This window comes from Rhizomicrobium sp., from assembly GCA_037200385.1.
Lineage (GTDB): Bacteria > Pseudomonadota > Alphaproteobacteria > Micropepsales > Micropepsaceae > Rhizomicrobium.
The window spans coordinates 3,555,119-3,611,448 of the sequence record JBBCGL010000001.1 but is presented as its reverse complement, the minus strand read 5'-3'; the positions used below and the strand labels follow the sequence as shown (position 1 = coordinate 3,611,448).

At 67.2% G+C, this 56,330-nt stretch carries 54 protein-coding genes (1 of these 54 cut by a window edge); 26 read left to right on the top strand and 28 right to left on the bottom strand.

All coding sequences use genetic code 11. The features are described 5' to 3' along the window. Positions 1-131 precede the first annotated feature (131 nt). From WDM91_17280 to WDM91_17265, 4 genes are all read left to right on the top strand, one after another. On the top strand, positions 132-1,403 hold the full coding sequence (locus WDM91_17280) for an MFS transporter (GenBank protein MEI9996354.1): 1,272 nt from the start codon (positions 132-134) through the stop codon (positions 1,401-1,403). Between the two features lie 129 nt (positions 1,404-1,532). Next, positions 1,533-2,660, top strand: a complete 1,128-nt coding sequence (locus tag WDM91_17275) for a flagellar basal body P-ring protein FlgI (protein MEI9996353.1) — start codon at positions 1,533-1,535, stop codon at positions 2,658-2,660. Further along, the gene (locus WDM91_17270) at positions 2,657-2,974 is read left to right on the top strand and encodes a rod-binding protein (protein MEI9996352.1); all 318 of its coding nucleotides are present in this window, start codon (positions 2,657-2,659) and stop codon (positions 2,972-2,974) included. Before WDM91_17275 ends, WDM91_17270 begins: the two co-directional genes overlap by 4 nt. Continuing rightward, a complete protein-coding gene (locus tag WDM91_17265; protein ID MEI9996351.1) occupies positions 2,971-3,393 on the top strand; it encodes a hypothetical protein in 423 nt (140 codons plus the stop codon). Before WDM91_17270 ends, WDM91_17265 begins: the two co-directional genes overlap by 4 nt. Before the next feature lie 21 nt (positions 3,394-3,414). On the opposite strand, the gene WDM91_17260 is transcribed toward WDM91_17265, so the two are convergent. Further along, positions 3,415-6,183, bottom strand: a complete 2,769-nt coding sequence (locus WDM91_17260) for a hypothetical protein (GenBank protein MEI9996350.1) — start codon at positions 6,181-6,183, stop codon at positions 3,415-3,417. A gap of 117 nt (positions 6,184-6,300) precedes the next feature. On the opposite strand from WDM91_17260, the gene WDM91_17255 reads away from it, so the two are divergent. Beyond that, on the top strand, positions 6,301-7,800 hold the full coding sequence (locus tag WDM91_17255; protein MEI9996349.1) for a tetratricopeptide repeat protein: 1,500 nt from the start codon (positions 6,301-6,303) through the stop codon (positions 7,798-7,800). Here WDM91_17255 and WDM91_17250 read toward each other — a convergent pair. After that, entirely contained in the window at positions 7,784-9,568 is a 1,785-nt protein-coding gene (locus tag WDM91_17250; protein ID MEI9996348.1) for an NTP transferase domain-containing protein, read from the bottom strand. The two genes, WDM91_17255 and WDM91_17250, sit on opposite strands and share 17 nt — an antisense overlap. After that, on the bottom strand, positions 9,565-10,437 hold the full coding sequence (locus WDM91_17245; protein ID MEI9996347.1) for an N-acetylneuraminate synthase family protein: 873 nt from the start codon (positions 10,435-10,437) through the stop codon (positions 9,565-9,567). Before WDM91_17245 ends, WDM91_17250 begins: the two co-directional genes overlap by 4 nt. 112 nt (positions 10,438-10,549) lie before the next feature. Between WDM91_17245 and WDM91_17240 the strand changes: the two genes are divergently transcribed. From WDM91_17240 to WDM91_17210, 7 genes are read left to right on the top strand one after another with little or no spacing between them, the layout of a single operon-like run. Further along, positions 10,550-11,386 (top strand): sulfotransferase, encoded by an 837-nt coding sequence (locus WDM91_17240; protein ID MEI9996346.1) that lies wholly within the window; start codon positions 10,550-10,552, stop codon positions 11,384-11,386. A gap of 48 nt (positions 11,387-11,434) precedes the next feature. Next, positions 11,435-12,607, top strand: a complete 1,173-nt coding sequence (locus tag WDM91_17235; protein MEI9996345.1) for a class I SAM-dependent methyltransferase — start codon at positions 11,435-11,437, stop codon at positions 12,605-12,607. Between the two features lie 8 nt (positions 12,608-12,615). Continuing rightward, on the top strand, positions 12,616-13,512 hold the full coding sequence (locus WDM91_17230) for a transketolase (GenBank protein MEI9996344.1): 897 nt from the start codon (positions 12,616-12,618) through the stop codon (positions 13,510-13,512). Next, complete coding sequence (locus tag WDM91_17225) at positions 13,502-14,476, top strand: transketolase C-terminal domain-containing protein (GenBank protein ID MEI9996343.1); 975 nt, start codon at positions 13,502-13,504, stop codon at positions 14,474-14,476. The genes WDM91_17230 and WDM91_17225 overlap by 11 nt, the downstream gene beginning before the upstream one ends. Continuing rightward, entirely contained in the window at positions 14,473-15,225 is a 753-nt protein-coding gene (locus WDM91_17220) for a 3-oxoacyl-ACP reductase family protein (GenBank protein ID MEI9996342.1), read from the top strand. The genes WDM91_17225 and WDM91_17220 overlap by 4 nt, the downstream gene beginning before the upstream one ends. Before the next feature lie 15 nt (positions 15,226-15,240). Next, positions 15,241-16,458: an ATP-grasp domain-containing protein gene (locus WDM91_17215; protein ID MEI9996341.1), complete on the top strand. Its 1,218-nt coding sequence runs from the start codon at positions 15,241-15,243 to the stop codon at positions 16,456-16,458. Further along, complete coding sequence (locus WDM91_17210) at positions 16,455-18,413, top strand: hypothetical protein (GenBank protein MEI9996340.1); 1,959 nt, start codon at positions 16,455-16,457, stop codon at positions 18,411-18,413. The genes WDM91_17215 and WDM91_17210 overlap by 4 nt, the downstream gene beginning before the upstream one ends. A 156-nt stretch (positions 18,414-18,569) precedes the next feature. Here WDM91_17210 and WDM91_17205 read toward each other — a convergent pair whose 3' ends face one another. From WDM91_17205 to flbT, 4 genes are all read right to left on the bottom strand, one after another. After that, positions 18,570-19,397: a flagellin gene (locus WDM91_17205; GenBank protein MEI9996339.1), complete on the bottom strand. Its 828-nt coding sequence runs from the start codon at positions 19,395-19,397 to the stop codon at positions 18,570-18,572. Positions 19,398-19,682: 285 nt separating this feature from the next. After that, positions 19,683-20,510 carry a flagellin gene (locus WDM91_17200; GenBank protein MEI9996338.1) on the bottom strand — a complete coding sequence of 276 codons (828 nt, stop codon included), beginning with the start codon at positions 20,508-20,510 and terminating at the stop codon, positions 19,683-19,685. Between the two features lie 237 nt (positions 20,511-20,747). Next, the gene (locus WDM91_17195) at positions 20,748-21,032 is read right to left on the bottom strand and encodes a flagellar biosynthesis regulator FlaF (protein ID MEI9996337.1); all 285 of its coding nucleotides are present in this window, start codon (positions 21,030-21,032) and stop codon (positions 20,748-20,750) included. A gap of 25 nt (positions 21,033-21,057) precedes the next feature. Beyond that, positions 21,058-21,483 (bottom strand): flagellar biosynthesis repressor FlbT, encoded by a 426-nt coding sequence (flbT, locus tag WDM91_17190; GenBank protein ID MEI9996336.1) that lies wholly within the window; start codon positions 21,481-21,483, stop codon positions 21,058-21,060. A 165-nt stretch (positions 21,484-21,648) separates the two neighbouring features. On the opposite strand from flbT, the gene WDM91_17185 reads away from it, so the two are divergent. Next, entirely contained in the window at positions 21,649-23,409 is a 1,761-nt protein-coding gene (locus WDM91_17185; GenBank protein MEI9996335.1) for a tetratricopeptide repeat protein, read from the top strand. A 222-nt stretch (positions 23,410-23,631) separates the two neighbouring features. Next, on the top strand, positions 23,632-23,940 hold the full coding sequence (locus WDM91_17180; GenBank protein MEI9996334.1) for a hypothetical protein: 309 nt from the start codon (positions 23,632-23,634) through the stop codon (positions 23,938-23,940). Between the two features lie 80 nt (positions 23,941-24,020). On the opposite strand, the gene WDM91_17175 is transcribed toward WDM91_17180, so the two are convergent. The 5 genes from WDM91_17175 to WDM91_17155 form a co-directional block, all read right to left on the bottom strand. Continuing rightward, a complete protein-coding gene (locus tag WDM91_17175; protein MEI9996333.1) occupies positions 24,021-24,260 on the bottom strand; it encodes a hypothetical protein in 240 nt (79 codons plus the stop codon). Positions 24,261-24,485: 225 nt separating this feature from the next. Continuing rightward, positions 24,486-25,448: a transglutaminase family protein gene (locus WDM91_17170; protein ID MEI9996332.1), complete on the bottom strand. Its 963-nt coding sequence runs from the start codon at positions 25,446-25,448 to the stop codon at positions 24,486-24,488. Between the two features lie 170 nt (positions 25,449-25,618). Continuing rightward, positions 25,619-26,560, bottom strand: coding sequence for an alpha-E domain-containing protein (locus WDM91_17165; GenBank protein ID MEI9996331.1), 942 nt, complete (start codon positions 26,558-26,560; stop codon positions 25,619-25,621). A 181-nt stretch (positions 26,561-26,741) separates the two neighbouring features. Then, on the bottom strand, positions 26,742-28,259 hold the full coding sequence (locus tag WDM91_17160; protein MEI9996330.1) for a circularly permuted type 2 ATP-grasp protein: 1,518 nt from the start codon (positions 28,257-28,259) through the stop codon (positions 26,742-26,744). A 93-nt stretch (positions 28,260-28,352) separates the two neighbouring features. After that, on the bottom strand, positions 28,353-29,900 hold the full coding sequence (locus WDM91_17155; protein MEI9996329.1) for an acetolactate synthase large subunit: 1,548 nt from the start codon (positions 29,898-29,900) through the stop codon (positions 28,353-28,355). Positions 29,901-30,019: 119 nt separating this feature from the next. Here WDM91_17155 and WDM91_17150 point away from each other — a divergent pair, with 119 nt between their 5' ends. The 3 genes from WDM91_17150 (at position 30,020) to WDM91_17140 (ending at position 32,108) form a co-directional block, all read left to right on the top strand. Continuing rightward, complete coding sequence (locus tag WDM91_17150; GenBank protein ID MEI9996328.1) at positions 30,020-30,445, top strand: helix-turn-helix domain-containing protein; 426 nt, start codon at positions 30,020-30,022, stop codon at positions 30,443-30,445. Then, the gene (locus tag WDM91_17145; GenBank protein MEI9996327.1) at positions 30,442-31,317 is read left to right on the top strand and encodes an alpha/beta fold hydrolase; all 876 of its coding nucleotides are present in this window, start codon (positions 30,442-30,444) and stop codon (positions 31,315-31,317) included. Before WDM91_17150 ends, WDM91_17145 begins: the two co-directional genes overlap by 4 nt. 284 nt (positions 31,318-31,601) lie before the next feature. Continuing rightward, positions 31,602-32,108, top strand: coding sequence for a GNAT family N-acetyltransferase (locus tag WDM91_17140; GenBank protein ID MEI9996326.1), 507 nt, complete (start codon positions 31,602-31,604; stop codon positions 32,106-32,108). A gap of 190 nt (positions 32,109-32,298) precedes the next feature. Here WDM91_17140 and WDM91_17135 read toward each other — a convergent pair whose 3' ends face one another. Further along, positions 32,299-33,165 (bottom strand): prephenate dehydratase, encoded by an 867-nt coding sequence (locus WDM91_17135; protein MEI9996325.1) that lies wholly within the window; start codon positions 33,163-33,165, stop codon positions 32,299-32,301. After that, complete coding sequence (locus tag WDM91_17130) at positions 33,162-33,899, bottom strand: 3-deoxy-manno-octulosonate cytidylyltransferase (protein MEI9996324.1); 738 nt, start codon at positions 33,897-33,899, stop codon at positions 33,162-33,164. The genes WDM91_17135 and WDM91_17130 overlap by 4 nt, the downstream gene beginning before the upstream one ends. 109 nt (positions 33,900-34,008) lie before the next feature. Here WDM91_17130 and WDM91_17125 point away from each other — a divergent pair, with 109 nt between their 5' ends. Genes WDM91_17125 through WDM91_17115 form a run of 3 tightly spaced genes read left to right on the top strand, consistent with a single transcriptional unit; the run spans position 34,009 to position 36,478 of the window. Continuing rightward, positions 34,009-34,602, top strand: a complete 594-nt coding sequence (locus tag WDM91_17125) for a cytochrome c family protein (protein MEI9996323.1) — start codon at positions 34,009-34,011, stop codon at positions 34,600-34,602. Positions 34,603-34,660: 58 nt separating this feature from the next. Continuing rightward, positions 34,661-35,602, top strand: coding sequence for a glyoxylate/hydroxypyruvate reductase A (locus WDM91_17120; GenBank protein ID MEI9996322.1), 942 nt, complete (start codon positions 34,661-34,663; stop codon positions 35,600-35,602). A 51-nt stretch (positions 35,603-35,653) separates the two neighbouring features. Beyond that, positions 35,654-36,478, top strand: a complete 825-nt coding sequence (locus tag WDM91_17115) for a hypothetical protein (GenBank protein MEI9996321.1) — start codon at positions 35,654-35,656, stop codon at positions 36,476-36,478. Between the two features lie 40 nt (positions 36,479-36,518). Here WDM91_17115 and WDM91_17110 read toward each other — a convergent pair whose 3' ends face one another. Together WDM91_17110 and WDM91_17105 are read right to left on the bottom strand one after the other, a co-directional pair. Continuing rightward, on the bottom strand, positions 36,519-37,304 hold the full coding sequence (locus WDM91_17110; protein ID MEI9996320.1) for a C40 family peptidase: 786 nt from the start codon (positions 37,302-37,304) through the stop codon (positions 36,519-36,521). Next, on the bottom strand, positions 37,301-38,677 hold the full coding sequence (locus tag WDM91_17105; GenBank protein ID MEI9996319.1) for a leucyl aminopeptidase family protein: 1,377 nt from the start codon (positions 38,675-38,677) through the stop codon (positions 37,301-37,303). The genes WDM91_17110 and WDM91_17105 overlap by 4 nt, the downstream gene beginning before the upstream one ends. Positions 38,678-38,760: 83 nt before the next feature. Here WDM91_17105 and WDM91_17100 point away from each other — a divergent pair, with 83 nt between their 5' ends. Further along, positions 38,761-39,423 carry a glutathione S-transferase gene (locus tag WDM91_17100; GenBank protein MEI9996318.1) on the top strand — a complete coding sequence of 221 codons (663 nt, stop codon included), beginning with the start codon at positions 38,761-38,763 and terminating at the stop codon, positions 39,421-39,423. On the opposite strand, the gene WDM91_17095 is transcribed toward WDM91_17100, so the two are convergent. After that, on the bottom strand, positions 39,420-40,442 hold the full coding sequence (locus WDM91_17095) for a TAXI family TRAP transporter solute-binding subunit (GenBank protein MEI9996317.1): 1,023 nt from the start codon (positions 40,440-40,442) through the stop codon (positions 39,420-39,422). The genes WDM91_17100 and WDM91_17095 overlap by 4 nt on opposite strands. A gap of 238 nt (positions 40,443-40,680) precedes the next feature. On the opposite strand from WDM91_17095, the gene WDM91_17090 reads away from it, so the two are divergent. Then, positions 40,681-41,634, top strand: coding sequence for a tetratricopeptide repeat protein (locus WDM91_17090; protein MEI9996316.1), 954 nt, complete (start codon positions 40,681-40,683; stop codon positions 41,632-41,634). Between the two features lie 38 nt (positions 41,635-41,672). On the opposite strand, the gene WDM91_17085 is transcribed toward WDM91_17090, so the two are convergent. From WDM91_17085 to WDM91_17045, 9 genes are all read right to left on the bottom strand, one after another. Continuing rightward, a complete protein-coding gene (locus WDM91_17085; GenBank protein MEI9996315.1) occupies positions 41,673-42,650 on the bottom strand; it encodes a type II secretion system F family protein in 978 nt (325 codons plus the stop codon). A gap of 10 nt (positions 42,651-42,660) precedes the next feature. Next, positions 42,661-43,626, bottom strand: coding sequence for a type II secretion system F family protein (locus tag WDM91_17080; protein MEI9996314.1), 966 nt, complete (start codon positions 43,624-43,626; stop codon positions 42,661-42,663). An 8-nt stretch (positions 43,627-43,634) separates the two neighbouring features. Beyond that, the gene (locus WDM91_17075; protein ID MEI9996313.1) at positions 43,635-45,098 is read right to left on the bottom strand and encodes a CpaF family protein; all 1,464 of its coding nucleotides are present in this window, start codon (positions 45,096-45,098) and stop codon (positions 43,635-43,637) included. A 3-nt stretch (positions 45,099-45,101) separates the two neighbouring features. Next, positions 45,102-46,358, bottom strand: coding sequence for a pilus assembly protein CpaE (locus WDM91_17070; protein MEI9996312.1), 1,257 nt, complete (start codon positions 46,356-46,358; stop codon positions 45,102-45,104). An 8-nt stretch (positions 46,359-46,366) separates the two neighbouring features. Further along, complete coding sequence (locus tag WDM91_17065; protein MEI9996311.1) at positions 46,367-47,044, bottom strand: CpaD family pilus assembly protein; 678 nt, start codon at positions 47,042-47,044, stop codon at positions 46,367-46,369. Positions 47,045-47,061: 17 nt separating this feature from the next. Beyond that, on the bottom strand, positions 47,062-48,522 hold the full coding sequence (locus WDM91_17060) for a type II and III secretion system protein family protein (protein ID MEI9996310.1): 1,461 nt from the start codon (positions 48,520-48,522) through the stop codon (positions 47,062-47,064). Between the two features lie 2 nt (positions 48,523-48,524). Continuing rightward, positions 48,525-49,349, bottom strand: a complete 825-nt coding sequence (gene cpaB, locus WDM91_17055; GenBank protein MEI9996309.1) for a Flp pilus assembly protein CpaB — start codon at positions 49,347-49,349, stop codon at positions 48,525-48,527. 97 nt (positions 49,350-49,446) lie between these two features. Next, positions 49,447-49,944, bottom strand: coding sequence for a prepilin peptidase (locus tag WDM91_17050; protein MEI9996308.1), 498 nt, complete (start codon positions 49,942-49,944; stop codon positions 49,447-49,449). A gap of 84 nt (positions 49,945-50,028) precedes the next feature. Beyond that, complete coding sequence (locus WDM91_17045) at positions 50,029-50,193, bottom strand: Flp family type IVb pilin (protein MEI9996307.1); 165 nt, start codon at positions 50,191-50,193, stop codon at positions 50,029-50,031. A 348-nt stretch (positions 50,194-50,541) separates the two neighbouring features. Between WDM91_17045 and WDM91_17040 the strand changes: the two genes are divergently transcribed. Together WDM91_17040 and WDM91_17035 are read left to right on the top strand one after the other, a co-directional pair. Next, positions 50,542-51,933 carry a hypothetical protein gene (locus tag WDM91_17040; protein ID MEI9996306.1) on the top strand — a complete coding sequence of 464 codons (1,392 nt, stop codon included), beginning with the start codon at positions 50,542-50,544 and terminating at the stop codon, positions 51,931-51,933. 72 nt (positions 51,934-52,005) lie between these two features. Beyond that, complete coding sequence (locus tag WDM91_17035) at positions 52,006-52,446, top strand: pilus assembly protein N-terminal domain-containing protein (protein MEI9996305.1); 441 nt, start codon at positions 52,006-52,008, stop codon at positions 52,444-52,446. A gap of 27 nt (positions 52,447-52,473) precedes the next feature. Here the strand turns inward: WDM91_17035 and WDM91_17030 are convergent, their stop codons facing one another. Next, positions 52,474-53,292, bottom strand: a complete 819-nt coding sequence (locus WDM91_17030; GenBank protein ID MEI9996304.1) for a sterol desaturase family protein — start codon at positions 53,290-53,292, stop codon at positions 52,474-52,476. Between the two features lie 66 nt (positions 53,293-53,358). After that, a complete protein-coding gene (locus tag WDM91_17025) occupies positions 53,359-55,179 on the bottom strand; it encodes a TadE/TadG family type IV pilus assembly protein (GenBank protein ID MEI9996303.1) in 1,821 nt (606 codons plus the stop codon). A gap of 382 nt (positions 55,180-55,561) precedes the next feature. Here WDM91_17025 and WDM91_17020 point away from each other — a divergent pair, with 382 nt between their 5' ends. Continuing rightward, on the top strand, positions 55,562-56,083 hold the full coding sequence (locus WDM91_17020; protein ID MEI9996302.1) for a TadE/TadG family type IV pilus assembly protein: 522 nt from the start codon (positions 55,562-55,564) through the stop codon (positions 56,081-56,083). Then, positions 56,077-56,330 carry the 5' end (the start) of a TadE/TadG family type IV pilus assembly protein gene (locus tag WDM91_17015; GenBank protein MEI9996301.1) on the top strand. It continues 280 nt past the right edge of the window, so only the first 254 of its 534 coding nucleotides appear in the window; the start codon lies at positions 56,077-56,079; the stop codon falls past the right edge of the window. Before WDM91_17020 ends, WDM91_17015 begins: the two co-directional genes overlap by 7 nt.

Here is a 56,330-nt window from a genome sequence, read left to right as displayed (position 1 = left end):
TGCGGCGTGAAAGGAAAATAGGAAGCGGACTCTAGCATGTCCAATCCTCCTTCCGGCGTGCGGGTATTCGCGCACGCGGGCCATGCGTCCAGCGCCTTTGACACGGGCGGTGCCCGCGCCATCTTCTCCGGATGCGCTCTCTTCTCCTCCTCCGCCGCGGACCGTTCGGCCGGCCTTATGCCTTGGTCGTCGTCGGCATCGTGTTCGTTTCCCTGCTGGCCGCGGCCGGGCTGCGCTCGACCCCGGCCGTGCTCATGGTGCCGTGGGGACATGCGTTCGGCTGGTCGCGCGCCACCGTCTCCTTCGCCGCGGCGACCGGCATCTTCCTGTTCGGCCTCACCGGTCCCTTCGCGGCGGCTGCGATGCAGCGCTTCGGCATCCGCCGCACCGTGCTGGCGGCGCTGGTGCTGATGAGCGCATCGACGGGCTTGAGCCTGGCGATGACGCAGGCCTGGCAGCTCGTCCTGCTGTGGGGCGTCTTGTCGGGCGTCGGCAGCGGCTGCATCGCCAATGTGCTGTCCGCCACCATCGCGAATCGCTGGTTCGTCACCAATCGCGGCCTCGTCACCGGGCTGTTCGCCGCCAGCACCTCGACCGGCACGCTGGTGTTTTTCCCGCTGCTCTCCGCCATCGTCGAGCGCGGCGGCTGGAAGCCGGTCGTGATCGTCGTGACGCTCGGGCTCGCCGCGCTGATCCCGCTGGTGGCGTTCTTCCTGCCCGAGCGGCCGGGCGATGTCGGCGAAGCCCCGTTCGGCGCGGACGCAACGCATGTCCCGCCGCCGCCAAGCAAGGCCAATCCGCTGCGCACCGCCTTCGAGGGTCTCGCCCTGGGCGCACGGAGCCGCGATTTCTGGCTGCTGGCCGGCACCTTCTTCGTCTGCGGCCTCACCACCAATGGGCTGATCGGCACGCATATGATCGCGCTGTGCTCCGATCACGGCCTGGCCGAGGTGACGGCGGGCAGCCTGCTCGCGATGATGGGATTGTTCGACCTGGTGGGGACGACCGCGTCGGGCTGGCTGACCGACCGCTTCGATCCGCGCAAGCTGCTCTTCGCCTATTACGCGCTGCGCGGCCTGTCGCTGATCTACCTGCCCTATGCCGATTTCACCTTCTACGGCTTGTCGTTCTTCGCGGTGTTCTACGGCCTCGACTGGATCGCCACCGTGCCGCCGACGCTGGCCTTGGCGAACAAGGCGTTCGGCGAGGCGCAGGCGCCGGTGATCTTCGGCTGGATCTCGGCCAGCCACCAGATCGGCGCCGCGACCGCCGCCTTCCTGGCCGGCGCCTCGCGCTCCGCCAGCGGCTCCTATCTCGAAGCATTCGTCGCCGCCGGGCTGGTCGCACTGGGCGCCGCCCTCGCCTCGCTGTTCATCGCCGGACGCCGGATGGCGCCGGCCTGAAACTGCCGGGAAGAACTTGCCGGGCGCCCGCGAGCGCCTCCCTATCCCACTGAATGGAAAGGAGAATCTCCGCGCCAACCGCGGCACGAAACTGGCAAGAGAATGCCCGGACAAGCGTCAGAGAGCAGAATGCGCCGCGCACTCTATATAAGAATTGCCTGCCTCTTCCTGGGGGCGAGCCTCGCCGCGGCGCCGTTCCCCGCGCTCGCCTTCAGCCGGGTCAAGGACCTGGTCGACGTCGAGGGCATCCGCGACAACATGCTGATCGGCTACGGCCTGGTCGTCGGTCTCAACGGCTCGGGCGACAGCCTCAAGAACGCGCCGTTCACCCAGCAAAGCCTGCAGACCATGCTGGAGCGCATGGGCGTGAACACCCATGGCACGACCATGCAGACCAAGAACGTCGCCGCCGTGATGGTGACCGCCAACCTCCACGCCTTTTCGGCGCAAGGCACCCGCATCGACATTTCGGTCAGCGCCATGGGCGACGCCAAGAGCCTGCAGGGCGGCACCTTGCTGGCGACGACGCTGTTCGGCGCCGACGGCCAGATCTACGCGGTCGGCCAGGGGCCTGTCGCGATCGGCGGCTTTGCCGCCAGCGGCGATGCCGCCAGCGTGACGCGCGGCGTGCCGACCGCCGGGCGCATCGCGAACGGCGCGATCGTCGAGCGCGAGATCCCGTTCAACCTCGCCTCGCAGCGCGCGCTGCGCCTGTCGCTGCGCAATCCCGATCTCACCACCGCGTCGCGCATCGCAACCGCGGTCAATGCTTATATGGGCGGCGGCGTGGCGGAGGCGACCGATCCGTCCACCGTGCGCCTCACCGTGCCGGACGGCTATCCGCGCGGCGTCATGGGCCTCTTGACCGATCTCGAACAGGTCAAGGTCGATCCCGACGAGGCGGCGCGCGTCGTGATCGACGAGCAGTCCGGCGTGATCGTGATGGGCGCGGATGTGCGGATATCCACCGTCGCCATCGCACAGGGCAATCTCACCATCCGCGTCACCGAGACGCCGCAGGTCAGCCAGCCCCAACCTTTCTCCAGCGGCGGCACGACGACGACCGTTCCGCGCACCCAGATCAGCGTCGACGAAGGCAAGGGCAACAAGATGGTCGTGCTGCACGAGGGCGTCTCGCTGCAGAGCCTGGTCGACGGCTTGAATGCGCTGGGCGTGGGGCCGCGCGACATCATCTCCATCCTCCAGGCGATCAAGGCGGCCGGCGCGCTGCAGGCCGACATCCAGGTGATCGGATGAGCGGGGCCATCGACACCACCGGCGCGATGACCGCGCTGCAATCCGCGCCGGTCGCGATGCCGAGCCGCACCAGCGACCCGGCCGCGGCCAAGAAGGCCGCCGAGCAGTTCGAGGGCGTGTTCATCAACCAGTTCCTCGGCGAGATGTTCGCCGGGATCTCGACCGACGGGCCGTTCGGCGGCGGCCAGGGCGAAGAGATGTTCCGCTCCCTCATGGTCGACGAATACGGCAAGCAGATCGTGTCGCAGGGCGGCTTCGGCCTCTCCCAGGCCGTGCAGCGCGAACTCTTGAAGACCCAGGAGGCCGTCCATTGAGCGCGGAGAGCGAACGCATCGAGCGCCTGGTCAAGCTGGCCGAACGCCTGATCGAGGCGATCGAGGCCGACATCGCGGCCTTGAAGGCGGGCAAGCCGCAGCAGATGCGCACGACCGACCCGGAGATTCAGCGGCTGTCGGCGCTGTATGGCCGCGAGGCGCATGGCCTGACGCCCGACGCGGCGAAAGCCGCGCCGGCGCCGTTGCGGGCGCGCTTCGTCGACGTCACGAACAGATTCCGCGACCTGCTGCAACTGCATGGCCGCATGCTGACGCGGGTGCGCAATGCCAGCGAGGGGATGATCAAGGCGATCGCCGCCGAGGTCGACCGCCGCGCCGCGCCGACGCGGACCTATGATCCGCGCGCCGCCACCTATGGCAAGCCGGCGCGGGCGATGGTGTTCAACAGCGTGGTGTGACGGCGCCGCTTTTCGCCGGCTTCAGGCGACGAGGGACGATGACGACGTGCTGCCGCCGAGCATGCTCAGCGCGAGGCTGTAATTGGAGAGCTGCGAGGTGAGATAGGCGGGCGCGGCTCCGGACGTGTTGCCCGGCGTCGCCGCCGGTGTCGCGGGCGCATTCGTCGTCTGATAGGCGCTTTGTATCTTGGACAGCACGCCGAGCAGCTGCGAACGCGCCATGTCGGCACCGGTCTTGGTCGTCAGATCGAAACTGCCGGTCAGTCCCAGACCGAAGGACGGCGTGTCGGTGCTCGACGAGGTCGTATTGGCGCTGCCGTCGGAGTTCTTCGTGGCCGGCGCGGAGAGATTGCCGGGCGGAATGCCCAGGCGCGACAACGCGTCGAAATTCGCCGGCCCCGACGCCAGCCCGATGGTCACGCCGGGATTGACCGCGATCGTGAGCCCTTCGGCGCCATTGGTATAGGCGACCGAGGCCTTGCCGTAGGATTGCAGCTGGATGTTGATCTTGCTGACCAGCGATTGCAGCGTCTCGCCCTTGTCGATCGTGATGGTCGCGGTGCGGGCCGCGATGCCCTGGAGCTGAATCTGGAACGAGTCGCCGGCGCGCAGCGTGGTCTGGGCCGTCAGGTCGACGGACTGGTTCGGATTGACCGTGCCGCGCGGCAGCCCCAGCGCATCCAGCACGCTCGAACCGCTGGCGTCCACCGCGATGCCGGCGCCGCTGGAGATGCCGTCGAGCCCGCCATATTGCCGCGTCCAGTTCACCGTGCCGTCCGCCGCCATCGAAGTCGCGAACATGTTGCTGACATTGGCGATGTTGCGCGACTGGCCGGCGAAAGTGCCGGTGGTCGAGCCGGTGAGATAGACCGTGCCGTCGCCGCCGACGGTGACCGCGCCACCCTTGTCGGCGGCGCTGGTGCCGACATAGGAGACGAAATTCGCGGCCGCCGTCGTACCCTGATCGGTGAGCTTGAAGACGAACGCATCGGTGCCGCCCGAACTCGCCTGCGCGACGCCGGCGGCGCCGCCCGCGGTGAGATTGCCGTTGGCGGTCGTACCGGACACGTAGACCTGGTTGCCCGAGACGGTGAGGCCGCCGATCGCGCCGCCGGCCTGCAGGTCGCCGAGATCGCTTTGCCAGACCGGGGCGCCGGTCGCGTCGCCATTGGCGTATTTGGAGATGATGGCGTGGCCGTCCTGCGTGCTCGCGACATAGAGGCTGCCGTCGGCGCCGGTCGCGGTCGCCGCGACCGTATCGCTCGCCGTCGTGCCGAATTGCCGTTCGTAGACGACCTTGCCCTTGTTATCGAGCTTGGCGAGATAGGCGTCCTGGCCGTCGACCTTGGTCTGGCCCGCGCCGATCACGCCGCCCGAGACCTGGCCGCCGATGAAGACATTGCCCGAGGCGTCGACGCTCACCGCGGCGGCTTGGTTTTGCGCCAGGGTCTGGATCTGCCTGATCCAGGTCTGGTTGCCGTCGGCATCGTATTTCGCGACGAAGGTATCGGTGTTGCCGTTGGTGACCGATGTCGTGGCGAGCTGCGCCGTGCTCGATCCGGCGATCACCACGCCGCCGGTCGGATCGAGCGCCAGCGACGTGCCGCTGGCGGAGCCGGCACTGCCCAGCATCCGCGTCCACAGCACGTTGCCGGCGGAATCGTATTTGGTCAGGTAGGCGTCCTGGGTGCCCTGGTTGACCTGGTTGCCGAAATCTCCGGTGGCGTTGCCGAGCACATAAACGTTGCCGCTCGCATCCACCACGGTCGACTGCGCCGTGGTCGTGCCCGTCGTCGGCTGCGCGCTGGCGCTTCCCGTGCTGACCGGATCGCCATCGAGGTCGGAGAGCTTGATCAGGCGGCCTTGCTGGTCGGCGACGGTCGAGCTTGTGGTCGTGCCGTTCGCGACGGTGGTGACGGCGGACGCCTGGCCCATCGAGCCGGCGAGATAGAGAGCCGGCGTCGCGTCCGCGGAAGAGAGATTCACGGTCTCGTTCGCGCCCGGCGAGACCTGCAGGCCATAGGTCGCCGTGGTCGGGTCGAGCACCGAGCCGGCGGTCAGCACCTTCTGGAAGCGCGTCTTGAAGCCGTCGGTCGACAGCGTCTGGTTCACATAGGAGACGACGTTGTCGAGGGTCAGCGGCCCCTGGATCTGGGAAAGGTCGATGTCGACATTGGTCGTCGTCACGCCTTTCTTCACCGCGATCGTGAAGCTGTCGGACGCCGAAAGCCCCGGCAGCGCATTGCCCAAATTCGCGTTGTTCACGAGCGTTTTGGTCTGGTAGTCGAACGAGCCGAACGGGACGACGACGCTCGATGTGACGCTCGCCGCGGGGATCGCGGCCTGCAGGGTGAAATTGTTGAAGCTCGTCTTCGAGATATAGCTCTCGACCTGCTGCAGGCCGGCCTGGAAGCGAGTGTCGAGGCCGGCGAGCTGCCCTGCCGTCGTGCCGTCGCGCTGGCCCATCTTGGCGATATAGGCAAGCGTGTTGACCGCGCTGTAGAGCGAGAAGAGCTTCTGGTTGTCCTGCTCGGTCTTCGCGTCGGTGCTGATCGACGTGCTGAGCGGCACATTGCTGGTGTCGAGGAAGTTCGTGGTCGACAGGACCTTGGCGTCCATCACCGTCTGGTCGGGCTGCGAGGCCTCCCAGGGCGGCGCGTCGTTCGCGGTCGCGCTCTTGTTCGTGCTCGTCGCTGCTTGTTGCGGCGCCGCGGACGCCGGCGTCGCGGTGCTTCCAAGCTTCGCCTGGTAGAAGCTGAGCAGCAGGTTGGGATCGAGACCGACGGACACGCAGGCAGCCTTTACGGAACGATGCCGAAGTTTTGCCCGATGCGCCTTAACGCACGGCTAATTCGCGGCCAAACGTGCTTAAGCGGGCCTTAACACGGCATGGGCCAAAGTCCGTACATGCATGCATTCGCCGATCCCTATGAGCAGGGCCTGAAACTCTCCGGTCTCGGCCGTCACGCCGAAGCCATTTCGCGGTACGAGCAGGCGCTGTCGGCAAAGCCGGACGATGCGCGGGTGCTGTTCGCGCTCGGCAACACGGCGCGCGCGCTGGGCATGGCGGGTCCCGCAGCGGAATTCTATCGCCGGGTGCTGCACCGGGACCCGGCGCGGCTCGAAGCCATCGTCAGCCTCGCCAATCTGCTGCGCGCCGAAGGACAGCCGCAAGCGGCACAGGCGCTGCTGGCACCGGCCCTGGCGCGCGACCCGCAGGCGCCCGAATTGTGGCTGACGCTGGGCTCGACCTGGCGCGAGATGGGCGATTTCGAGCGGGCGGCCGTGCATTACCGCGAAGCGCTGGCCCGCAAGCCGGACTATGCGGCGGCGCTGAGCAATCTTGCCGATATCCTGACCGATGCCGGCGAGACCGGCGAGGCGCTCGCGCTCTACAGCAAGGCGATCGCCCACGAGCCCGACAACGCCCAGGCGCGCTTGAATCGCGCCATCCTGCATCTGCTGGCGGGAAACCTGAAAGACGGCTGGCGCGATTACGGCGCGCGGCTGAACCTCGCCAAGGTCCCGGTGCCCGACCACAAGCTGACGCGCTGGACCGGCGGCAGCCTCAAGCGCACGCGGCTTCTGGTGACCGCCGAACAAGGCATCGGCGACCAGATCCTGTTCGCCAGCATGATTCCCGACCTTGCCGCGCGCGCGGCGCGCGACGGCGGCGCGATCGTGCTGGAATGCGAGCCGCGCCTCGTCGGCCTGTTCGCGCGCTCGTTTCCCGGCGTCGCGGTGCATCCGTCCGACATGGAGACCAGGGGCGCCGTCCATCGGGCGCGCTATGGCTGGCTCAAGCAGGCGGGCGGCGCCAATGCCTTCACCGAGATGGGCAGCCTGCCGAAAATCCTGCGCGGCAGCCTCGAGGCGTTCCCGAAGGCCAACGATTTCCTCAAACCGGACCCGATGGACATGGCCCGCTGGGGCGGCTTGCTTACGGGCTTCGGACCGGGGCCGTTCATCGGCGTGTGCTGGCGCAGCGGCAATGTGCTGGGCCATCGCGCCTTGCAATATGCGCCGCGAGAGGCGTGGGCGGCCTTTATCGCCCGAGTGCCCGGCACGGTGATCAGCGTGCAATACGATGCTTCGGACGACGAGGTCGAAGCGCTGGCGGCGCAGAGCGGCCGCACTATCGTCATGCTTCCGGACCTGGACCAGAAGAACGCGCTCGACCGGACCGCCGCGCTGCTGGCGTCGCTCGATGTCGTGGTGAGCGCGCCGACCGCCGTCTCCTGGCTGGCGGCGGGAACCGGCGTCGACACCTACAAGGTGCTCTACGATACGAGCTGGACGGCGCTGGGCCAGGGCCGCGAGCCTTTCGCACCGGCTTGCGAATTGATGATGCCCGACGTCCGCGGCGATTGGACGAGCGCGTTCGAGAAGACTATCGCGCGGCTGTGAGCGGCACGCCCGCGCGGCGCTCGGCCAGGGCGGCAGCCAGGTCGGCCGCGATGCGGCCCGCGCCGTTGCCGTCGATCGTCATGAGGCCCGCGGTACGCATCGCGCGGCGGCGTGCCGTATCGCCCAGGAGGCGCGCGACCGCGCGGGCGATCGTTGCGTCGTCGACATCCGCCGCGACGCCCAGCGACAGGCCGATGCCCGCTTTCTCGAAAGCAGAGGCCGAGCGGGCATGGTCTTCATTGAGCGCCAGATAGAGCGCAGGCACGCCGGCCGCGGCGAGTTCATAGGCCGTGACCCCGAACGCCGTCAGCGCGAGATCGGCAGCGGCGAACTCCGTGGCGAGGCCCGCGGCGCCCTCGATGGTTTCGAAATTGGGATTGAGGGACACGATCTGCCGCGCCACCGCGCCGCGCCCGGCCATGCCCGGCCCGATGACGAAGCGGGCGCGGAACAGCGGATCGAGCCGCGCCAGGGCGCGGGCGCTGCGCAGCGTCAAGCCGAACGGATCGCTGCCGCCCATGGTCACGAGCAGCACCGGCCGGCCGTTCGGGCGCGGACGACTCGCTGCCGGGTTCGAACCCAGGATCGACCATTCCCAGCCGATGCGCGGCACGCAGCGCGACGCAGTCCAATCCAGCGCAAAGGCCTGCGGCACCGGCGGATAATAGGCCAGATCGGCGGCGAGGCGGCGGTCCGCGCCGTCGTCGATCACGGCGGTAAGCGGGACGCGCCGCGCCAGCTCGGCAAGCCCCTCGCGATCCGGACCTTCGCGGCCGTCGAGCAGCAGCAGGTCGGGAGCATGGACGCCGATGAGGCTTTCGAGACCCTCTCGACCCAGCCGGGTCACCGCGAAGCCGGCATTGCGGATGGGCGTGCCGGCGTCTTCGGATCCGTTGAGCGCGAACACTGCGCCGATACCCTGCGCGTCGCGCAAGGCCCGCGCCAGCGCCACCATGCGCTTGACATGGCCGTAGCCGAACGCGCCGCCGCCGTCGCAGCGGATCAGCGCCAAGCCACCGCGGACCGCGATCGGCTTCTGCCGCACATGGGCGTTGATGCCGCGCAGCGCCGGTTCGCGCTCCAGCAGCATCAGGATGTCGCTAAGCGAGGCCTCGCCCGCCTTGGCTTCCAGCCGGACATGGACGGCTTCGATGAAGGCGAGATCGTCCGGCGTGTCGATCGTCAGGCGCCCGCCCTCGCGCGCCAGCCGCGGATAGGCCGGTGCGCGGGCGATGGGCACGAAGCCCGGATGCAGCTTGAAATAGCCGGTGACATGCTCGCGCGCCACCGGATCGGCGTGCGCGTCCATCATCAGCTTGTCGAGGCCGCGGCGGGTGAAGGGATCGACGCCCTCATGCGCGGTCGTCGCGCCCTCCTCCATGAGCACGAAGTCGCCGCCCTGTTCCAGCAGGGCCGTCAGCAGGTGGTCGACGAAGGCCGCGTCGATGAAGGGCGCATCCGACGAGACCCGGACGATGACATCGGCGCCGGTCGCCTCGGCAGCGAGGGCGAAGCGCGCCAGCACGTCGTCCTCCGGACCGCGGATGACGGCGACGCCGTTGTCGCGGCCGAATTCGGCGATCGCGTCGTCGAGCGGGTTGGTCGTGGTGGCGACCGCGACCGCGTCGATCCGCTGCGATTTCTTCAGGCGGTGGACGATGTGCCAGAGCAACGGATGACCCGCGATGGGACGCAGGACCTTGCCGGGCAGGCGCGTCGAACCCATGCGCGCCTGGATGATGGCGACGATGCGGGGCTGTGCGCTCACGCGGCGGGCTCCCATACGGCACGGATGGCGCGGAGCGGGCGCATGCCGTCGACGGGATCGGCGCGCCAGTCGCGGTCCGAGAGTTCGGAAGGCTGCGGGCCCTTGAATCCGGCACCGTCGGCGACGGCGGATTCGCGGATGCGGGCGATGACCGGCGCGATCTCGCCCGGCAGCCAGCAATGGCCGGCGGCGTATTCGGCACCCTCGCCTTCGAGATCGAGATGGAATTCGACGGCCGCCGCGCCCCAGCGATGCACGGCACGCTCGACCACGGCGGGACGGCGCGTATGGTCGGACCAGCCGACCTTGCAGCCCGTCGCGTCGCGGATCGCGGCGATCGCCGCGAGATTGGCCTCCGCCGCCGGGGTCGGATAGGCCGAGACGCAATGCAGCAGGGTGATGTCGGAGGCGCCGGCGCGCTTGAGCGTGTCCGCGGCGGCCGCGATCTCGTCCATCGTCGCCATGCCGGTCGACAGGACCACCGGCTTGCCCGTCGCGGCGCAGGCCTCGAGCAGCGGCGTCACCAGCAATTCGTAGGACGCGACCTTGTAGAAGGCGACGAAGGGCCGCAATTCCTCGACCGCCTCCAGATAAAAGGGCGTGCAGGAGAACTGGATGCCCCGCGCCAGGCAGCGCTCGGCCAGCGGCGCCAGATGGGCCGGCGGCAGCTCCCACTGGCGGCGGGCGCGATGCTTTGCGCTCTGCGCGAGAATCTCGGGCGCGAACATCCGGTCGATCTTGAAGAGCTGGAATTTCACCGCGTCGCAGCCGGCGGCGGCGGCGGCGTCGACGAAGGCGAGCGCGCGGCCGAGATCGCGGTCGTGGTTGCTGGAGGCTTCGGCGATGAAGATCGGCGTGCGTGGCGTCATGCGACGCTCCCTAAACTTAACGTTTTCTAAATCGGTCATGGCTAAAAGAGCGTTAACAAGGGGCGCCCATGGGCGCCGAATTTGCGGACATGACGATCCCGGCGGCCCAGCCTTGAGCAAGACGACACAGCCCTTCTTCATCGTGTCGAGCGGTCGCTCCGGCACCGCCATGCTGCACAAGGTGCTGTCGGCGGTGCCCGGCATGGACATGCAGCACGAGTACATGGTGCAGATCGCGCAGCCGCTCGCCGTCCGGCGCTATCTGGGCCTGGCGACGGATGCCCAGGCCCGGGAGATACTGACCGAAACACATGCGGCCGCGGTCCATTACAGCGAGGCGGCGCATTGGGGCGATTCGTCGAACAAGCTCTCCTGGCTGATCCCGGAGCTGGCACAGGTCCTGCCGGCGGCGAAGTTCGTCCATCTCGTGCGCGATGGGCGCAAGGTCGCGGGATCCTATTTCCGCAAGCTGGGCGACGAGTGCTACGACGACCGCTCGACGGCGATCCTGCAGGCGCATTGCGACGATCCGTCGAGTGTGCCGACACCGCCGCCGGAGAAGAAATATTGGTGGCCGGTGCCGCGCCGCGGCGATCCCGCCGCCGGACCGTTCCGCGGCTTCGACCAGTTCGGACGCATCTGCTGGCATTGGGCCGAGATCAATCGCGTCATCCTGGCCGAACTCGCCCGCCTGCCGCGCGCGCGGCAGATGTTCGTCCGGCTCGAGGAGCTGCAGGCGTCGCCGGAGGCGGTGAAGGGGCTTTATGGATTCCTCGGCCTTCCCTATCGCGACGCGGCCTTTGCCGCTTTCGCCCGGCCGCACAACGTCAACCGGCCGGAGGACCGCCTGCTCGATGCGCGGGAGCGCGAATCCTTCGAGCGGATCGCGGCGCCGATGCAACGACAGCTCGGCTATGCCGAGCGCCCCGAATATGTGGTGAATTATTAACCAAGCCCGTCCGAAGATGGTTACCGGAATACTTCTGGGGCCAAACCCATGGGCGACACCTGCGAGCTCTGCCTGCGTGCGGCGCTCGAACCCGTCTATAAGCCGGAACGCTCTCCCCGCGGCCTGACGGTCTATCTCTGTGCGGCGTGCGGATTGTTGCAGAGCCTGCCGCGCGTCGACCGCGCCGCGCGGGCGCCGGCGGCCGTCTCGGCGGGTGCCGACTGGGGCAATGTCCGCTATGGCAAGGGTTTCCGCACCCAGATCGCGATCGACGCCCTGCGCCGCCACGGCGATTTCACGGCAGAATCCACCTTGCTCGACGTCGGCTCCAACCGCGGCAGCTTCGCGCACGCGCTGCTGGACGCCGCGCCGCACATCCGTCTCACCGCCGTCGAGCCCGACGAGCGCGTTGCCGCCGCCTGCGCCGGCCTGCCGCGCACCGAGTTGATCCAGGCGCGCATCGAGAACACGGCGTTCGAGACGCGCCGCTTCGACGCAATTCACTCCTGCCACACCATCGAGCACCTGATCCATCCGGCGCGCACGCTGGCCGACCACCACAGGACCCTGAAGGATGGCGGCCTCCTCGTCCTGGACGCGCCCAACACCGCCCTGCTGGCGAGCGACGACATCGTCGAGGAGTGGTTCATCGACAAGCATCTCTATCATTTCTCCGAGCGTACCCTGACGCGGATGATCACGGCGGCAGGGTTCACGATCCTGGAACGCCCCGATCCCAAGGATCGCAGCAACCTCTTCTTCGTCGCGCGGAAGACGGCGCGCGCACCGAGCCATGCGGGGGTCGATCTCGACGAGGCCGGCCGCGCCCGGGATCTGATCGCGACCTATATGGCGAACCGCGCCCGCAACATGGCGGCGCTGATCGCGGTGGCGAGCGAGTTGCTGCGGCTGGCGCCGCGCCGCGTCGCGATGTGGGGCGCCGGACGGCTGTTCGACAGCCTCGTGACCCATGGACGGTTCGACGCGACGATGCTGACGCTGCTGATCGACAAGCATCTGAAGGCGCATGTCGGCGAGCGGCATGGCTGCACCCTGGCCGGCCCGGAGGCGCTCGCCGGGGCCGATCCCGGGGTGGTGGTGGTGATGAGCCGCGACTTCGCCGGTGAGATCGCGGACGAAGTGACCCGCCTGACGCCCGGCGCGGAAATCATCCTCTACACGGATCTCATCGCCCAGGCGCGCATGCGCCTGGCGGCGTAGGAGCACGCATGGCGCTGACGCTCAAATCCATCACCGAGACGACGACCGAGCAGGATCTCCAGACCAAGCTCGCGATCGCCGCCGCCTTCGTGCGCAAGCACACGATCGCGTCGATCTACCACGCCGGCTCGGGCCATCCCGGCGGCGCGCTGTCGTCCGCCGATATCCTCGCCTGCCTGTTCGGCGCCGAGCTGAACTTCTGGCCCTCGGCGATCGACGATCCGGCGCGCGACCGCTTCGTGCTCTCCAAGGGCCATGCGGCGCCCGCGCTCTATGCGGTGGCGGCGCATTACGGCTTCTGCGACGCCAAGGCCGCGCTGCGGCTGCGCAAGCTGAACAGCCCGTTCCAGGGCCATCCCCATGTGCTCGACCTGCCCTGGGTGGAGACCAGCACCGGCTCCCTCGGCCAGGGCTTCTCGGTCGCGCTGGGCATGGCGATGGGCTTGAAGCTGCAGAACATCCCGGCCCGCGTCTACACGCTGCTCGGCGACGGCGAATTGCAGGAGGGCGAAGTGTGGGAGGCCGCGATGTGCGCGGCCCATCACGGCCTCGACAATCTGTGCGTCATCATCGACTACAACAAGCTGCAGAGCGACAACCGCAACGCCGCGATCATGCGGCTGGAGCCCCTGGCGGCGAAGTGGCGCGCCTTCGACTGGGGCATCGCCGAGATCGACGGGCACGACATTCCCGAAATCCTCTCGACCTTGCGGCGCGCCGGCGTCACGCAGGGCCGCCCGTCCGTGATCATCGCCCATACCGTCAAGGGCAAGGGCGTGAAGTATATGGAAAACGTGCCCGCCTGGCACGGCAGCGTGAAGCTGACGCGCGAGCAGGCCGAAGAGGCGCTGCAATCGCTGGGCGCCGGCCGCGGCGAAATCAAGGATCTGCTCGATGGCTGCTGAAGCCCCTGCCCTGATCGGCTCGAACGGCGACAGCCTGCGCGAAGCCTTCGGCAAGACGCTGTCGGCCCTCGCCGACGAATTCCCCAAGGTCGTCGTGCTCGATGCCGACATCGCCGGCGGCACCGGCGTGCATCATTTCCGCAAGAGCCACCCCGAGCGCCTGCTGCAATTCGGCATCGCCGAGCAGAACATGATGGCGGCGGCCGGCGGGCTTGCCGCCACCGGCCTTATCCCGGTGGTGACGACCTTCGCGGTGTTCTGCCTGCGCGCGATCGAGCAGGCGCGGCTGTCCCTCGCCTATGCGCGGCGCAATGCCAAGATCGTGGCCAGCCATCCCGGCCTCGACGTCGGGCCCGACGGCGGCTCGGCCCAGGCGCTCGAGGATATCGCCGCGTTCCGCGCGATCCCCGGCATGACGGTGATCTCGCCCGCCGATCCGATCGAGATGGCGCTGGCGACCCGCGCGATCCTGGAATTCGACGGACCGGTCTATATGCGCACCGGCCGCAGCCCGGCCAAGCGGCTGTTCGGCGACGACCACCGATTCGAGATCGGCAAGGGCCAGATCATCCGCGACGGCAGCGACGCGACCATCGTCGCCTGCGGTGTCGAAGTCGGCCGCGCGCTGGAGGCGGCCGAGCGGCTGGCCGGCGAATCCCTGTCGGTCCGGGTCGTCAACATGCCGACGATCAAGCCCATCGACAGCGAACTCCTGGCCCGTTGCGCCGCCGAGACCGGCGCCGTCGTCACGGCGGAAGACCACAACATCCATGGCGGCCTCGGCGGCGCGGTGGCGGAAGCCCTCGCGGCGACGCATCCCGCCCCAATCGAATTCGTCGGCGTGAAGGACGTGTTCGGCGCCTCGGGCGAGCCGGACGAGCTTGCCGAGCATTTCGGCATCGGTGCCGGCCATATCGCCGAGGCGGTGCGGCGCGTGATCGCCCGCAAGACGGCGCGGCCATGAACCGCTTCTCGCTTTCCGGCAGGAACGCCGTCGTCACCGGCGGCAGCCGCGGCATCGGGCGCGCCATCGCGATCGGCCTGGCACAGGCCGGCGCGGACGTGGTGTTCAGCTATCGCGAGAAACGGGTCGAGGCGGATACCGTCGCGGCCGAGATCGTCAAGCTCGGGCGCCGCGCGCTGGCGCTGCCGATGGACGTCACCAGCCGGGCCAGCGTCGAGGCGATGGCGAAGGAAGCCCGAAATTTCGGGCCGATCTCCATCCTGGTGAACAATGCCGGGATCAACAAACCGACCGACTTCGACAAGATCGAGGACGCGGACTGGGACCTGATCGTCGACACGAACCTGAAAGGCCCGTTCATCTGCGCCCAGGTGTTCCTGCCGCTGCTGGCGGATGCGGGCGGCGGCTCGATCGTCCATGTCGGATCGGTCAGCGGCCAGTATGGCGGGCCGCGCACCGCGCATTATGCGGCGTCGAAGGCCGGTCTGATCTCGCTCGCGCAGGTCATCGCCCGGTTCGGCGCGGCCTCGCATGTGCGCTCGAACGTCGTGGCGGCGGGCTTGATCGCATCGGACATGGGCAATGCGGGTTTGCAGGCGGCGAGCGTCCAGAAGGCGGCGGAGGGCATCATCCTGAAGCGCCTGGGGCGCACCGACGAGGTCGCCGACGCCGTCGTCTTCCTGGCCGGCGATGCGGCATCCTACATCACCGCGCAGACCATCAACGTCAATGGCGGGCTGTATTTCTGATGGGCCAATCCTCGCATGGGTAAGACGCTCCTGATCATCTCGGGTGGAATCGAAGCAGCCGACGCCGCCAGACGCGCCAAGGAGATGGGCCACACCGTCGTGGTTTCCGACCGCGATCCGCATGCGCCGGGCTTCGCCTTCGCCGATTCCTGCCTGATCGCAGACGTCTATGGCGCGACGGAGACCGCTGCCGCGGCGGAACGCTACAACCGCAAGATCCGCAAGATCGATGGCGTCATCTGCGTCGCCGCCGACGCACCGGTCACCACCGCGACGGTGGCGCAGCGCCTCGGCCTGCCTGGCATTTCACGCGCCACGGCAGAGCTCGCGAGCGACAAGCTTGCAATGAAGCGACGCTTTGCCGAATGCGGCGTGCCGGTGCCGTGGTTCGCGGAAGTGGCGACACCGCAGGATCTGCAGCGCGTCGCCATCGCGCGCGGCCGCGACCTGGTGATCAAGCCGGTGGACAGCCGCGGCTCGCGCGGCGTGCAGCGCGTCGCGCAAGTCGCCGACCTCGACAAGGCATTCCTGTTCGCCCGCTCGCATTCGCCGAGCGAACGCGTGATGGTCGAGCAATATCTCGACGGACCGCAGGTCTCGACCGAATCGGTTGTCGTGGACGGGCATTGCTTCACGCCGGGGTTCTCCGACCGCAACTACGAATATCTCGAGCGCTATGCGCCGTTCTTCATCGAGAATGGCGGCGACCTGCCCAGCCATCTGTCGGCCGAGATCCAGGCGAAGGTGAAGGACGTCGTGGCCCGCGCCGCGGCCGCGCTGGGCGTGACCAACGGCACGGTGAAGGGCGATATCGTCGTCCATAAGGGCGAGCCCTATGTGATCGAGCTTGCGGCGCGGCTGTCGGGCGGCTTCTTCTGCACGCGGGAGATCCCGCTCAACACCGGCGTCGATTTCGTCGGCGCCGCGATCAGGCTCGCGCTCGGCGAGACGGTGACGGCGGCCGAGCTCGAACCGGTCCATGTCACGCCGGTGATCCAACGCTACGCCTTTCCCGCCGCCGGACGCGTCGTCTCGGTCGAAGGCGCCGAAGCGGCGCGCAGCATCGCGGGCGTCGCGGAGCTGATCGTGACGGCCGCGCCCGGCGACGTCATCCCGGCGGCGGGCGACAAGCGACCTTCCGCCGCGATGGTGCTGACGACCGGCCCGTCGCGCGAGGCCGCCCTGGCCGCCGCCAACGACGCGCTGGCCTGCCTGAGGATCGTCACCGCATGAATGCGCCGCTGGGCCAGCGCGAGATCGCCGCGGCGAGCGGAACGCTGCGGCTCTTCGCGCTGTTCCACCTCAATCTCGCCTTCTCCTCCATCGAGGAAGCGCAGCGCGGCGCGGTGATCGATCGCTGCTACTGGCCGCTGCTGCGGCTGGCGGAGAGATACGGGCCGATCGGCATCGAAGCGACGGGCTTTACGCTGGAAGAGATCGCGGCGCGCGATCCGGCCTGGATCGCCGAGGCGCGCGCGCTGCTCGGCGCGGGCCGCATCGAGCTGATCGGCTCGGGCTATTCCCAGATGATCGGGCCGCTGGTGCCGGCCCCGGTCACCGAGGCCAACCTGCGGCTGGGCAACGAAGTCTATCGGCGCCTGCTGGGCGCGACGCCCGCCATCGCGCTGGTCAACGAGCAGGCCTATGCGGGCGGCCTGGTCGGGCTCTATCTCGACGCCGGCTATCGCGCGCTGGCGATGGATTGGGACAATCCCGGCACGGCCCATCCCGACTGGACCGCCGAGACCCGCTATCTGCCGCAACGCGCGCTGGGCGCCGACGGACGCAGCATCGGGCTTTTGTGGACCAACACCGTGGCCTTCCAGAAGCTGCAACGCTTCGTGCATCGCGATATCGCGATCGAGCCCTATCTCGACTATGTCCGAGGCTGCGCGGCGCCGGCGCAGCGGGCGCTGTGCGTCTATGCCAGCGACGCCGAGATCTTCGACTTCCGCCCCGGGCGCTACAAGACCGAGGAGAAGCTGACCGGCGAGTCGGAATGGGTTCGCATGGAAGCGGCCTTTGCGCGGCTGGGCGCCGAATTCGCGTTAATAGCGCCGTCGGACGTTCTCGCGCTGCAGGACGGGCCGCAGGCCGGGCAGATCTTGCGGCTGGAGACGGCGGCAAGTCCCATCCCGGTGAAGAAACAGCGCAAATACAATCTGGCGCGCTGGGCCGTGACCGGCCGCGACGACCTTGGCGTCAATGCCGCCTGCGAGCGGATCTATCGCGGCATGACCAGCGGCGGCGCAGACGACGCGGCGTGGCGCGAACTCTGCTTCCTGTGGTCGAGCGATTTCCGCACCCACATCACCGACCTGCGCTGGAACGATTTTTGTACGCGGTTGCGCCTGGCGGAAGCCCGCTGGAGCGCACCGGCGCCCGGGGTGATTGCGCCGCAGGGAGAAGCCGTGGAGGCGCGACAGATCGATGTCGCGACTCCCATGCTCGCCGCGCGTCTCGACCGGCGGCGCGGCCTGGCGCTCGAGAGCGTGCACTTCGCCGGCCACGCGCGACCGGCGCTGGGCGGCGTGCCGCATGGCCATTTCGACGACATCGCGCTGCAGGCCGACTGGTACACCGGCGATTGCGTCTTCGAGGCGCCCGGCGAGCATAAGATCACGGACCTCGAATGGGCGGCGACGCGGCGCTGGACAGCGGACAATGGCGACGTGTTCGTGCACGGCCGGATCGAGACCGCGAAGGGACCGATCGACAAGACGTTATGCTTCGCGGCGCACGAGCCGCGCATCGATTTCGATCTGACGTTCCACTGGAGCGACTGGGGCAAGGGCAGCCTGCGGCTCGGCCATGTCACCCTGCTCGGCGACGCGTTCGACGTGACGCGGCTGTCGCTGACGACGAAGAACGGCGGACACGCCGTGGAGCGTTTCGCGCTGGCCGGCCAGAGCATCGAGCACGGCGCGCCGGTGTCGTTCCTGGTGTCGTCCTCGCAAGGGCTCGGCTTGACCGAAGGCTGGGCCGAGATCGGCGACGGCACGACGCGGGTTCGGATCGAAGTGGACCGTTCGACCGCCGGCCTTCTCGGCATGCTGACGCACCGGGTGAGCGGCGGACGGCTGTTCTGCCAGTTCCTGCTGTCGGCGCTCGAGCTCGACGACACGCGCAAGCCCAGCGCCTATGCGGCGGGGCCACGCCGTTTCCGTTTCAGCCTGGTCGGCGCCTGAGACGATACGGACGGCGGCCCGAAGACCGCCGTCCGTTCGCTTTTTCTAACCCACCGATAGTCAGTCCCCCACGCCTCGGGGCGAAGGATCGATTCTTCGATTCCTTCGGAAAACGGCAAGAGCGGCGGGCCGTTCGCCCCGCCGCTCCCGATAGGCTTAACGGAACAGCGACAGGATGGTCTGCGGCGCCTGGTTGGCGATCGACAGAGCCTGGACGCCGAGCTGCTGCTTGACCTGCAGGGACTGCAGCAACGCGCTTTCCTGCGCCATGTTGGCGTCGACCAGGTTGCCGATACCCGCGGTCAGCGTGTCCGACAGCTTCTGGGCGAAGGTCGCCTGGATCGAGAACTTCTTCGCGCCGGACGACAGCTTGGCGAGAGCGGAGTTCACATTGGTCAGCGAGGACTGGATGGTCGCCACCAGGGTCGACGCCTTGGCCTGGGTCGAGATCGAAGCGGTCTGCGTCAGCGTCACGATCGTACCCGAAAGCGAAAGCTTCTGGGCCGCGGTCGTGATGCGGCGCGCGCCGTCGGCCGAGGCCAGCGCCGTGATCTGGGTCGTCGAACCGTCGACCAGGTTGATGCCGTTGAACGTCGCATTCTTGACGATCGTCGTGATCTGGTCGCGCAAGGCAACGAAGTCCTGGTTGAGGGCCTGGCGGCTCGTCGTATCCAGCGAGGAGTCCGCGGCGGCGAGCGCCTTGGTCTTGAGCTGGATGAGCAGGTCCGAGACCGATTGGCCGGCGGACAGGGCCACATCGACGGCGGACGCGCCGCGATTGAGGCTGTCGGTGACGGCGGAATAGCCGGCAACCGCGCCGCGCTGGTTCTGGGCGATGGCGTAGGTCGAGCCGTCATCGCGCGCCGACGCGACTTTGAGGCCGCTGTTGATGGCGGCCTGCGTGGTGTTCAACTGCGACTGCGTGGCATTGAGGTATTGCAGCGCGACGAGTGCGCCGGAGTTGGTATTGACGCTGAAAGACATGGTCGTCTCCGTTCTGGTTAGGCTTGAGCAGCTTGCTCGCAGGCTTTTTGCCCACGCCAGGCTGTTGGCAAGCGGCGTGCCGAACGGAGTTCAGAAAGTTCTAACCATCGATTCCCGGGGCGGAGGGAAAATACCGACCCGGTCGAATTTTCCGCAATTCGTCGCCATTAGGCATTTTCTTCCGCCGACCGGGAAATTCCTGCCTAGCGGCAGGAAGAAATTGCCGGGCAAAAAAGAAGGAGCGGCGCTTGCGCGCCGCTCCCCTTCCCTGAAAACACCTTGGGCTTACTTGAACAGCGACAGGATGGTCTGCGGCGCCTGGTTGGCGATCGACAGAGCCTGGACGCCGAGCTGCTGCTTGACCTGCAAGGACTGCAGCATGGCGCTTTCCTGCGCCATGTTGGCATCGACCAGCTGGCCGATACCGGCGGTCAGCGTGTCCGACAGCTTGCCGGTGAAGGTCGCCTGGATCGAGAACTTCTTCGCGCCGGCGGAAAGCTTGGCGAGAGCGGAGTTCACGTTGGTGAGCGACGCCTGGATGGTCGCCACCAGGGTCGACGCCTTGGTCTGCGTCGAGATCGAGGCGGTCTGCGTCAGCGTCACGATCGTACCCGAAAGCGCGAGCTTCTGGGCCGAGGTCGTGATGCGGCGCGTGCCGTCCGAAGACGCCAGGGCCGTGATCTGGGTCGTCGAGCCGTCAACCAGGTTGATGCCGTTGAACACGGCATTCTTCACGATGGTCGTGATCTGGTCGCGAAGCGCGACGAAGTCCTGATTCAGGGCCTGACGGCTCGTCGTATCCAGCGAGGTGTCCGCGGCGGCGAGCGCCTTGGTCTTGAGCTGGATGAGCAAGTCCGAAATCGACTGTCCCGCGGACAGCGCAACATCGATCGCGGACGAGCCACGGCTGAGGCTGTCGGTGACGGCGGAATAGCCGGCAACCGCGCCGCGCTGATTCTGGGCGATGGCGTAGGTCGAGCCGTCGTCCTTGGCGGATGCCACCTTCAGGCCGCTGTTGATCGCGTTCTGGGTGGTCGTGAGCTGCGATTGCGTGGCATTGAGGTATTGCAGCGCGACAAGTGCGCCGCTGTTCGTGTTGACGCTGAAGGACATGACTTTCTCCATTCCATTCTGGTGGGCGACGGCGTTCTGCGCGTCCGGGGCGCGACGGCCCCGCTCGCGGTTTCGCAAGCGCCGTGCCAGGAAAGGACGTCTCGTAAACCCTCTAAGCCACTGGTAGTGCTGTGTTATTTGAGAGCGCGCCGCGCCGCATGTTAGGCATGAATTGCCGACCGGCAAAAACGAAAGAGGCCGGCGTCACCGCCGGCCTCTTTTCCTTTGTCGCCATTGTCAGGCCGCGCCTTGCAGGCCCTGCATGATGGTGCGGTTGATCTCGATCAGCGGATCGAGCGAGGCACCGTTGCGGGTGACCTGCTTGGAGTATTTGGTGATCCACAGCGACAGCGAGACGATCTTCGCGCGCACGTCCTGGGTCAGCGAATTGCGGTCGTCCATGCAGTCGGCGGCGAGGGTTCGCCACAGCGTGCGGTTCCAGTCCACGGCCTCTGCCAGCGGTCCGCCGGCAACACCGCGCTTCTGCGCTTCGATGAGGGCGCCGGTGACCTGACCGAACAACCGGTATTCGGTTGCGCGCGGGTCTTCAGTAACCCGCTGCGTATTTTGGTAGGCTCTCAGGGTCATAGTTCAAGCGTTCCTGTTCAAAATCGAAAAGTTTGCGACAGGAGATCAGCGCCTTGTAGTAGGACGCCGCCATGACGTCGCGGCTGATCTCGATGCAGGTGGACAGCGTCTGGCGGTTCTGGACCGCTCCCATGAACTCGGTCATGCGGAGCGCGAATTCGTTGTAGTACTGGTCGGATTCGTCCGGATCGAGATACATCATCATGATCGGGACATAGATACGCCGCGCCGGCGTGGTCGCATCCTGCGGCTGCATGATGTCCTTCTCGCGCAGCACGCAGGCCTTGTTCTGGATCACGAGGCTGGCGCGCTTGTCGCCATTGGTCATCACGGCGCCGTTGAGGACGAATTTCTCGCCAGGCTTGAGCGACAGTTTCAGCGGCATCGTTTCAGCTCCCCGGCGCGCCGCGGAGGGCGGCCGCGCGTCGACGGAGGCGACCTTAAGGCGGCCGTGGTTAACAAAGTGCTTGCGATTGAAGGCTCCACGTTCACTCCGGCTTAAGCATGATCGGCTTTCATCGCGCGGATAAACCCCACGGATCCCCCCGCGATGGCGCAGCCCCAACCCCTTCCCTCCCTCGACAGCCTGTCCGGCATGGACGCCAAGATGACCGCGCTCGCCAAGCTCGAGCAGCTGCAGGAAGAGACGGACGCACTGCTGGCGCGCAAGAAGTCGAACGGCGCGCTGCGGCGCGGGATCAAGGCCTGGCGGCGCGGCGACATCACGCGCGCCGGACAGCTCGCCCTCGCCGCCAGCACGCTCGATGAGAGCAACGCCAAGGCCTATCATGTGCTCGGCATGGCGCTGGAGCGCATGGGGCATGTCCACAAGGCGCTCGTCACCTATGAGCGCGCCTTCGAGCTCGATCCGGACGATCCGGAGCTGCTGATCAATCTGGGCCTGATCGCCTGGAACCTGAAGCAGAACGACGGCGCGGCGCGGATGTTCAGCCTCTACATCCAGGCCTGTCCCGACAGCCCCCTGGGCTACAACAATCTCGGCTCCATCCTGTGCGACATGGGACAGCCGGAGGATGCGATCGAGACGCTGCGCGCCGCGATCTTCCGCATGCCGGCCGAGCCGATCCTGTGGAACGCGCTGGCCACCGTGCTGGCCGAAGAAGGCCGCGCCGAGGAGAGCCTGGTCTTCTACAACGAGTCCGTCCGGCTCGATCCGAGCTTTGCGCGGCTGCATCACAATCTGGGCTATGCCTATGCCCATCTGGGCCTGCTGGACAAATCCTTCGAGGCTTACGAGACCGCGCTCCATCATGCCACCGATCCGGCCGAAAGGCTGGAGACCGAGCATTCGCGTTCGATCTGCCTGATCGGCATGGGCCGGCTGGCGGAAGGCTTCCGCGAATTCGAGACGCGCAACAATCCGCGCTTCCGCGCCTATGTGAACCACCTCATCAAGGCGCCGCAGTGGACGGGCGAAGACCTGGCCGGCAAGCGGATCGCCGTGATCGGCGAGCAGGGGTTGGGCGACGAATTCATGTTCGCCAACATCCTGCCCGATCTCCAGCGCATGGTCGGCGACACGGGCAAGCTGCAGATCGCGGTCGACGGACGGCTGGTGACGCTGTTCCAGCGCTCCTTTCCCAAGGCCGATGTCGGCGCCTACGACGATCGCACGCTGCTCGATCCCGACGGCAACAAGCCGCTGCGCTTCGTGAAGTTCATCACGGATGTGCGCGAGCCCGACTATTGGATTCCGATGGGCTCGGCGCTGCAATATCTGCGCAAGGACGTCGCGGCGTTTCCGCACGAAGCGTTCCTGGTGCCGGATCCGCAGCGCGTGCAAGCCTTCCGCGATGCGCTGAAGGACAAGGGGCCGGGTCCCTATATCGGCGTCTGCTGGCGCTCGATGATGCTGGCGGCCAAGCGGGCGAAATACTACAGCGCGCTCGACATGTGGGAGCCGATCCTGAAGACGCCGGGCGCGACCTTCGTGAACCTGCAATATGGCGACTGCGCCGCCGAACTGGCGCGGGTGCGGGACGCGTTCGGCGTGACCATCCATGCGATGGAGGTCGATCTGAAGGACGACATCGACGGCGCGGCGGCTTTGTCGGCGGCGCTCGATCTCGCGATCTCGGCGCCCACGGCGGCGGCGGCGAATGCCGGCGCGGTGGGCACGGAGGTCTGGTTCCTGACGGCGGGCCGCACCTGGCCGCAGCTCGGGAGCGACGAGTATCCCTGGTATCGCAAGGCGCCCGTGTTCTCGCCCGAGACGTTCGGGGATTGGAGCGCACTGATCCCGCGCGTCGCCGCGGAGCTCGCCCAATTCGTGAAAAAACGCACGGCGTAAAACCCGGCCTACCTCGCAGGCACGCCGCGCCGGCACGCGCGTCGCGCGCAGGAAGTTGCGGTCGCCATGCTGCGATTCCTAGGATTGTGCTCGGTAGGAATATTTGGCGAATTCACTCTTCGGTCCGAGGATAAAAGGAAAATATACTTATCTTCTGCGCCGAGATGCTATACGCTTGATCGCCTTATGGTCCTCGAAACGCGCGCGTGGATAAGTCGGACGGTGACGGCCAAGCCGGGAGCGGCACGCCCTGTCGATGGCATAGGCGTGCCGGAGCCCGCGCTGGCGGCGCAGATCCTGCGCGAGCGGGTACAGGACATGGGACAGCGGCGGGTCTTCGCCGATCGGGCCTTCGTCGTGACGATGTGCTGGCTGGTCTTCCTGTTCGCCTTCGCCGGGGCGCAGGTGGCGCTGAGCGCCGCCGGTCACGGGCTCGACGACGCGCAGTTCATCGCGGTGGTGACCAGCACGACGGCGATCGTGTTCGGTGTCTGGATGCTAGTGGGGCGATATCTGTTCGGCGGGCGGTAGAGGCCGACAACGCTCGGCGCTGCAGGGTCTGTACTCGTTGGCATCGGCCTAACCAACAACGTGTTTATTGAATACAGACCCTAATGCCCCTTGCGCAGGTTCTCTTCCACCGAGACGAGGCAGCGATTGTAGCCGTCGGAGCCGGGGTGATAGCCGCGCGCGACGCAGAATTGCGCCGCCTGCGGGCAGCCCTGCGCGGTGCAGCCATTGGCGGCCGGAGCATTCGAGGCGGCGTCATCGTCGCCCAACAGATCGACATCGGTGCAACCGCCCAGGAGCAGGGTCAGCCCGATCGCCAGTATTGCCGCGCGTGTCGTCATGATGGTCCCTGCCGCTGATTCGAACTTTTTATACTGCCGTCGGGTCCGACTGCCTACGGGACGCACCGTCTTATCCTCCCGCGTCCTGAGGAGCCGGCATCTGGCGTGGTGTCGTGCGTGCTTCGAGCTCCGCTTCGCAGAGCACCTCAGCTTGACGGGATCTTACAAGCCCCCCTCTCGTCATGCTGAGGTGCCCGCCGCAGGCGGGCCTCGAAGCACGCACGATCACTGCTGTTGCTGCTGCTGGTGATAGAGGTGCTCCGGCATCGAGGGTGTCGGGCGCGGGGCGCTCATCGGGCGGGCGACGCGCAGGAAATCCTCGTGCCGCACCGGCGCCTGGGTCGGCTCGACCGCGACCGCAATGGCGAGCTCGCTCTCGGCGCCGCCCTTGTAGGTGCCGCGGGTCGGCGGCACATCGGCATAGTCGCGGCCGACCGCGGCGCGGATGTGGCGCTCGGCCGGCATGATGTCGTTGGTGGGATCCAGCCCGACCCAGCCGAGGCTGGGCAGATAGGCCTCGACCCAGGCATGGGTCGCGTCCTCGCCCGAGCGGTCGCTGCCGCGGCCATGGTGCAGATAGCCCGAGACATAGCGGCAGGGGATGCCCCAGCTGCGCGCGACGGCGATCATGATGTGCGCGAAATCCTGGCAGACGCCGCGCCCCGCCTTGAGCGCCACGTCTATCGGCGAGTGCGCGTCGGTGATCCCGGCGGTGTATTCGAAGGAATCGTAGATGACCTTGCGCAGATGCTTGAGCGCGCTCAGCGGATCGCCTTGCGGCTTGTCCAGGCCATGCGCCGCGATGAAGCCGCGCAGCAGCGGCGTCAGCGTCGCATAGGTCGAGGACTCCATGAGGTCGAAATGCTCGTCCGTCAGGTTGTAGGCGTTGAAACGGCCCCATTCGAGCGCGTCGGCGCGTTCGGGCAGAGCGGGGATGACGCCGATCTCGACCACGGCCTGGGCCTCGATCCGCAGCTCCTCGTGATCGCGCAGCACGTTGAAGTGGTAGACCGCGTTGCCGAGATGATCCGTATACGCATAAAGCTGGGCGCGCGGATTGGTGGCGAGCTGGAAGCTGCGCAGCGATTGCGGCCCTTCGGAGCGCGGCTGCATGCGCAGCTCCATCACGCTCTCGCGCACCGGGCGGGAGTAGCGGAAACGGGTGACGTGGCGGATGGAGTAGAACATTCAGAAGCCGCTCCCGCGCCGTCGAATTCCTCCCCCGTGGTTACGGGGGAGGGGGACCGCATCGCGAAGCGATGTGGTGGAGGGGGAGCCACCGGCCCCCTCCGTCTCGCCTGCTGCGCAGGCGATCCACCTCCCCCGTAACCACGGGGGAGGAAAAAACAAGCCCGCCATCACAGCACCGTCTCCGCGCCATAGGCGATGTAGGCGAGGTGGACGCTTTCGTGGATCTGCTCGCATTGCCGCGTGATGTCGGCGAGGAAGGGCACGAGCTGGCCGGCCATCAGCTCCTCGATCTGGCCGAAATCGACCGTCGCCTTGAGCCTGCCCGCGAGGCGCTCGACCCCGGCGCGGCGGGCCGGCGGGGCGGCGGCCGCGACCTTGCCCAGCGCGTCGACGATGCGGTCGACCGCGAAGCGCAGCGAGTGCGGGAATTCGGCGTCGAACACCAGGAACTCGGCGATCTTCTCGGGCCGGATCTGCGCCGTGTAGGCGCGGCTATAGGGCTCGAAGGCGGTGCAGAATTTGAGCAGCACCAGCCAGTCGAAATATTTCGGCGGCTGCGAGCCGGGGGTGGCGCGGAAATGCATGTCGAGCAGGCGGCTGACGAGCTGGGCGCGCTCGATATGGCGGCCGAGCTGGATGAAATGCCAGCCCTCATTGTGGCTGAGCGTCGAATAGACGACGCCTTCCAGGGTGTGGAAGTCCTCCAGCGCCTCGCGGAAGACGCGGGCGGGATGATGGCCCCAGACCGCGTCGGTCGTCACCGGCTGGAGCCGCAGATAGAGCTTGTTGAGATGCTCCCACACTTCGGTGGTGAGATGCTCGCGCACCTGGCGGGCGTTGTCCCGCGCAAGGCGCAGCGAGGCGACCAGCGAGGACGGGTTCACGCGGTTGAAAGCGAGCGCCTGGGTGATGACATAGGCGTCGTGCGCCTTGGGCGCGAACTCCTCGGCCGAGAGCGCCTCGACGACGCGGTGCCAGGCGGCGTCGGCGTCCTCTCTGCTCTGCTCGACCATGGATTCGAGCTTCACCGCGACGACGCGCGCGGTGTGCTCGCCGCGCTCGATATAGCGCGCCATCCAGTAGAGCGAGTCGGCGACGCGGCTCAGCATGCTCGCACGCGTGAACTGAAATAGAGGTTGTCATGGCCCGCGAATGCGGGCCACCCAGGTGAAAGCGGCACGGCATACGTAGGTTGGGGGCGCACACAACCTTGCACCGACGGTGCAGACGTCACCTGGGTGGCCCGCATTCGCGGGCCATGACAACCGTGGAGGGGCGGAGAGCGGAGCCTCATTCGCTCAGCACCCAGGTGTCCTTCGAGCCGCCGCCCTGGGAGGAGTTCACCACCAGGCTGCCGCGCTTGAGCGCGACGCGGGTCAGCGCGCCGGGCACGATCGTGGTGTGCTCGCCATGCAGGATGAACGGCCGCAGATCGACATGGCGCGGCTCGACCCCGCCATCGACGAAGGTCGGCGCGGTCGAGAGCTGGATCGTGGGCTGGGCGATGTAGTTGTCGGGGTCGGCTTTCACCTTCTCGCCGAAGGCGTCGCGCTCCGCCTTGGTGGCGTGCGGGCCGACCAGCATGCCGTAGCCGCCGCTCTCCCCCACCGCCTTCACCACCAGCTTGTCGAGATTGGCGAGGACGTGGTGCAGCGACTTCTCCTCGCGGCACAGATAGGTCTCGACATTGTCGAGGACCGGCTCTTCGGAGAGGTAATAGCGGATCAGGCGCGGGACATAGGCGTAGACCGCCTTGTCGTCGGCGACGCCGGTGCCAAGGGCATTGGCGACGACGACATTGCCGGCGCGATAGGCGTTGAACAGGCCGGGCACGCCGAGCGAGGAATCCTCGCGGAAGATCAGGGGATCGACGAAATCGTCGTCGATGCGGCGGTAGATCACGTCGATCCGCTTGAGGCCCGAGGTGGTGCGGGCATAGACGACATTGTCGTTGACCAGCAGGTCGCGGCCTTCGACCAGCTCGACGCCCATCTGGCGGGCGAGGAAGGCATGCTCGAAATAGGCGGAGTTGAAGACCCCGGGCGTCAGGACCGCGATCGAGACGTCCTCATGGAACGGCGCGAGGCTGCGCAGGGTCGCCAGCAGCTCGTTGGGATAGTGCTCGATCTGGCGCACGCCCATGGAGCGGAACACCGCCGGGAAGGCGCGGCGCACCACGTCGCGGTTGGCGAGCATGTAGGAGACGCCGGAGGGAACGCGCAGATTGTCCTCCAGCACGACGAAATCGCCGGCCTCGTTGCGCACGAGATCGCTGCCGCAGACATTGACATAGGCGCCGTGCGGCACGGGCAGGCCGCGCATCTCGCGGCGGTAATGCTTGGAGCCGTAGATCATCGAGCGCGGGATCACGCCGTCCTTCAGCACGCGCGCATCGCCATAGATGTCGCGCAGGAAGAGGTTGAGGACGCGGATGCGCTGCTCGAGGCCGCGCTCGATGCGCGACCATTCCTGGGCGGTGACGATGCGCGGCAGCAGATCGGTCGGGATGATCCGCTCGGTCGCCTGGTTGTCGTTGTAGACGGTGAAGGTGATGCCCTGGTGCAGAAAGGACAATTCACAGGCCTGTTGGCGGCGCAGCAGCTCGCCGGCCGGCAGCGTGGTCAGGCGGCCGTCGAGCGCGGCATAGTGCGGCCGCACCGTGCCGTCGGCGAAGAACATCTCGTCATAGGCCTTGCCCAGCGCGTATTGCTCGTAGGGCGCATCGCGGCCGGGGACGCAGGTTCGGGTGGGCTGATGCTGGTCAGGCCCCCCGAAATCTTCCGTATGCGCCAGCGCGTCATGCTGCATCGCGAAATGTGACGAAATTTCAGGGCATTCCGTCAAGCAATCCTTTTCGGGCGACGCGGCGGGGGTGCGGTCAAATGCGCGCAGGCGGCAGATTCAGCCCAGGACGGCTTCGATCAGGCGCGGCCCGGTCTGCGTCATCGCCGCCGCGAACTGGCTTTCGAAATCGCGGATATTGCTGGCGCGCGACGCTTCCACGCCCATGCCGCTCGCCAGCTTCGTCCAGTCGAGGTCCGGCCGGTGCAGGTCGAGCATCGAAAGCGCCTTGGGCCCCGGATTGCCCGCGCCGACCCGGGCGAGCTCGATATTGAGGATCGCATAGGAGCGGTTGGCGAAGATCACCGTCGTGACGTCGAGATTCTCGCGCGCTTGGGTCCACAGCGCCTGCAGCGTGTACATCGCGCCGCCATCGCCATGGACGCAGACGACCTTGGTGCCCGGCGCGGCGACGGCGGCGCCGGTCGCGACCGGCAGGCCCTGCCCGATCGAGCCGCCCATCAGGCTGAGCTGGTCGTGCGGCGCGGCGGTGACGGTGGCGAGTGCGATGCCCGCGCCCGAGGTCGCCGCTTCGTCGGAGAGGATGGCGCCTTCGGGCAGATGGCGGGCGATGACCTGGCCGATCGAGTATTGATCGAATTTGTCGGCGATGCCCTCCGGACGTTTCAGCGCCGCGACGCCGGCGGGCGCCTTGGGCGCGCCCAGCACGTCGGCAAGGACTTCGAGCGCCTGCGTTCCGTCCTCATGGGCCTGCGCGAGATAGTGGATCGCGCAACCCTCCGGCAGGCCCCAGCTCGGCTTGCCGGGATAGGCGAAGAACGACACGGGCGGCTTGGCGCCGACCAGGATGAGCTGCTCGGTGTCCTGGAAGAACTCGACGATCTGTTCGGCGAAGTATGGAATGCGCGCCAGCGCTACGCGGCCGGCGCCGCGCTGGATGCGGGCGGTGAAGGTATCGCAGGCGAGACGCGCGCCGGTCTCGGCGGCGATGCGGCCGGCGGCGGCGAGACCGCGTTCCTTCAGCGCAGCGCCGCGGACCAGCACGGTCGTCCGCTTGCCGTTGCGCAGCGCCAGCGCGGCGCGCGTGACGGCGTCGTCGCCGACGGGCGATGGCGCGGGACGCGGCAGTGCGGGCGCCGCGCCTTCCGCCTCGTTCCATGCCGTGTCGGCCGGCAGGATCAGCGTCGCGACCTGGCCCGGCGGCTCGAGCGCCGCCCGCACGGCACGCGCGCCATCGGCGGCGACGGTCAATGCGCTCGGCGAGGAATGCACCCAGGCCGAGACCGGCCGCGCGAAGCCCGCGATGTCGGAGGTGAGCGGCGCGTCGTATTGCGCGTGATAGGTCGCGTGGTCGCCCACGACGTTGACGATCGGCGTCGCGGCGCGGCGGGCATTGTGCAGATTGGCGAGGCCGTTCGCGAGGCCCGGTCCCAGATGCAGCAGGGTGCAGGCCGGCTTCTCCGCCATGCGGCCATAGCCATCCGCCATCCCCGTGACGGCGCCTTCGAACAGACCGAGGATCGCGCGCATGCCGTCGACCCGGTCCAGCGCGGCGACGAAATGCATCTCGGAGGTGCCGGGATTGGAGAAACAGACCTCGACGCCCGACGCCACCAGCGTGCGCACCAGGCTTTCCGCCCCATTCATGCTCGTTCTCCCCGGAAGTCCGGACGTTTTCCGCCTTTTCCGCGGTCGAGGCCAGCCCCGACGATACTCCCTATAATTCCCTATTGTGGTGTTTCATTGGGAAGTATAGAGAGCAATATATGGCACAAGACCTCTACACCGTCGACGAAGTGGCACGCCTCCTTGGCCTGCACGTGAAAACCATCCGCAACTTCGTGCGGGACGGCCGCCTCAAGGCCGTGCGGATCGGCAAGTCCTATCGCATCGCGCGCGCGGACCTCGAGACGCTGACCGGGGCCGCCTTGCGCACCCCCGCACCGGTGCGGCGGCACCGCCATGTCGAGGTCGGATGCGTCGTGGACATCGACGCGGTCGACAAGGACACCGCCTATCGCCTCACCACCGTCCTGACCGCATCGGCACAGGGCCGCCCCGCCGGCGACGCGCCGTTGCGGATCGACACGATCTATGACGAGGAGCGGGCGCGGCTGAAGGTGATCGTGAACGGCAGCATCGACAGCACGCGCGTCGTGTTGGCATCGATCAAGGCGCTGGCGGAGCCGTGACGCTGACGATCTGGAAGACGTCGCAAGGCGCGGCCGAAGTCGAGGCCCGCTATCGCGCCATCCTGCAGCATTGGCCGCAGCCCAACCGGCAGGTCACCGTGCCGACGCGCGAAGGCGATACGTTCGTGGTGTCCTGCGGACCCGAGGACGCGCCGCCGCTGGTGCTGCTGCATGGCTCGGCGTCGAACGCCTTCATGTGGATGGGCGATGCGGCGCTGTGGTCGCGGCATTTCCGCGTCCATGCGGTCGACATCATCGGCGAGCCGGGCCTGTCGGCGCCGTCGCGGCCGACGCTGGCGAGCGGTGCCTATCCGGGATGGCTCGATGATGTGCTCGCCGGGCTGGCGATCGAGACGACCGCGCTGGTCGGTTTGTCGCTGGGCGGCTGGCTGGCGCTCGACTATGCGACGCGGCGGCCCGAGCGCGTGCGCGCGCTCGTCGTCCTGTGCCCCGGCGGCGTGGGCCGGCACAGGAATGTGCTGCTGTGGGCACTGCCGCTGCTGCTGCTCGGGCCGTGGGGACGGCGCAAGGTGAGCGCGATCATCGCGGGGCCGAAGGCGCCGGACGCGCCGCAGATGCCGGCCGCGGTGCGCGACTTCCTCGATCTCATCTACAAGAATTTCCGCGTGCGCCGCGAGCGGCTTCCGGTGATCGGCGATGACGCGCTGCGACGCCTCGCCATGCCGGTGCTGGCGATCCTCGGCGGCAAGGATGCGATGATCGACAGCGCGGGGACCCGGCGGCGGCTGGAGCAGGCGGTGCCCCATGTACAAATCCGCTGGCTGGAAGAGCAGGGGCATTTCCTGCGCGGGCAGGCGGCAGCCATTCTCGATTTCCTCCAGTGCCGGGGACTGACGCGGGCAAAAGGGTGATCGCTCGCGATTCCATTTGAACGGCAACCGCTTTAGAATCTGTTGTGATCCGTTTGAATCACGACTGTCATCCCGGCCAAGCGATGCGTCGGCATCGCGCCGCGCCGGGACCCATTGCGCAAGCGTCTCGATGGGTCCCGGCTCTCCCCCGGCTCAAGGCCGGGGTCGGCCGGGATGACATTTTTCTTAAGATCGATCGCAACTTGTTCTAATCGGATGGAAGGCCACCGGTCTTCCCTGGTCGCCGATTGAGCCGACAAATATCGGGGCGCGGAGAACGCATCATGGATCGGGATGAAATCGAATCCGTTTTCCCGGCGGCGGCCGGCAAGTTGGGTTTCATGAGCAGCGGCATTCCCATCCGTCCCGCCCGCGACGACGAATTCGATGCGGTCGCGCGCGTCTGGATCGCCAGTCATGAGACGACCGGGCTGGGGGGCGCGGACTTCGACATGTTGCGCGCGCGCATCCCGCGCGAGATCGAGAATGGCTGGCAGCTCTACGTCGCAGACGATGGCGGCGCGATCGCGGCCATGCTGGCGTTCCGGACGCGCGACAATTACCTCGACCAGATCTTCGTCGCGCCCGGCCATCAGCATCGCGGGATCGGCAAGATGCTTCTGGCGTTCGTCCGCACCCATCTGCCGGACGAGATCCTGTTGCGGGCCGACACCCGCAACCATCGCGCGATCGCCTGGTACGAGCGCGAGGGCTTCGTGCGCGAGGACGAGGTGATGCAGGACGGCTGGGACGCGCCGCGGGTCTATTACCGCTGGCGGCGCGCCGGATAGGATCCCTACTGGATAATCCCGAGTGTCATGGCCCGCGAATGCGGGCCACCCAGGTGAAACCCTGAGAAATTCGGCAATGCTTTCTCAGGCGTCACAAGATAATCGGCATTTTGCAGAACCCGGCTGGGTGGCCCGCAGTCGCGGGCCATGACAAGTTGTTGATGAGGCTGCCCCCAATTGAGTCCACGCCCTAATCCGGCATGTCGTCGCGGAATTCGTGCGCCGGATAGACGCCCAGCACGCTGAGCTTCGAGGTGAAGAAGGCCAGTTCCTCCAGCGCGCGCTTGACCGCCGGATCGTCGGGATGGCCCTGGATGTCGGCATAGAACTGCGTCGCGTTGAACGAGCCGCCGAGCTGGTAGCTTTCCAGCTTGGTCATGTTCACGCCATTGGTCGCGAAGCCGCCCAGCGCCTTGTAGAGCGCGGCGGGCAGGTTGCGGACGCGGAAGACGAAGGTGGTGACGATCCGGCGCCCGTCATTGGGCGCATCGTCGGGCGCGCGCGACATGATGAGGAAGCGGGTGTGGTTGTGATGCGCATCCTCGACATCGGGTTTGAGGATCTCGAGGCCGTAGAGTTCGCCCGCCATCTTCGAGGCGATCGCGGCGCGCGCCGGATCCTTGAGTTCCGCGATGTATTTGGCCGAGCCGGCGGTGTCGTGCCAGTTCTCGGCCTTCAGCTTCAGGTCGCGGATGACCTTGAGGCATTGCGCCAGCGCCGGGCCCTGGCTGTAGACGCTTTTGAGGCCCGCGAGCGTCGCCCCCTTGATGCCCAGAAGCTGGTGGCGAATGCGCAGGAAGTGCTCGCCCACGATATGCAGGCCGGCCTCGGGCAGCAGGTGATGGATGTCCGCGATGCGGCCCATCAGGGAATTCTCGACCGGGATGATGCACAGGTCGGTCTCGCCGCGCTTCACCGCCTCCACCGCCTGGTCGAAGGTCGGATAGGGAATGTATTGCGCGTGCGGCAGCGCCTCGCGGGCCGCGAGATTGGCGTAGGCGCCGGGCTCGCCCTGGAAGGCGACGCGCCGGGCATCGTGAATTGCCGAACCACTCATGACGATGCCTTCACTCCCAATACGCGCCGCGCTTTTTCGAGGTCGGCGGGAGTATCGACGCTGAGCGGAACGCTGTCCACGCGCGCCACTGCAATGCTCATGCGCGCCTCGAGCGCACGCAGCTGCTCGAGCTTCTCGCGCGTCTCGAGCGGCGACGGCGGCAGCGCGACAAAACGCGCGAGCGCGGCGCGCGTGTAGGCATAGATGCCGATGTGATGGAACAGCGCGCCGTCGCCCGATGGCGCGCGCGCCCGGGTGAAGTAGAGCGCATGGCCGCGCGCGCCGTCCCAGGCCACGACGGGTTTCACCACGGCGGGATTGTCGTAGTCGGCGGGATCGTCGATCTGCGCCGCCAGGGTGGCGATGTCGGCGCCGCTCGCCGCCAGCGCGTCCGCGACGGCGCGCACATAGGCCGGATCGAGCGCCGGCAGATCGCCCTGCAGGTTGACGACCACGTCATGCGCGCCTTGCGGATCGGCCTTCTGAAGCGCCTGGAAGATGCGGTCCGAACCGGAGGGCAGATCCGGGTCGGTGAGCACCGCCCGGCCACCCGCAGCCTCGACCGCCGCGACGATCTCGGCTTCGGCCGCGGCGACGAGCACCGGCCCGATGCCCGCCGCCACGGCCTGCTGCCAGACGCGCACGATCATCGGACGGCCCGCGATATCGGCCAGCGGCTTGCCGGGCAGCCTCGTCGAGGCCATGCGGGCGGGGATAAGCACGATCGGTTTCATCGAAACCCTTGAATTCCTTGGACTCCGCGACGCTTCGCCGCAATGACGGTTCCCAGCCCATGGGTAATGTCGCCCGGCATTTCTGCCAGCTTAAGCGGAGCGTGACCTTATGGATTCCTGGGAGTGGAACAAGATCGCCGGAGCGGTCCTGGGCACGCTGATCCTCATCCTTGCCATCAAGTTCGGGACCGAGGCGCTGTTCGAGCCGGAGAAGCCCGCCAAGGAGGCCTATCACGTCGAGGGCGTGACCGAGACGGCTTCGGCCGGCGGCGCCGCGGCCGGACCGGCGGTGGAAGCGCTGCCCGATTTCGGCACCGTCTTGCCCAAGGCGGACGTCGCGGCGGGCAAGGCGATCTCGACCCGCTGCGAGCAGTGCCACGACCTGTCGAAGGGCGGCCCCAACAAGGTCGGCCCCAATCTGTGGGACCTGATCGGCCGGCCGCGCGCGACGCATCCGGGCTTCGACTATTCCAGCGCGATGAGCGCCGACCACAATCCGTGGACCTATGACAAGCTGTTCAAGTTCATCAAGTCGCCGCAGGGCGAGGTGCCGGGCACCAAGATGACCTTCGCCGGCCTGCGCAGCCCGGACGACCGCATCAACCTGCTGGCCTATCTGCGCACGCAGGAAGACACGCCGGCCCCGATCCCCGCGCCGGCTCCCGCCGCGGCACCGGCCAAACCGGACGCGACGAAGAAGTAGCGGCGCCGACTGCGGTTGTGGGCTTGCACCCACGGCGCAAACGCGTGAGCGTCCCGGCATGAGTGCGCAACCGTCGATCCTCCTGCTCGTGCCGCCCGGCTGGGGCGGGCTGTGGCAGCAGCCGCTGGCGGACGGCGGAACCACGGTCTACGCCCATGGCGTCGACGCCTATGATCCGGCGCAGATCGATTATGCGGTGAGCTTCCGGCCGCCGCCGGGCCTTCTCAAATCGCTGCCCGGGCTCAAGGCCGTGTTCTCGCTGGGCGCAGGCGTCGACGGCTTCCTGCTCGATCCGGACTTTCCCAGGCAGATCCCGCTGATCCGCTTCGTCGACGATTCGCTGTCGGGCGAGATGGCGCAGTTCGCGGTGCTGCATGTCCTGATGCAGCACCGCACGGTTGCATTCTTCGCCGCGGCCCAGGCCGAGGGCGCATGGCGGCAGCGCATGCTGCCGCGCGCGACGGCGCAGACGCGGGTCGGCATCCTCGGACTTGGGGAAATCGGCACAACCTGCGCCGAGCGGCTGCGCGACCTGGGCTTCGCCGTCAGCGGCTGGAGCCGCACGCGCAAGCGCGTCGACGGCGTGAAGAGCTTCGCGGGCATGGAGGAACTCGACGCGTTCCTCGCAGGCTGCGATTTCGTGATCTGCGTGCTGCCGCTGACGCCGGAGACGCGGCACATCCTGAATGCGGCGGCCTTCGCCAAGCTGCCCAAGGGCGCCTATGTCATCAACATCGCGCGCGGCGGACATGTGAACGAGCCCGACCTGATCGCGGCGCTGGACAGCGGCCATCTCTCCGGCGCGACGCTGGACGTGTTCGAGACCGAGCCGCTGCCGCAGAACAATCCGATCTGGAAGCATCCCAGGATCGTCGCCACGCCGCACATCGCGGCGATCACCTCGCCGCTGCATGCCGTGCGTTCGATCCTCCGCGGCATCGCGGACATGGAACGCGGCGAGGCGCCGAAAAACGTCGTCGACCTGAGCCGCGGGTATTAATTCCCCGCGAGATGCCGTTTAGTGTCGCCCCGCAGCCGACGGAGCCCGATGATGAGAGTTGTCACGCGGACGAGGGCTTACGACGCCCTGTTCGAAGAGTTTTTCGACATCTACAAGCGACGCCCCATCACCAGCAATGCGGGCGGCATGCTGCTTCCCCACATGTTCGCGACCTGGGTCTTCATCCGCGAGAGCGAGCCGGAGGTCGTTCTCGAAAGCGGCATCTGGCGCGGGCAGTCGACCTGGCTGATCGAGCAGGCGACGAATGCCGACATCATTTCGGTCGATCTCGAACTGGGGAACCGCGCCTACATCTCCAAGCGTGCTAAATATGTCGACATCGATTTCTCGCATCTCGACCTCAGCGCCCTGCCCAAGACGAAGACCGTCCTGTTCTTCGACGACCATGTGAACGCGTTCGAGCGGCTGATGCAGGGCCGCGCCTGGGGCTTCGCGAATTTCATCTTCGAGGACAACTATCCCCCGGGACAGGGCGACATCCCCTCGCTCAAGCAGATGCAACAGGCCGCCTATGACGCCTATGGCGCGAGCCGCGTCGCAAAAACCCGGAACTGGCGCGATGCGGTGAAGCGCAACCTGCGGCCGCTGGTGGCGAAATGGGATTATCGCGCGGAACGCTACGATCCCGCGATGCTGCAAAGCGCGCTGGCCGCGCTCGACTACGACTATGAGGAATTCCCGCCGCTGAAGACCTTCCCGGACACGCGCTGGGGTACGGATTGGCGCGCCACCTATGGCGATGTGCAAGCCTGCCTGGATCCGGCCAAGCTCAGCCCCGAGGCCGCCGCCCTGGTCGACCGCGAAGGCCGCGGCTATACGTCGATCTGCAGCGTGCGCCTGCCGCAGGTTCCCTGATCGTCGCGAGTCCGGCGGCAGCCGCCGTTTCGAACGCGCTCTATAGCCGCCGGATCGCCGTCACCGGCCCGGGCGCGATGCGCGCGACGGCATCGGCCAGCGGCTCGATCTCCACCTGCATGTGGAAGGCGTTGGCATGGATGAGACGGCTTTCGTCCAGCATGATGCCGACATGGCCGTCCCAGAAGACGAGATCGCCGCGCCGGCGCTTGGGATCGGGGCAGTCCAGGCCGAGCGCTCTTTCCTGCTGGTCGGTGTCGCGCGGCGCGGCGATGCCGGCGGTGGCGAGGGCGAGCTGCACGAGGCCGGAGCAGTCGATCCCCGCATGCGTCTTGCCGCCCCAGACATAGGGCGCGCCGACGAACCGCTCGGCCGTGGCGACCCAGTCGCCGACCCGCTGCTCCAGCGGCGCAAGATGCCCGGCGAAGACATAGCCGTCCGGCGCGATCCGCACGAACCCCTTGACGCGGTCCTGGACCTTGACCCGCGCGCCGAGCGGGAGGAGGTCACGCGAGGGCTGCTTGACGTCCGGCCCGGCCAGCACCGGCGTCGCGATCGCGGTCACGCGATGATCCGGCACGAAGGGCTCGTGGCACGCGATGGTGTGGATGTAGCCGACATAGCCGTCGGACGCCGCCTGGCCCCAGGCCCAACCGTCCTTGCGCGCGAACACCATGAAGACCTCGCCGAAGAGGAGCTCGTTGTCCTGCACGGCGTCCTGCGAGGGCGCGTGGCGCAGCGCGACACGGCCGCGCGCGATGGTCTGCGTTTCGCCGCCGGCCACGACGGCCCCGTCCTTCATCGGCGTGGTGCGCGGATCGCTCATTTGCCGTAGCGGGCGCTGATCAGCGAATAGAGCGCGCGCGCGGCGGTCGCTTCCGCCCCGGTGCGGCGGCCGGGGCGGGGGCGGTCGACCCAGGCGGCGATGTCGAGATGCACCCAGCTCTTCGCCTTCTCCACGAAGCGGCCCAGGAAGAGCGCGGCGGTGATCGCGCCGGCATAGCCGTAATTCGGATTGTTGTTGAGGTCGGCGACGGTGGAGCTCAGCACCGGCTCATAGCCGCGCCACAGCGGCAGGCGCCACATCGGATCGTTGACCCGGGCGCTGTGCGTCATCAGCTCGGCCGCGAGGGCCTCATCGTCGGTGAAGAAGGGCGGCAGCTCGAAACCCGTCGCGGTGCGGGCGGCGCCGGTGAGGGTGGCGATGTCGATGAGAAGATCGGGTGCGTCCGCGTCGGCCTCGGTCAGAGCGTCGGCCAGGACGAGACGGCCTTCTGCGTCGGTGTTGCCGATCTCCACCGTGAGGCCCTTGCGCGAGGGAAAAACGTCGCTGGGCCGAAAGGCGGAGCCGGACACCGAATTCTCCACCGCCGGGACGAGGACGCGCAGGCGCACATCGAGCTTCGCGTCCATGATCATGCCGGCGAGACCGAGCACCGTGGCGGCGCCGCCCATGTCCTTCTTCATCGCGAGCATGCCCGAAGCGGATTTGAGGTCGTAGCCGCCCGTATCGAAGCAAACGCCCTTGCCGACCAGCGTGACCTTGGGCGCGTTCGCGCGGCCCCAGATGAAGCTCGCCAGGCGCGGACTGCGCTCCGAGCCTTTGCCCACGGCATGGATCAGCGGATAATTCTGCTTGAGAAGCGCGTCGCCGGTGACGACGGCGAATTTCGCGCCATGCGTCCTGGCGAGCGCGCGCGCCGCATCGGCCAGTTCCGCCGGTCCCATATCGTTGGGCGGCGTATTGATCAGGTCGCGAGCGAGAAAGACGCCGGCCGCGATGCGCGAGACCTCTTCGCCATCGACGCCGCCGGGCAGCACGAGCTTGGCGGCCAGCGCCTTGCCTTTCTTGTAGCGGGTGAACTGATACGTGCCGAGCACCCAGGCGAGCGCGCCATTCGCTTCGCCGACGTCGCCGGGAATGTCCGCGAAGCGGTAGGTTCCGGCCGGAAGCTGCTCCGAGAAGGTCGCGAGCGCCAGGATATCGCTGTTCTTGCCCAGGCCGAGCACGGCACTGCCGATCTTGCCCGCGGCATCGACGATCAGCCTGAGTTCACCCTCGCCGGCCTTGAAAGCGGTGGCTTTGAGAATGGCCGCCTCGCGCTTGTCGCGCCGCGCCAGGAAGCGCTCGAGGTCGGCGACCGCGACGGCATGGAGCGGGATTGCGTTTCGCGCAGCCTTGACCAGGCTGGAATGCATCGCGGGGCGCCTTTCGGTTCGTGTGGGGATGGAATAGGACGGGCGGGAAGTCGACGCAATCTCGCACAGGTGGAGAACCGCCTATGGCCGCACGCTACACGCTGATCGTCGGGACCAAGGACTGGTCGAGCTGGAGCCTTCGGCCCTTCCTGGCGTTGCACGCGACGCGGGCGCCTTTCGTCGAGATCGTGGTGACGTTGCGCCGGCAGCCGCTGACCGGCGACGAGATCAAGCGCTATTCCAAGGCGGGCCGCGTGCCGGTGCTCAAGATCGAGCAGGATGGACGCGAGGTCACGGTGTGGGACAGCCTCGCGATCTGCGAGACCCTGGCCGAGCGGCATCCGGAGGCCAAGCTGTGGCCGGACGATCCCTTTGCGCGGGCCGAGGCGCGATCCTATGCGGCGGAGATGCATTCGGGCTTTCCCGATCTGCGCGACCAGCTCTCGATGGATTTCGCGCGGCGTCATCCCTTGCCGGAGCTGCGCGACGCGACGAAGGCGCAGGTCGCGCGCGTCATCGAGGCGTGGTCGTCGGCCCTGGAGCGCTTCGGCGCGGAGGGCGGGTTCCTGTTCGGCGGATTTTCGATCGCCGACTGCATGTATGCGCCGGTGGTGTCGCGCTTCGCGACCTATGGCGTCACGGTGCCGCCCGCGGTGCAGGACTACATCGCGCGCGTGATGGCGTTGCCCGCGATGCGCGAATGGGGCGATGCGGCGCAGAAGGAAGTCGACACGGGCGCCGCCTAGATCTTCCCGGCCTTGGTGTTCGGCTTCGGCAGGCGCCCCGCTTCGCGGTAGAAGCGCAGCGCGCCGGGATGCAGCGGCGCGGGAAGATCGCGCGCCGCGGTGTCGAGCCGGATCTGGCCGGTGGCGCGGACGCCCTCGTCCAGCGCGCCGCGGTTGCCCGGCGCGAACAGCGCCTTGGCGATGCCGTAGACCAAAGCCTCCGGCTGCGCGGCGTTGACGATCCACAAGGCGCGCAGACCGACCGTCTGCACCGCGGGTGCGCCGCGATAGGTACCGGCAGGGATGACGGCCGGCGACAGGCTGGGCACGGCCTTGATCAGCTTGTCGCGGCCCTTGCCGTCGATCGGCACCAGCCGCGCGACACCGCGGGCGATGAGGTCGTCGACCAGGCCGACCGGACGGCCGCCGACGAAGAAGAACGCATCGAGCTGGCCCTGCTGCATCAGCTGGGCATCGACATCGGCGGCGTCGTGGCGCGCCTTGATCCGCCATTCGGCGATGCCATAGGCCGCGAGGACGGCGCGGGCCGTCACGCCGGTGCCCGAGCCGTCGGCACCCAGCGAGACCCGCTTGCCCTTGAGGTCGCCGACGCCCGCGATCTTTGCCTTGCGCGCGACCAGAAGGTGGACGTCTTCGGGGAACAGATCGGCGATCACGCGGATGGACGACTGCCTGCCCGCCTTGCGGAAGGCGCCCTGGCCGGCGACGGCTTGCGCGACCACATCGCCCTGGGCGAGCCCGGACTCGGCCCGGCCGGCATTGACCGCGAGGACATTGGCGACCGCACCCTCCGATGTGCGCGCGGTGATGATGAGCCCCGGCGGACCACAGACGCTGTCCCCCTCGCAACGGTCGACGCCGGGCGGGTGGCTGAGCAGGCCCGCGATGAGCTGGCCGACCGGGAAATAGGTGCCGCCGGTCGAACCGGTCAAAATCTGGAACGCGATGCGCTGGGAGAGCGCCTCGGCCGGCGTGAAATAGACGGCAAGCAGCAGCGCGCCGAGGACCGGGAGGGCCAAAGCGGCTACCGCGATCCCTGTCGTCCGGCGCAACCTCATGACGCGAGAATCCAGCCCATCATTGCGTCAGCAATTGGACGCCCCTGCGAAGGAAAGAAGTTCCAGCCTGCCCCAAACGCGACTTCGGCCAACCGCTGCAGGCCTTTATCTCGTTATGGCGCAATATGCTTAAGGGTTTGTTGAGGGGGATGCGGCCATGCTGCGGCGGAGCGTTTTCGTCCGGCAAGAGGAATCATCGATGCGTCGTTTGGCTCTCCAGATCGCGGGATTGGCGCTGGGCACGGCCCTGCTCGGCGGCTGCGGCATGATGGGTGGCGACAGCACGGCGGCCGCCCCCGCCAGCACGCACAGCAGCGACGATGCGGCCCCGATCCCGCTCGACATGGCCGCAGCGGTTCGCCAGGCGCAGATGCTGCGCACCAAGGGCGACCTCGACGGTGCGACCAGGGTCCTGAGCCAGCTCATGCTGATGCAGCCGGACGATCCGCGCGTGGTCGGCGAATACGGCAAGCTCCTCGTGCAGAAGGGCCAGACCGCCGATGCGGTGCAGTTCCTGCAGCGCGCCATCCAGCTGCAGCCGAACGACTGGACGCTCTATTCGGCGCTGGGCGTCGCCTATGACAAGCAGAGCGATCCGGCGAATGCCAAGCTCGCCTATGAGCACGCCCTGGCGATGAAGCCGGGCGAGGGCGCGGTGCTGAACAATTATGCGATGTCGCGGATGCTGGCCGGCGATACGGTCGGGGCGCGCACGCTGCTGATGCAGGCCCAGGCGAGCGGCGCGAGCGATCCCAAGATCGCCGCCAACATCGCCCTTCTCGACCGCATGGCACCGTCCCTCGCCGGCGCGCCCACGGCATCCGGTTTTGCGACGGCCGCGCCGCGCAGCCCCGTGGTCGCGAGCACGCTGCTGTCGCCGCCGGCCCAGGGCGCACCCCGCGCGCTCGGCCGCAGCGGCGGCGCCGATGTCGTGATGCAGGCCGTGCCCTTCGATCCCAAGGCCGGGCCGGTCGGGCGCGAAGCCCGGACGGTGAAAGGCAAGCCCGCCAAGCTCGCGAAGGCCGGCCATCCGGCCAAGCGGCTCGCCGCCGACGGCGCGACGCCCAAACCCGCGAAAGCGGCAAAGACCAGCGCACCGGTCAAGGACCATATCCCGGCGCTGCGCATGACGGCCGACGCCAGCAAGCCCTGAAGGCTTCGCCGAAGCACCGTCCGGCGCGAAGACCGGCTTCAATGGTGCATGTGCATGATCTTCATGATCGCGGGGCCGAGGATCACCACGAACAGGCAGGGCAGGAAGAATACGATCATCGGGACCGTGAGCTTGGCAGGCAGGGACGCCGCCTTCTTCTCGGCTTCCGACATGCGCAGCTCGCGATTTTCCTGCGCCGCGACGCGCAGCGCCTGGCCCATCGGCGTGCCGTAGCGCTCCGCCTGGTTCAGCGCGGTGGCGACCGATTTGACGCCGGAATGGCCGCAGCGCGCCGCAAGGTTCTCGAAGGCCATGCGGCGGTCGGGAAGATAGGAGAGCTCGGCGGTCGTCAGGCCGAACTCCTCGGCCAGCTCGGTCGACTGCACCCCGATCTCGGAGGCGACGCGCTGGAATGCCGCTTCCACCGACATGCCGGATTCGACGCAGATCAGCAGCAGATCGAGCGCATCGGGAAAGGCCCGCATGATCGACTGCTGGCGGCGCGAGATCGCGTTGCTCAGGAACAGATCCGGCAGATAGAAGCCGAGCAGCGCCATGCCGACGCTGACCGTGACCTTCATGGTCGACGTCCAGTGGAAATGGGCGATGACGAACAGATAGAACAGCGCGAAGGCGAACACGGCGAAGGGCATGATGAAACGGAAGAACATGAAGGTCACGATCGGGCCCTGGCCGCGATAGCCGGCGCGCGCCAGCTTCTCGCGCGAGTCCTCGGATTCGAGCAGATTGCCTAGCTTGAAGCGGTCCAGCGTGGTCTTCATGTAGCCGACCGGCGCGCTGCGCAGCGCGCCGCGCTTGGCGGTCAGGGCGGCGAGATGCTTGGCGCGCAATTCCTCGCGCCGCGCCGCCACGGCCTTCAGGCGCTGGCCGAGACCGTCGCGGTTGGCGAGCGGCAGGCCCAGCGTCACGATGGTCGCGAAGGCGAAGATCGCCGCCGCCAGCGTGGCGAGGAAGGTCTTGTCGAACAGGATGTCGAGGATCCCGACACTGGACATGGCGCGTCCCCTAGGATTTGAAGTTGATCATCTTGCGCATCACGAAGATCCCGAGCCCCATCCAGACGGCGCAGCCCGCCAGCATCAGGTTGCCGGCCTTCTCGGTGAACAGCAGCTTGATGTAGTCGGGCGTGGTGACATAGACGATGCCCATCACGCCCGGCGGCAGCGAACCGATGATGCCGGCGGACGCCTTGGCCTCGGACGACATCGCCCGGATCTTGCCGACCAGGCGCTTGCGGTCGCGCAGGACCGCCGAGAGATTGCCGAGCGCCTCCGACAGGTTGCCGCCCGATTTCTGCTGGATGGTCATGACGATGCCGAAGAAGCTGACCTCCGGCGTCGGCATGCTTTCGAACATCTTCTTCACGCCCTGCTCGAGCGTGACGCCGACCTTGAGGCTTTCGCACAGCCGGGCGAACTCGCCGCCGCAGGGATCGGGAACCTCGCGGGCGACGATGCGCAGCGCTTCGTTGGTCGGCAGGCCGGAGCGGACGCTGCGCACGATGACGTCGATGGCGTTGGCGAATTCGTTGGTGAAGGCTTTTTCCCGCCGCGCCTTCAGGAAGCTGAGCACCCAGCGCGGCAGGCCGAGCCCGAAGGTCAGCGCGGCGCCCAGGTCGACATAGATCGTCTGCCCCGAGATGAAGCAGAAGAACAGCGCCAGCAAGGCCGAAACGCCCGAGGCGATCCAGAAATTGCGGTTCGAGACGTTGGGCAGGCCGGCCTGGTCCAGGCGCTGGCGCAGCGTGATCTTCTTCTTCGTTTCCGCCTGCTTGCTCTCGATCTCCTTGAGCAGGGCCTGGACGTTCTTGCGTTTCAGCGCCGCGGTATCCGGGGTCTTTCCGCCGCGCGCCTGGGCCTGGGGCTTGGCGATCGCGCTCACGCGCTTGGCGGAGCCGTTGCCGCCGCTGAACGCGTAGACCGCGCCGCCCAGCGCCAGCATCGTGAACATCGCGGCGAGCACGAAGAGCATCTATCGCCTCACGCCTGCAACGCGTCGAGCGCCTCGGCCAGCTCGCGTTCCAGATTGTAATACCGAGCCCGTTCCCAGAAATTGGGCCGCACGATGCCGGTGCCCATATGCTTGCCCTTGAGCCGGCCGGTCTCGTCCTCGCCGGAGATCTCGTAGGTCATCAGGTCCTGGGTGATCACGACCTCGCCTTCGGTGCCGACCACCTCGGTGATCTTCGTGATGCGGCGCGAGCCGTCGCGCAGGCGCTCGGCCTGGAGGATCACGTCGATCGAGCCGACGATCATCTCGCGGATGGTCTTGGTGGGCAGCGAGAAGCCGCCCATGGTGATCATGGATTCGAGGCGCGACATCGCCTCGCGCGGGGTGTTGGCGTGCAGCGTGCCCATCGAGCCGTCATGGCCGGTGTTCATCGCCTGCAGCAGGTCGAAGGCCTCGGGTCCGCGCACCTCGCCCACGATGATCCGCTCGGGACGCATGCGCAGGCAGTTGCGCACCAGGTCGCGCATCGAGATCATGCCCTGGCCTTCGAGGTTGGGCGGGCGGGTTTCGAGACGCACGACATGTGGCTGCTGCAATTGCAGTTCGGCGGCGTCCTCGCAGGTGATGACGCGCTCGTCCGCCTCGATATAGCCGGTCATGCAGTTCAGCAGCGTGGTCTTGCCCGAGCCCGTGCCGCCGGAGATCAGCACGTTGCAGCGGCAGCGTCCGATGACGCCCAGCACGCGCGCCCCGGCCGGCGAGATGGAGCCGAACTTGACGAGATCGTCGAGGGTGAGCTTGTCCTTCTTGAACTTTCGGATGGTGAGCGTCGGACCGTCGAGCGCCAGCGGCGGCGCGATCACGTTGACGCGGGAACCGTCCAGCAGGCGCGCGTCGCAGATCGGCGAGCTCTCGTCGACGCGGCGGCCGACCTGGCTGACGATGCGCTGGCAGATGTTCATCAGCTGCGCATTGTCGCGGAAGCGGATATTGGTGAGCTGCACCTTGCCGGCGACTTCGATGAAGACGCGGTTGGCGCCGTTGACCATGATGTCGGAGATGTCGTCGCGCGCCAGCAGCGGCTCGAGCGGACCGTAGCCCAGGACGTCGTTGCAGATGTCCTGGAGCAGGTGTTCCTGCTCCGCGATGGACATCACCACGGCCTTGATCGAGATGATCTCGTTGACGATGTCGCGGATTTCCTCGCGGGCCGAATCCGGATCGAGCTGCGCCAGCTGGGCGAGGTCGATCGTGTCGATCAGGGCCGAGAAGATCGTCGTCTTGATCTGGTAATAGTCTTCGGAGCGCGTGTCGGCGAGGACGCGCGCGGCCTGCGCCTTGGGCGTCGGCGTGACCAGGAGCGGGGCGCTGCGCTGCGGCGCCGACTGCGCGCCTTCGGCCTTGGGCGGCGCGGCGCCGGCGAGCGGCGGCGGCGGCGCCGGCATGGCCGGGCGCGGAGCAGCGTCAGTCGTCGCGTTGCGCTTGCCGAACATCAATTATGCTCTCTTCTTTCCCTTCAGGAACGACAGGAAAGGCGGGGTCTTCTGCTGCGCCTGCGGGACGCGGCCCGTGCAGAGCTCGGCGAGGCGGCGGATGCCGGCGGCGGTCGGAGACTTGGGCGCGAGCTCGTTGATCATCTGGCCGTTGTTGTGGGCCTGGCCGAACAGCGCAGGCTCGAACGGCAGGACCAGCGCCGGCTCGATACCGATGGTCTCCGCGAAATCCTTGACCGGAATCTCGGGACGCTTGGCGACGCCGGTCTGGTTCAGCACCAGGCGCGGCGGCGTGTCGTTGGGGCGGCTGGCGCGCAGCAGCTCGACGAGGTTCTTGGCGTTGCGCAGCGAGGCGAGATCGGGCGTCGCCACGATCACGATGTCGTCGGAGCCGATCAGCGTCGTCTTGACCCAGGGCGCCCACAGATGCGGCAGGTCGACGATCACGCAGGGCGTGGACTGGCGCACGGCATCGAGCACGGATTCGTAGGCGTCGGCCGGCGCCTCGTATTCCCGGTCGATCAGCGCCGAGGTCGCGAAGATCGAAAGATGATCGCCGCGCTTCACCAGCAGGCGATCGAGCAGAACGTCGTCCAGGCGTTCGGGCGCGGAGAGCGCGTCGGCGACGCCCTGGCTCGGCTCGTCGTTGAAGTCCAGCCCCGTCGTCCCGAACGGCAGGTCGAGATCGACGATCGTCGTGTTGATGGCGAGCTCTTCGGCGATGCACCAGCCGACATTGTGCGCGAGCGTCGAGGCGCCCGTGCCGCCGCGCGAGCCGACGAAGGTGATGACGCGGCCGATCGGCGCGGCATCGGGATCGAGATAGAGGCCGGAGATGACCTCGATCAGGTGCAGCGGGTTGAGCGGCGCGACGAGATATTCGCTGGCGCCGCGCCGCATCAGCTCGCGGTAGAGCTCGACGTCGTTGACCCGGCCGACGACGATCACCTTGGTCGTCGGATCGCAGACCTCGGCAAGGCGGTCCAGCTCCTCGAGCGCGGCCTGGCCGTTGAGGCGGGTCTCGACGATGAGGAGGTTGGGCGTCACCTGGCCGACGAAATGCTCGACCGCGGCGTTGATGCCGCCGAGCTGCACGTTCAGATGCGCCTTGGCGAGGCGGCGGTCGGCGCCGGCGCGCTGCAGCGCGGCGCCGGTGTCGGGAAACTCGACGAAGGCGGCGATGGAGATGCGCGGCACGGGACGCTCGTGCGGCGCGGCGCCGAACGCTTCTTCCTCTTCGGGCTCGTTGGACTTCGCCATGATCGCCTCTATTGCTTGTCGACGTCGGCGATGGCGCCGGACTGTTCGGCGTTCTTCTCGGCGCCGGTCGGCTTGCCGTTCTTGTAGTTGTCGTAGACCGTGGCGCGGCGTGGCGCGTCGCCCGAGCCCATCGGCTGCGGCGTCACCAGATCGCGCGGATCGGCAACCTGGGCGGCGATGTTGTGCTGCACGGCACAACCGAGATTGGGATAGGAGCGGTTCGAGGCGGTGTCGGCCATGTTGGTCGACCAGTCGCCGCAGGGCGCGGTCGACGCCTCGTAGCTGATATAGCCGAGCTCGACCTTGCCGTCGGGCATCGCGCGGGTGCCGACCAGGATGCGCTCGCGCGGCACGCCGGCGGCGGCGAGGCGCTCGCCGAAATAGGCGATGGTCGCCGACGCATCGCGGCCGGCCGGCGCCGAGATCGAAATCGCGCCATTGCCGTGCTGGATGTAGTCGGCGACGAAAGCATCGAAGAGCTGGGCGTCGTCCGGCATCAGGCCGGCATCGGGCGCCGAGAAGGGCAGCTTGATCGCGCGATAGCTGGGCTGCACCTGGATGGGATGGTTGACGACCGGATCGTCCATCAGGCCGTTCCCGTCATTGACGGGCGCGGCGCAGCTTCCGGCCGCGAGCACGGCGAGCAGCGAGGCCGCCTTGAGGAAATCTTTCGCGCTGGGGTTCATCGGCATGATCCTCGACTCTACTGAACGATGAAGCCGACGCCGCTCGACGGCGTCGGCGCGGCACCCGCCGGCTTGTTGTCGTGGATGGCGTTGAGATGGCCGAGCAGCAGCGTCTCCGGATCGGCCGGCGTGACGAAGCCGTCGGTCGGCGACGAAAGATTGGCGGCGGTCGTGGGCGTCACCAGATAGGCGCTCACGATCACGACCAGTTCGGATTCGTCGTTCTCGTAGTCGCGGCTGCGGAACAGCGCGCCCAGGATCGGCACGTCCTTCACGCCGGGCATCGCCTCGATCACCTGCTTGGACGCATGCTGCATCAGGCCGGCGATGGCGAAGCTGCCGCCGGACGGCACTTCCACCGTCGTCGAGGTGCGGCGCACCGACAGCGCGGGAATGGTGAGGCCGGCCGCCGCGCCCGAACCCTGCAGCGTGAAGGAGCCGGTGTTGGTGAGCTCGCTCACCTCCGTCGATATCTGCAGCGAAATGCGGCCGCCGCTGAGGACCACCGGCGTGAAGGACAGGCCGATGCCGAACTGCTTGAACTCGACCTGCACATTGCCCTGCTGGTCGCGGCCCGACGGCACGGGGAACTCGCCGCCCGAAAGGAACTTGGCGGTCTCGCCGGAGACGGCGGTCAGGTTCGGCTCGGCCAGCGTGTGCACCAGGCCGACGGATTCGAGCGCATGCAGCGTGCCCTGCAGGTTGTTGGGTCCCAGCGTGCAGGGGCCGGCGAGCGGATTGGTGCCGCCGGAGCAGACCTGGCCGAACTGGCCGCCGGACAGATCGTTGAGAGCACGGCCGACCAGGCCGAATTGCTGCGCCGAGGAGGCCGCGATCGGCACGCCGGCGACGATCGCGGCGGACGCCAGATCGATGCCGAACTGCTTGGCGACGTTGCGCTGCATCTCGGCGACGCGGACGCGGATCATCACCTGCTCGCTGGCGGCGACCTTCAGCATGTTCACGACCTTGGCCGGATCGCCCGCGAAGCGCGCCGCGAGATCCTGGGCGCGGGCCGCCTCCTGGGCGCTCGCGACCGTGCCGGTGAGGACGACATTGTCGTTCATCGCCGAGACCTTGACGTTGGATTTGGGCATGTCGGCGTGGATCATGCTGCCCAGATCCGTCACGTCCTTCTCGACGCGGATGTCGATGGACGCGAGCTGGTGGCCGGCGGCATCGAAGAAGAAGGCATTGGTCTGGCCGGTCTTGAGCGCCAGAAGGAAGATGCGGCGCGGGGTCCGCACGACTGCGTCGACGATGTCGGGACTTGAGACGAGCACGTCGCGCGCATCCGCATCGAGCTGGACGACGATGGCCTTGTTGAGCGCCAGCGTCACGCGCTGCGTGACGGTTCCGCCCTTGGTCGAGACCGCAATGACATGCGCGCCGGCGTCGGCGCCGCGCGGCGGCGTCGCGCCGGCGCTTGCGACATAGCCGAGCGCAGCAAGCGCGGCGGCGATAAGGACCTTGCGCATGGCTACTCTTTCCTTCCGGTCGGCGCACCTGTCGACATGACGCCGAACCGGATGATCCGGGGCATGCCCCCGGCGGCGCCGGAATCGTCGTCGCCGGGCTGCTGGTTCGCGGCGAGCGGCGCCGGTCCGGAATTGTCGCCGAGGGCGCGCAGCGCGAGCGACAGCGGACCGGCGGCCTGCGCCTTCACGATCATGCTGGCCTGGGCCGGCGAGAGCTGCAGCGTCGCGCTCTTGGCGAGCACGACCTTCTGGTCCTTGTCCTGCTTGTAGGTCTGGTCCATCGCAAGGACGCGGATATTGGTGAGCACGACGCGGGCGCTGAAGCGCCGCGGACTGTCGGAGATCTGCTCCGACATGATGACGTCGACCCGGTCGTTGGGCAGGATGAAGCCGCCGGCGCCGGATTCGGTGGTGATCGGGATCGACACGGCGCGCATGCCCGGCTCGAGCGTCGCGGCAAGAAAGCCGGCGGCGTCGCCATGGACGAATTTCGTGTTGGTGATCGGCTCGCCCTCGACGATCGGCGCGCGCACCACGGTGCCGGTCAGCGCAGTCTCGAGATTGGGGGTGTCGGCATGGGTGATGAAGGTGCCGTCGACGCCCGCCTTCGGCCATTTCTGCCAATGCACCACGGTCGCGTTGAGCGCCTGACCGGGCTGCAGCGGCTGCGAAGCGACGAGCACTTCGGCGACCTCCACCGACGGCGCCGGCGGCGCGATCGCCGCGGCCTTCGGCGTGCCGCCGCCCATCAGGCTGCGCATCACGAAGATCGCCGCAATCGCGGCGACCACAGCCAATCCCAGAACCAACATACGCGGCATGTTCATGAGCCACTCCTCGGCCGCGATCCGACCACAGAACCCTTTAGAATTTGCTTAACAAAATGCTGTGCAAACGAGTCATGCGGCCGAAATGCCGGCACCGCTATATCGTTGTCGCAATTTTGAAAACTTCCGTCTGCGGAAGAATGGCGAACACGCCCGCCGCGAGCGCCGCGCCGTAGGGAATGCCGCCCTTCGCATCGTGCAGGCGCGCGATCCAGGCCTGGCTTATCAGGATCCTGGGCAGCGGCAGGCGACGCATGCCGATGATGAGAAGGCTGAGTGCACCGCCCATTACGCAGGCGACCAGGGTGTAGTCGAGCAGGTTGGCGAAGCCCATCCAGAGCAGGATGCAGGCGAAAAGCTTGGCGTCGCCGCCGCCGATATAGCCGAAGGCGAACAGCGTGAAGCCGATCGCCAGCCCGACGAAGCCGGCCAGCAGGTGATAGAAGATCGCGCCGGGCGCCATGCCGGCGGCGATCACGAAGAGCGCGAAGGCGGCGATCAGCGCGAGCTGCAGGAAATTCGGAATCGTGAAGCTGGCGATATCCCAGCCCGCCGCCGAAGCGAGCAACATCGAGAAGACGACGATGAAGAGCATGCAGCTTCCGTTTGCCTGGCGTGCGAACGGCCGCTCCCGCGAGGAAGCGGCCGCACACGAAACACCCGCTTGAGGCGAATGCCTTTACTTGATCTTGTTCGACACCGTGGTGAACGTGCTCGACAGGTTGGTACCCACGACCTGCACGGCACCGATGATGACGACCGCAATGAGGGCGGCGATCAGGCCATACTCGATGGCCGTCGCGCCGGACTCGTCGCGCACGAAGCGAGCGAGAAGATTGTTCATGTAAGCCTCCACAATAATGACACCCTAGGACGTCCGGCCGGCATCATTTTGGCGAGAGACCAACCTGGACTGATGGTGATACTAAGCGGTCGAGCTTAATGCGGGCTTAAATCTGAGAGGGTTGCATGCAGCAACATGTCCCGCGACGGCACGGAAACGGCACCGTTCGACGGTCGCTAAGATTAATGTTTCCGCGTTCTTAACCAGCGGGACGAAAGCAAGCCGGCAATTCGCGTTTAACGGCGCGGCGGACGGCGCGCGCCGTGCGGCGATCAATCATTCCGTCATCGCTTTGCATTACCCATGCCGCCGGAAGGATCGGGCATGGATTTGGCCGGGACAGTGCGGATGAGACCGGGACGTGCGATCGCGCTTTGCGCCGCCGTGCTGGCCTTTGCGGTGACCGCCTTTGCGCCGCAGGTCCTGAACGACGGCGACACCTTCCTGCATATCGCGGCGGGCCGCCGCATGCTCGCAGAGCATGCGATCCTGTTCAGCGATCCGTTCTCCTACACGTTCGCCGGGCAGCGCTGGGATGCGCATGAATGGCTGGCCGAGATCACCATGGCGTCGGCCTATCGGGCTGCCGGCTGGGCCGGCCTGGTCGCCTTGTTCGCCGCGGCCGCCGGGGCGACGGCCTATGTGCTCGCCCGCGCGCTTGGACAATGGCTCGCGCCGAAGGCGCAGACGGCGATCGCCGGACTCGCGCTGGCCTGCATGACGGGCAGCCTGCTGGCGCGGCCGCATCTCTTGGCGCTGCCGCTCCTGGCTTTGTGGACGGCGGAACTGGTGCGGGCGCGGCGAGAGAGACGCGCGCCGTCCCTTGCGCTGCTGCCGGTGATGACGCTTTGGGTCAACATCCATGGGAGTTTCCTGCTCGGCTTCGCGCTCGCCGGCGGACTGGCGCTGGAGGCGCTGGCGGCGGAACGCAGCGTGCGGGCGCTGCGTCCCTGGATCGTGTTCGGGCTGGGCGCACTGGGCGCCGCGCTGATCAATCCGCATTTCATCGGCGGCGTCATCTTTCCGCTGACCCTGATGGCCACGCCGGGGCTTGCCCATGTCGGCGAGTGGCAAGCGACCGCCTTCTCGCCCTTCCAACCGATCGTGCCGGTGTCGGCGGCGGCGCTCTATGTGCTCATCACGCGGCGCGTGCGGGTCTCCTGGGTCCGCGCCGCCATGTTGCTGGCGCTGCTGTACATGGCGATCGCGCACCAGCGGCATCAGATCGTCTTCGCCGTCGCGGCGCCGCTGCTGCTGGCGGAGCCGTTGGCGGCGGCATTCGGCGTCGGGGACCGGTCACGGGCGAATTGGAGCGCGCTCGGCGCCGGCGCCATCGCCTTGCTGGCGGCGTTGTTCGCCGTGCGGCTGGCCTTGCCCTTGACGCGCGGCGACGCCGCGGTGGCGCCGATGACCGCGCTGGCCCATGTGCCGGCCGGGCTGCGGACGGCGCCGGTGCTGAACGACTACGGCTTTGGCGGCTATCTGATCTTTGCGGGCGTGCGGCCCTATATCGATTCCCGCGCCGAACTGTACGGCGAGGCGGCGATCGAGCGCTATGCCGCGCTGATCCGTCCCGATCCGCGGGCGCTGGACGAGGAACTCGTCCGTCACGGCATCCGCTGGGCGATCCTCGCTCCCGCATCGCCGATCGTCGCGGAGCTCGATGCCCGCCCCGGCTGGCACCGGCTTTATGCCGACCGTTACGCGGTCGTGCAATTTCGGGACAGTGCCGCGCGGTGAGACACCGGCGCGCTTAAGCCATCCTTTACGCCGCGCGCGCTATCTTTCCGCAAACACATAAGGGTGGGTTCGATGCGTAACGGTCTTGTCGCTGTTCTGGCCGCCGGGTTGCTGAGCACCTCCGCGCTCGGCGGCGCGGTGAGCGTGCCGATGGACGAAGTGCGGACCGTCACGTTCGGCCGCCCGGTCGCCACGGTCTATATCGGCAATTCCGTCATCGCCGACGTCAACCTGATCGACAACCGGCATGCCTTCGTGCTGGGCAAGGCTTTCGGCACCACAAACGTCATCGCGCTCGATTCCTCGGGCCGCGAGATCTCGAACACCTATGTCAGCGTGCCGGAGACGCGCGGCTCGACCGTCACGGTGTTCCACGGCGCCCAGCAGGTAACGATGTCGTGCAGCGGGCCGCGCTGCAACGCGTCGCCCATTCCCGGCGATTCCGGGTACAAGGACCGCGAAGGCGACGTCCAGGCCCACCAGGATTTCGGCACCAAGACCGCCAGCCCGTAATAGGCCGGCGGGATCGCCCGGCCGCTCTCAGTTCACGATCGGATAGATCACCTGCATGCCGAAGCTCTCCGGCATGTTGCTGTCGTCGACGCCGTAATTCTCGGGCAGCTCGCCCTTGGGCATGTAGAACGTCCCGAAGATCACGTCGAACAGCGAGAAGGTTCCGGCGAAATTCTTTCCGTCGTGCTCGCGCGTGTGGTGCCAGCGATGGAACACCGGCCCGGCGAAGATGTATTTGAACGGCCCCAGCGTCCAGTTGAGATTGGCGTGCACCCAGCCCGAGGTCAGCGTGTCGAGCGGCGCCATGATCAGGAAGATGTCGGGCGAAAAGCCGACCATCAGGGCGAGGACGTCGACGAGAACCGCGCCCAGCAGCAGGTTGACCGGGTGGAAGCGCGCCGCCGAGATCCACTCGACGTCTTCGGAGGAATGATGCACGGCATGGTATTTCCAAAGCCGGGTGGCGTGGAACATGCGGTGCGACCAATAGAGCAGGAACTCGGTCCCCAGCAGGTAGAGGACGAATTGGAGCCAGAACGGCAGGCGCGAGACCGGACCATGGCCGAACTCGAAGAAGGCGATCAGGCCCTTTTCCGTCGTGATGCCCAGGACATAGGCGGTGATCAGCACCGAAAAGCCGATCCGCGCATAGCGCGTGAACACCGGCACGATGAACCAGTAGCAGAGATCGGTGACGAGGCCGCGCTTCTTCCACCAGGGCCCACCCGGGTTGCATGGCGTGAAGACCGTAAGGCCGGCGAACACCACGCCCATCACCGCCATGTAGGGCAGGATGCGCATCAGCGTATGCGCAAAGCCGGTCACGATTTCGCCGAGAAAAGGCATTCGGGTCCTATCCGTTGTTGCGTTCGAGCCTAGCGGGCAAAAGCTTTCGCAATGCTTTCGCCGACGCTACTGCGCCACCCGCAGATTGGTGATCTGCTGGCCGATGGCGTTGAGCGTGGTGATGATGGCGCCCGAGGTCGTCAGGTCGAAATATTTGCTCGAATCCGAGGCGCAATTCTGCAGCACGCTCGAGTTGCCCTGGGTTCCGTTGAGATCCACGAACACCGCATAGATCGTGAAGCCGGCGGTCTTGGCGTTGGTGCAGGCGATCGCCATGCGGTCGTCGACGTCGGTTTCCTGGTTCGAGCCGTCGCCGTCCCAGCGGTTCTGGGTGTTGAGGCCGTCGCTGAGGATGATGATGTACTGCTTGGTGTTGGCGGGCAGGGACGGCGCGTTCAGCGGATCGCCGATGGTCAGCGCCTGCATGCCCCAGGCGAGGCCGATGGTCTGGTTGGTCGAGCCTCCCGCGGTCATGGCGGTGACCTGCGCGTTGAGCGAGGTCCAGTCGTAACTCAGCGTGCCCAGGACACTGGGCACGCAGGATTGGCTGTTCTCGGCCGGGAACTTGGTCGCCGTGGTGGTCGGCGTGGTGAAGGTCGTGTCGTAGTTCTGGGTGCGGTCCATGATGCAGCCGTGCCAAGTCGAATGATCGTTCACCACCCAGGTGTGGTTGTAGTTGCCGGTGCCGGTCTTGGCCACGGTCTGATCGACCTTGGTCGAGGTGATGGTGCGCGTCCACGAACAGGTCTTGCTGGTGCAGCTCTTGCTGCCGTCGACCGTGCCGCTCGTGGTGTTGGACGAGGTGGTGGTGGAATCGCCGGTATAGCCGTTGGTCGTTGCGCTGCTGCTCGTCGTGGTCGGGCTGGCGGTGCTGGGATAGCCCGATTTGTTGCTGCAACTGACATTGCCGCCGCTCGTATTGGACGTACAGCTCTGCTTGGTGGTCGTCACCGTGGTGACGTTGGTCGTGGTGGTCTTGGTCTGCGAGCGCACGCTGTTCCAGCAGCCATTGTAGTAATGGCCGCCCAGGCCCGTGCTGGCGTTGGCCGAGGGCGCGCTGGGGCAGATCAGGCCGCTCGACGGGATCGTATCCGCGCAGTCGTCGCCACGGCCGTTGAAGCAGTTGGCATCATTGGTGGCGCTGGGCGCGCAGTAGAAGCCATTGCTGCTCCAGCTGTAAGGACAGCTCGAGCCGGGGCCAACGGTGCCCGACGGCGTCGAGCCCGCGGGCGCCGCTTCCCAATCGGTCCAGTCGATCCAGGTCGCGCCGGCATTCGCCGTGCCGACATTCACCGTCTTGGAGAACGGGATGATCGCGGCGCGCACGTCGCCCGCCGTCGACGACGCGTTCTGCAGCATGGTGAGCAATTGATGCGTCGCGGTCTGCAGCGCCGATATCTTCGACGTTCCCGTGGAGTCGGTCTGCGTCATCGAACCGGTGTTGTCGAGAACGAGGCTGACCCAGAGCTTGTTCTGGCCCCACACCACGGTCGAGGACGACGCGACATTCACCGTGTGGATGCCCGCGACGTTGATCAGCGTGGTCGGCATCGGCACGGTGGTCGACACCGTCACCTGCTGGCCGCTTTGCACCACCGCTACGGCGGCCGGGGTCCCGTAGGACGAATCCGCCTTGTAATTGGCGTTGAAGTAGTTCTGCGCCTCGGTCTGCATCTGTGCCTGCGTGAGGCCGGTCGTGCTCGCGACCGCCAGGGCGGAGGCGTCGAGCGCCTCGCTGAGCGAGGATTTCACGATCATGGCGCGCGCGAGGTCGAGGCCCGTGCCGGCGGCGATCGTCACGGGGATGATCGAGATCGCGAAGATCATCGCCACATTGGCATCGTTGTTGCGGAGAAAGCGCCGCGCGCGGGCGCGAACGCGCTCCAAGGCAGACCCAAACTTCTCGCGCAGGGACATCGAACGGACCCGGAATGGAATGACAGGACTGCATCATCCACCAAAGGTGTGAAGAAAGCCGCGCCAAAGCCGCGGCGTGGTTAGGTCTTCGTTAGCGATACGGCGAACATTCCAGTCGAAATAAAGGAAGATTAGCGAAACATGAACGCCGCCGGCGCATCGTAACCATTCGAGGCATAGCGAGCGCATGGATTTAAGCCTTTGGTCAGCATACGGGTGGCATATCCTTCGCGTTGCGCGCCCGCCGCCGTAGAACGCGCCGGGGCAAGAGGCTTAAGTAGACAGGGCCGTGACCGGCGTGAAAGCCACATTCGGGAAGTTGCGAAGGCGCCTGGCCGGGACGGTGCGCCGCATGCGCCGCGAAGGAACACGGGCATCCGCCGCCATCGAATTCGCCATCATCGCGCCGGTGTTCTTCGTCCTGCTGATGGGCATCATCGAGAACGGCATCATCTATTTCGCGGGTTCGACGCTGCAATATGCGACCGACAACGCCGCGCGCTACGTCCGCACCGGCCAGGCGCAGACCACCAGCATGACGCAGACCCAGTTCCGCACGATGATCTGCAACGACATCTCGCCGCTGCTCGCCTGCGACTCGAACCTGCAGATCGACATGCAGGCCTATACGGGCTATTCCGGCGCGACCTTCAGTTCGCCGACGGACGCGAACGGCAACCTGAAGAGCACGCTCAACAACTACCAGCCCGGCACGCCCTGCAGCGTCGTGCTGGTCCGCGCCTTCTATACCTGGAAGGTGCTGACGCCGGTGCTGCAGCAATTCCTCGTCAATGCGAACGGCGCCTATCACCTGATCACGGCGACCGCGGCGTTCCGCAACGAGCCCTATACGAACGTGATATCGGGATGCTGACGCTCTTGCGCAGATTCGCGCGTGCGAAGGACGGACTGGCGGCGATCGAATTCGCCATGCTGGCGCCGGTCATGGCGGCGATGTTCCTCGGCAGCATCGAGCTGGCGGACGCACTCGACTGCCAGCAGAAGGTCACGGGGATGTCGGCGACCGCGGCCGACCTGATCGCGCAGGAGACCAACGTCACCAACAACGACATCACCAATGTCGAGTCGGCGGTCAACTCGATCGTCTATCCCTACCCCGC

Bases quoted from the DNA above. Each gene is read 5' to 3' on its own strand.
- WDM91_17135 (MEI9996325.1), bottom strand. From the start codon at position 33,165: ATGAGTGGTTCGGCAATTCACGATGCCCGGCGCGTCGCCTTCCAGGGC.
- WDM91_17150 (MEI9996328.1), top strand. From the start codon at position 30,020: ATGGCACAAGACCTCTACACCGTCGACGAAGTGGCACGCCTCCTTGGC.
- WDM91_17075 (MEI9996313.1), bottom strand. From the start codon at position 45,098: ATGTTCGGCAAGCGCAACGCGACGACTGACGCTGCTCCGCGCCCGGCC.
- WDM91_17120 (MEI9996322.1), top strand. From the start codon at position 34,661: ATGAGTGCGCAACCGTCGATCCTCCTGCTCGTGCCGCCCGGCTGGGGC.
- WDM91_17220 (MEI9996342.1), top strand. From the start codon at position 14,473: ATGAACCGCTTCTCGCTTTCCGGCAGGAACGCCGTCGTCACCGGCGGC.
- cpaB (MEI9996309.1), bottom strand. From the start codon at position 49,349: ATGAACATGCCGCGTATGTTGGTTCTGGGATTGGCTGTGGTCGCCGCG.
- WDM91_17205 (MEI9996339.1), bottom strand. From the start codon at position 19,397: ATGTCTTTCAGCGTCAATACCAACTCCGGCGCACTCGTCGCGCTGCAA.
- WDM91_17030 (MEI9996304.1), bottom strand. From the start codon at position 53,292: ATGCCTTTTCTCGGCGAAATCGTGACCGGCTTTGCGCATACGCTGATG.
- WDM91_17110 (MEI9996320.1), bottom strand. From the start codon at position 37,304: ATGAGCGATCCGCGCACCACGCCGATGAAGGACGGGGCCGTCGTGGCC.
- WDM91_17080 (MEI9996314.1), bottom strand. From the start codon at position 43,626: ATGCTCTTCGTGCTCGCCGCGATGTTCACGATGCTGGCGCTGGGCGGC.
- WDM91_17280 (MEI9996354.1), top strand. From the start codon at position 132: ATGCGCTCTCTTCTCCTCCTCCGCCGCGGACCGTTCGGCCGGCCTTAT.
- WDM91_17060 (MEI9996310.1), bottom strand. From the start codon at position 48,522: ATGCGCAAGGTCCTTATCGCCGCCGCGCTTGCTGCGCTCGGCTATGTC.
- WDM91_17255 (MEI9996349.1), top strand. From the start codon at position 6,301: ATGCATGCATTCGCCGATCCCTATGAGCAGGGCCTGAAACTCTCCGGT.
- WDM91_17105 (MEI9996319.1), bottom strand. From the start codon at position 38,677: ATGCATTCCAGCCTGGTCAAGGCTGCGCGAAACGCAATCCCGCTCCAT.
- WDM91_17210 (MEI9996340.1), top strand. From the start codon at position 16,455: ATGAATGCGCCGCTGGGCCAGCGCGAGATCGCCGCGGCGAGCGGAACG.
- WDM91_17065 (MEI9996311.1), bottom strand. From the start codon at position 47,044: ATGAACCCCAGCGCGAAAGATTTCCTCAAGGCGGCCTCGCTGCTCGCC.
- WDM91_17050 (MEI9996308.1), bottom strand. From the start codon at position 49,944: ATGCTCTTCATCGTCGTCTTCTCGATGTTGCTCGCTTCGGCGGCGGGC.
- WDM91_17270 (MEI9996352.1), top strand. From the start codon at position 2,657: ATGAGCGGGGCCATCGACACCACCGGCGCGATGACCGCGCTGCAATCC.
- WDM91_17045 (MEI9996307.1), bottom strand. From the start codon at position 50,193: ATGAACAATCTTCTCGCTCGCTTCGTGCGCGACGAGTCCGGCGCGACG.
- flbT (MEI9996336.1), bottom strand. From the start codon at position 21,483: ATGCCGCTGAAACTGTCGCTCAAGCCTGGCGAGAAATTCGTCCTCAAC.
- WDM91_17020 (MEI9996302.1), top strand. From the start codon at position 55,562: ATGCGCCGCGAAGGAACACGGGCATCCGCCGCCATCGAATTCGCCATC.
- WDM91_17200 (MEI9996338.1), bottom strand. From the start codon at position 20,510: ATGTCCTTCAGCGTCAACACGAACAGCGGCGCACTTGTCGCGCTGCAA.
- WDM91_17035 (MEI9996305.1), top strand. From the start codon at position 52,006: ATGCGTAACGGTCTTGTCGCTGTTCTGGCCGCCGGGTTGCTGAGCACC.
- WDM91_17090 (MEI9996316.1), top strand. From the start codon at position 40,681: ATGCGTCGTTTGGCTCTCCAGATCGCGGGATTGGCGCTGGGCACGGCC.
- WDM91_17165 (MEI9996331.1), bottom strand. From the start codon at position 26,560: ATGCTGAGCCGCGTCGCCGACTCGCTCTACTGGATGGCGCGCTATATC.
- WDM91_17215 (MEI9996341.1), top strand. From the start codon at position 15,241: ATGGGTAAGACGCTCCTGATCATCTCGGGTGGAATCGAAGCAGCCGAC.
- WDM91_17275 (MEI9996353.1), top strand. From the start codon at position 1,533: ATGCGCCGCGCACTCTATATAAGAATTGCCTGCCTCTTCCTGGGGGCG.
- WDM91_17230 (MEI9996344.1), top strand. From the start codon at position 12,616: ATGGCGCTGACGCTCAAATCCATCACCGAGACGACGACCGAGCAGGAT.
- WDM91_17170 (MEI9996332.1), bottom strand. From the start codon at position 25,448: ATGTTCTACTCCATCCGCCACGTCACCCGTTTCCGCTACTCCCGCCCG.
- WDM91_17040 (MEI9996306.1), top strand. From the start codon at position 50,542: ATGAGACCGGGACGTGCGATCGCGCTTTGCGCCGCCGTGCTGGCCTTT.
- WDM91_17085 (MEI9996315.1), bottom strand. From the start codon at position 42,650: ATGTCCAGTGTCGGGATCCTCGACATCCTGTTCGACAAGACCTTCCTC.
- WDM91_17185 (MEI9996335.1), top strand. From the start codon at position 21,649: ATGGCGCAGCCCCAACCCCTTCCCTCCCTCGACAGCCTGTCCGGCATG.
- WDM91_17160 (MEI9996330.1), bottom strand. From the start codon at position 28,259: ATGCAGCATGACGCGCTGGCGCATACGGAAGATTTCGGGGGGCCTGAC.
- WDM91_17225 (MEI9996343.1), top strand. From the start codon at position 13,502: ATGGCTGCTGAAGCCCCTGCCCTGATCGGCTCGAACGGCGACAGCCTG.
- WDM91_17070 (MEI9996312.1), bottom strand. From the start codon at position 46,358: ATGGCGAAGTCCAACGAGCCCGAAGAGGAAGAAGCGTTCGGCGCCGCG.
- WDM91_17115 (MEI9996321.1), top strand. From the start codon at position 35,654: ATGAGAGTTGTCACGCGGACGAGGGCTTACGACGCCCTGTTCGAAGAG.
- WDM91_17125 (MEI9996323.1), top strand. From the start codon at position 34,009: ATGGATTCCTGGGAGTGGAACAAGATCGCCGGAGCGGTCCTGGGCACG.
- WDM91_17175 (MEI9996333.1), bottom strand. From the start codon at position 24,260: ATGACGACACGCGCGGCAATACTGGCGATCGGGCTGACCCTGCTCCTG.
- WDM91_17140 (MEI9996326.1), top strand. From the start codon at position 31,602: ATGGATCGGGATGAAATCGAATCCGTTTTCCCGGCGGCGGCCGGCAAG.
- WDM91_17130 (MEI9996324.1), bottom strand. From the start codon at position 33,899: ATGAAACCGATCGTGCTTATCCCCGCCCGCATGGCCTCGACGAGGCTG.
- WDM91_17235 (MEI9996345.1), top strand. From the start codon at position 11,435: ATGGGCGACACCTGCGAGCTCTGCCTGCGTGCGGCGCTCGAACCCGTC.
- WDM91_17155 (MEI9996329.1), bottom strand. From the start codon at position 29,900: ATGAATGGGGCGGAAAGCCTGGTGCGCACGCTGGTGGCGTCGGGCGTC.
- WDM91_17245 (MEI9996347.1), bottom strand. From the start codon at position 10,437: ATGACGCCACGCACGCCGATCTTCATCGCCGAAGCCTCCAGCAACCAC.
- WDM91_17100 (MEI9996318.1), top strand. From the start codon at position 38,761: ATGGCCGCACGCTACACGCTGATCGTCGGGACCAAGGACTGGTCGAGC.